The 55,667-nt window shown below is 67.3% G+C and carries 54 protein-coding genes and 1 tRNA gene (1 of these 55 cut by a window edge); 19 read left to right on the top strand and 36 right to left on the bottom strand.

The features are described 5' to 3' along the window. From ACMV5O_RS12835 to tpiA, 7 genes are all read right to left on the bottom strand, one after another. Positions 1–1,172 carry the 5' portion of an NADH-quinone oxidoreductase subunit D gene (locus ACMV5O_RS12835; RefSeq protein ID WP_416163817.1) on the bottom strand. Its footprint begins 82 nt before the window's first position, so only the first 1,172 of its 1,254 coding nucleotides appear in the window; it begins with the start codon at positions 1,170–1,172; the stop codon falls past the left edge of the window. Beyond that, positions 1,165–1,770 (bottom strand): NADH-quinone oxidoreductase subunit C, encoded by a 606-nt coding sequence (locus tag ACMV5O_RS12840; protein WP_416163818.1) that lies wholly within the window; start codon positions 1,768–1,770, stop codon positions 1,165–1,167. Before ACMV5O_RS12840 ends, ACMV5O_RS12835 begins: the two co-directional genes overlap by 8 nt. 14 nt (positions 1,771–1,784) lie before the next feature. Beyond that, positions 1,785–2,261, bottom strand: coding sequence for a NuoB/complex I 20 kDa subunit family protein (locus tag ACMV5O_RS12845; protein WP_002926530.1), 477 nt, complete (start codon positions 2,259–2,261; stop codon positions 1,785–1,787). 3 nt (positions 2,262–2,264) lie between these two features. Next, the gene (gene ndhC, locus ACMV5O_RS12850; RefSeq protein ID WP_416163819.1) at positions 2,265–2,639 is read right to left on the bottom strand and encodes an NADH-quinone oxidoreductase subunit A; all 375 of its coding nucleotides are present in this window, start codon (positions 2,637–2,639) and stop codon (positions 2,265–2,267) included. Positions 2,640–2,744: 105 nt separating this feature from the next. Next, positions 2,745–2,829 (bottom strand) — tRNA-Leu (locus ACMV5O_RS12855). A 66-nt stretch (positions 2,830–2,895) separates the two neighbouring features. Continuing rightward, a complete protein-coding gene (gene secG / locus ACMV5O_RS12860; protein ID WP_416163820.1) occupies positions 2,896–3,255 on the bottom strand; it encodes a preprotein translocase subunit SecG in 360 nt (119 codons plus the stop codon). A 34-nt stretch (positions 3,256–3,289) separates the two neighbouring features. Continuing rightward, entirely contained in the window at positions 3,290–4,027 is a 738-nt protein-coding gene (tpiA, locus tag ACMV5O_RS12865; RefSeq protein ID WP_416163821.1) for a triose-phosphate isomerase, read from the bottom strand. A gap of 216 nt (positions 4,028–4,243) precedes the next feature. On the opposite strand from tpiA, the gene ACMV5O_RS12870 reads away from it, so the two are divergent. The 6 genes from ACMV5O_RS12870 (at position 4,244) to ACMV5O_RS12895 (ending at position 10,889) form a co-directional block, all read left to right on the top strand. Next, the gene (locus ACMV5O_RS12870; RefSeq protein WP_416163822.1) at positions 4,244–4,474 is read left to right on the top strand and encodes a DUF2789 domain-containing protein; all 231 of its coding nucleotides are present in this window, start codon (positions 4,244–4,246) and stop codon (positions 4,472–4,474) included. A gap of 444 nt (positions 4,475–4,918) precedes the next feature. Then, positions 4,919–5,104, top strand: coding sequence for a periplasmic nitrate reductase, NapE protein (locus ACMV5O_RS12875; RefSeq protein ID WP_416163823.1), 186 nt, complete (start codon positions 4,919–4,921; stop codon positions 5,102–5,104). Between the two features lie 75 nt (positions 5,105–5,179). Further along, complete coding sequence (gene torC, locus ACMV5O_RS12880) at positions 5,180–6,406, top strand: pentaheme c-type cytochrome TorC (RefSeq protein WP_416163824.1); 1,227 nt, start codon at positions 5,180–5,182, stop codon at positions 6,404–6,406. Between the two features lie 16 nt (positions 6,407–6,422). Beyond that, complete coding sequence (gene torA, locus ACMV5O_RS12885; RefSeq protein ID WP_416163825.1) at positions 6,423–8,939, top strand: trimethylamine-N-oxide reductase TorA; 2,517 nt, start codon at positions 6,423–6,425, stop codon at positions 8,937–8,939. Further along, complete coding sequence (torD, locus tag ACMV5O_RS12890; RefSeq protein ID WP_416163826.1) at positions 8,936–9,712, top strand: molecular chaperone TorD; 777 nt, start codon at positions 8,936–8,938, stop codon at positions 9,710–9,712. The genes torA and torD overlap by 4 nt, the downstream gene beginning before the upstream one ends. A gap of 46 nt (positions 9,713–9,758) precedes the next feature. Then, a complete protein-coding gene (locus ACMV5O_RS12895) occupies positions 9,759–10,889 on the top strand; it encodes a toll/interleukin-1 receptor domain-containing protein (RefSeq protein ID WP_416163827.1) in 1,131 nt (376 codons plus the stop codon). Positions 10,890–10,938: 49 nt separating this feature from the next. Here ACMV5O_RS12895 and ACMV5O_RS12900 read toward each other — a convergent pair whose 3' ends face one another. From ACMV5O_RS12900 to ACMV5O_RS12910, 3 genes are all read right to left on the bottom strand, one after another. Continuing rightward, entirely contained in the window at positions 10,939–11,136 is a 198-nt protein-coding gene (locus ACMV5O_RS12900) for a zf-HC2 domain-containing protein (protein WP_416163828.1), read from the bottom strand. Further along, positions 11,133–11,744, bottom strand: a complete 612-nt coding sequence (locus ACMV5O_RS12905; RefSeq protein WP_416163829.1) for a sigma-70 family RNA polymerase sigma factor — start codon at positions 11,742–11,744, stop codon at positions 11,133–11,135. The genes ACMV5O_RS12900 and ACMV5O_RS12905 overlap by 4 nt, the downstream gene beginning before the upstream one ends. A gap of 200 nt (positions 11,745–11,944) precedes the next feature. After that, positions 11,945–12,697: a DUF3047 domain-containing protein gene (locus tag ACMV5O_RS12910; protein ID WP_416163830.1), complete on the bottom strand. Its 753-nt coding sequence runs from the start codon at positions 12,695–12,697 to the stop codon at positions 11,945–11,947. A gap of 405 nt (positions 12,698–13,102) precedes the next feature. On the opposite strand from ACMV5O_RS12910, the gene ACMV5O_RS12915 reads away from it, so the two are divergent. The 4 genes from ACMV5O_RS12915 to ACMV5O_RS12930 all read left to right on the top strand — a co-directional run bounded on the left by ACMV5O_RS12915 (position 13,103) and on the right by ACMV5O_RS12930 (position 20,353). After that, positions 13,103–13,636, top strand: a complete 534-nt coding sequence (locus ACMV5O_RS12915) for a hypothetical protein (protein ID WP_416163831.1) — start codon at positions 13,103–13,105, stop codon at positions 13,634–13,636. A gap of 183 nt (positions 13,637–13,819) precedes the next feature. After that, entirely contained in the window at positions 13,820–16,183 is a 2,364-nt protein-coding gene (gene glgX / locus ACMV5O_RS12920; protein ID WP_416163832.1) for a glycogen debranching protein GlgX, read from the top strand. Continuing rightward, positions 16,180–17,817, top strand: a complete 1,638-nt coding sequence (locus ACMV5O_RS12925; protein WP_416163833.1) for an alpha-D-glucose phosphate-specific phosphoglucomutase — start codon at positions 16,180–16,182, stop codon at positions 17,815–17,817. Before glgX ends, ACMV5O_RS12925 begins: the two co-directional genes overlap by 4 nt. A 61-nt stretch (positions 17,818–17,878) precedes the next feature. Beyond that, complete coding sequence (locus tag ACMV5O_RS12930) at positions 17,879–20,353, top strand: glycogen/starch/alpha-glucan phosphorylase (RefSeq protein ID WP_416163834.1); 2,475 nt, start codon at positions 17,879–17,881, stop codon at positions 20,351–20,353. 123 nt (positions 20,354–20,476) lie between these two features. On the opposite strand, the gene ACMV5O_RS12935 is transcribed toward ACMV5O_RS12930, so the two are convergent. The 3 genes from ACMV5O_RS12935 to ACMV5O_RS12945 all read right to left on the bottom strand — a co-directional run bounded on the left by ACMV5O_RS12935 (position 20,477) and on the right by ACMV5O_RS12945 (position 23,554). After that, on the bottom strand, positions 20,477–20,815 hold the full coding sequence (locus ACMV5O_RS12935; protein ID WP_416163835.1) for a zinc ribbon domain-containing protein YjdM: 339 nt from the start codon (positions 20,813–20,815) through the stop codon (positions 20,477–20,479). A gap of 391 nt (positions 20,816–21,206) precedes the next feature. After that, entirely contained in the window at positions 21,207–22,889 is a 1,683-nt protein-coding gene (locus ACMV5O_RS12940) for an ABC1 kinase family protein (protein WP_416163836.1), read from the bottom strand. Beyond that, positions 22,889–23,554 (bottom strand): DUF6781 family protein, encoded by a 666-nt coding sequence (locus ACMV5O_RS12945; protein WP_416163837.1) that lies wholly within the window; start codon positions 23,552–23,554, stop codon positions 22,889–22,891. The genes ACMV5O_RS12940 and ACMV5O_RS12945 overlap by 1 nt, the downstream gene beginning before the upstream one ends. A gap of 160 nt (positions 23,555–23,714) precedes the next feature. On the opposite strand from ACMV5O_RS12945, the gene dksA reads away from it, so the two are divergent. Further along, positions 23,715–24,140 carry an RNA polymerase-binding protein DksA gene (gene dksA, locus ACMV5O_RS12950; RefSeq protein WP_416163838.1) on the top strand — a complete coding sequence of 142 codons (426 nt, stop codon included), beginning with the start codon at positions 23,715–23,717 and terminating at the stop codon, positions 24,138–24,140. Between the two features lie 119 nt (positions 24,141–24,259). Here dksA and pnp read toward each other — a convergent pair whose 3' ends face one another. The 14 genes from pnp to ACMV5O_RS13020 all read right to left on the bottom strand — a co-directional run bounded on the left by pnp (position 24,260) and on the right by ACMV5O_RS13020 (position 39,484). Continuing rightward, positions 24,260–26,359 (bottom strand): polyribonucleotide nucleotidyltransferase, encoded by a 2,100-nt coding sequence (gene pnp, locus ACMV5O_RS12955; protein WP_416163839.1) that lies wholly within the window; start codon positions 26,357–26,359, stop codon positions 24,260–24,262. A gap of 204 nt (positions 26,360–26,563) precedes the next feature. Further along, entirely contained in the window at positions 26,564–26,833 is a 270-nt protein-coding gene (gene rpsO / locus ACMV5O_RS12960; RefSeq protein ID WP_075148455.1) for a 30S ribosomal protein S15, read from the bottom strand. A 77-nt stretch (positions 26,834–26,910) separates the two neighbouring features. Then, the gene (truB, locus tag ACMV5O_RS12965) at positions 26,911–27,882 is read right to left on the bottom strand and encodes a tRNA pseudouridine(55) synthase TruB (protein ID WP_416163840.1); all 972 of its coding nucleotides are present in this window, start codon (positions 27,880–27,882) and stop codon (positions 26,911–26,913) included. Then, entirely contained in the window at positions 27,860–28,267 is a 408-nt protein-coding gene (gene rbfA / locus ACMV5O_RS12970) for a 30S ribosome-binding factor RbfA (protein WP_416163841.1), read from the bottom strand. The genes truB and rbfA overlap by 23 nt, the downstream gene beginning before the upstream one ends. A 3-nt stretch (positions 28,268–28,270) precedes the next feature. Continuing rightward, complete coding sequence (infB, locus tag ACMV5O_RS12975; protein WP_416163842.1) at positions 28,271–31,171, bottom strand: translation initiation factor IF-2; 2,901 nt, start codon at positions 31,169–31,171, stop codon at positions 28,271–28,273. Between the two features lie 13 nt (positions 31,172–31,184). Further along, positions 31,185–32,660 carry a transcription termination factor NusA gene (gene nusA, locus ACMV5O_RS12980; RefSeq protein WP_416163843.1) on the bottom strand — a complete coding sequence of 492 codons (1,476 nt, stop codon included), beginning with the start codon at positions 32,658–32,660 and terminating at the stop codon, positions 31,185–31,187. A 27-nt stretch (positions 32,661–32,687) separates the two neighbouring features. After that, positions 32,688–33,122 (bottom strand): ribosome maturation factor RimP, encoded by a 435-nt coding sequence (gene rimP / locus ACMV5O_RS12985; RefSeq protein WP_416163903.1) that lies wholly within the window; start codon positions 33,120–33,122, stop codon positions 32,688–32,690. Positions 33,123–33,455: 333 nt separating this feature from the next. Next, positions 33,456–34,616: a 23S rRNA pseudouridine(2605) synthase RluB gene (rluB, locus tag ACMV5O_RS12990; RefSeq protein WP_416163844.1), complete on the bottom strand. Its 1,161-nt coding sequence runs from the start codon at positions 34,614–34,616 to the stop codon at positions 33,456–33,458. Further along, complete coding sequence (scpB, locus tag ACMV5O_RS12995) at positions 34,564–35,166, bottom strand: SMC-Scp complex subunit ScpB (protein ID WP_416163845.1); 603 nt, start codon at positions 35,164–35,166, stop codon at positions 34,564–34,566. Before scpB ends, rluB begins: the two co-directional genes overlap by 53 nt. After that, entirely contained in the window at positions 35,144–35,971 is an 828-nt protein-coding gene (locus ACMV5O_RS13000) for a segregation and condensation protein A (RefSeq protein ID WP_416163846.1), read from the bottom strand. Before ACMV5O_RS13000 ends, scpB begins: the two co-directional genes overlap by 23 nt. Positions 35,972–36,008: 37 nt before the next feature. Then, positions 36,009–37,211 (bottom strand): tryptophan--tRNA ligase, encoded by a 1,203-nt coding sequence (locus ACMV5O_RS13005; protein WP_416163847.1) that lies wholly within the window; start codon positions 37,209–37,211, stop codon positions 36,009–36,011. A 6-nt stretch (positions 37,212–37,217) separates the two neighbouring features. Next, a complete protein-coding gene (locus ACMV5O_RS13010) occupies positions 37,218–37,877 on the bottom strand; it encodes a site-2 protease family protein (RefSeq protein WP_416163848.1) in 660 nt (219 codons plus the stop codon). Positions 37,878–37,904: 27 nt separating this feature from the next. Next, positions 37,905–38,528, bottom strand: a complete 624-nt coding sequence (locus ACMV5O_RS13015; protein WP_416163849.1) for an L-threonylcarbamoyladenylate synthase — start codon at positions 38,526–38,528, stop codon at positions 37,905–37,907. A 92-nt stretch (positions 38,529–38,620) separates the two neighbouring features. After that, positions 38,621–39,484, bottom strand: a complete 864-nt coding sequence (locus ACMV5O_RS13020; RefSeq protein WP_416163850.1) for a 3',5'-nucleoside bisphosphate phosphatase — start codon at positions 39,482–39,484, stop codon at positions 38,621–38,623. Between the two features lie 114 nt (positions 39,485–39,598). On the opposite strand from ACMV5O_RS13020, the gene ACMV5O_RS13025 reads away from it, so the two are divergent. After that, positions 39,599–40,276 carry a YitT family protein gene (locus ACMV5O_RS13025; RefSeq protein ID WP_416163851.1) on the top strand — a complete coding sequence of 226 codons (678 nt, stop codon included), beginning with the start codon at positions 39,599–39,601 and terminating at the stop codon, positions 40,274–40,276. A 40-nt stretch (positions 40,277–40,316) separates the two neighbouring features. On the opposite strand, the gene ylqF is transcribed toward ACMV5O_RS13025, so the two are convergent. After that, the gene (gene ylqF, locus ACMV5O_RS13030) at positions 40,317–41,234 is read right to left on the bottom strand and encodes a ribosome biogenesis GTPase YlqF (protein ID WP_416163852.1); all 918 of its coding nucleotides are present in this window, start codon (positions 41,232–41,234) and stop codon (positions 40,317–40,319) included. 346 nt (positions 41,235–41,580) lie between these two features. Here ylqF and ACMV5O_RS13035 point away from each other — a divergent pair, with 346 nt between their 5' ends. Next, positions 41,581–41,790 (top strand): cold-shock protein, encoded by a 210-nt coding sequence (locus tag ACMV5O_RS13035; protein ID WP_002926583.1) that lies wholly within the window; start codon positions 41,581–41,583, stop codon positions 41,788–41,790. Between the two features lies 1 nt (position 41,791). Here the strand turns inward: ACMV5O_RS13035 and ACMV5O_RS13040 are convergent, their stop codons facing one another. After that, positions 41,792–42,007, bottom strand: a complete 216-nt coding sequence (locus ACMV5O_RS13040) for a hypothetical protein (RefSeq protein WP_416163853.1) — start codon at positions 42,005–42,007, stop codon at positions 41,792–41,794. Between ACMV5O_RS13040 and ACMV5O_RS13045 the strand changes: the two genes are divergently transcribed. Together ACMV5O_RS13045 and ACMV5O_RS13050 are read left to right on the top strand one after the other, a co-directional pair. Next, positions 42,006–44,033, top strand: a complete 2,028-nt coding sequence (locus tag ACMV5O_RS13045; protein ID WP_416163854.1) for a DEAD/DEAH box helicase — start codon at positions 42,006–42,008, stop codon at positions 44,031–44,033. The genes ACMV5O_RS13040 and ACMV5O_RS13045 overlap by 2 nt on opposite strands. Before the next feature lie 123 nt (positions 44,034–44,156). Next, positions 44,157–47,330 (top strand): EAL domain-containing protein, encoded by a 3,174-nt coding sequence (locus ACMV5O_RS13050; RefSeq protein WP_416163855.1) that lies wholly within the window; start codon positions 44,157–44,159, stop codon positions 47,328–47,330. A 30-nt stretch (positions 47,331–47,360) separates the two neighbouring features. On the opposite strand, the gene ACMV5O_RS13055 is transcribed toward ACMV5O_RS13050, so the two are convergent. The 3 genes from ACMV5O_RS13055 to ACMV5O_RS13065 form a co-directional block, all read right to left on the bottom strand. Beyond that, positions 47,361–47,909 (bottom strand): YaeQ family protein, encoded by a 549-nt coding sequence (locus ACMV5O_RS13055; RefSeq protein ID WP_416163856.1) that lies wholly within the window; start codon positions 47,907–47,909, stop codon positions 47,361–47,363. After that, positions 47,909–48,679 carry a hypothetical protein gene (locus tag ACMV5O_RS13060; protein WP_416163857.1) on the bottom strand — a complete coding sequence of 257 codons (771 nt, stop codon included), beginning with the start codon at positions 48,677–48,679 and terminating at the stop codon, positions 47,909–47,911. The genes ACMV5O_RS13055 and ACMV5O_RS13060 overlap by 1 nt, the downstream gene beginning before the upstream one ends. Before the next feature lie 99 nt (positions 48,680–48,778). Next, complete coding sequence (locus tag ACMV5O_RS13065; RefSeq protein ID WP_416163858.1) at positions 48,779–49,288, bottom strand: HAD domain-containing protein; 510 nt, start codon at positions 49,286–49,288, stop codon at positions 48,779–48,781. 188 nt (positions 49,289–49,476) lie between these two features. On the opposite strand from ACMV5O_RS13065, the gene fabI reads away from it, so the two are divergent. The 3 genes from fabI (at position 49,477) to folE (ending at position 51,577) form a co-directional block, all read left to right on the top strand. Then, a complete protein-coding gene (fabI, locus tag ACMV5O_RS13070; RefSeq protein ID WP_324538008.1) occupies positions 49,477–50,256 on the top strand; it encodes an enoyl-ACP reductase FabI in 780 nt (259 codons plus the stop codon). Positions 50,257–50,271: 15 nt separating this feature from the next. Then, on the top strand, positions 50,272–50,868 hold the full coding sequence (locus ACMV5O_RS13075) for a hypothetical protein (RefSeq protein WP_416163859.1): 597 nt from the start codon (positions 50,272–50,274) through the stop codon (positions 50,866–50,868). 70 nt (positions 50,869–50,938) lie between these two features. Then, positions 50,939–51,577: a GTP cyclohydrolase I FolE gene (gene folE / locus ACMV5O_RS13080; protein WP_416163860.1), complete on the top strand. Its 639-nt coding sequence runs from the start codon at positions 50,939–50,941 to the stop codon at positions 51,575–51,577. 19 nt (positions 51,578–51,596) lie between these two features. Here folE and ACMV5O_RS13085 read toward each other — a convergent pair whose 3' ends face one another. The 4 genes from ACMV5O_RS13085 to ACMV5O_RS13100 form a co-directional block, all read right to left on the bottom strand. Then, positions 51,597–51,938 (bottom strand): DUF3301 domain-containing protein, encoded by a 342-nt coding sequence (locus ACMV5O_RS13085; protein ID WP_416163861.1) that lies wholly within the window; start codon positions 51,936–51,938, stop codon positions 51,597–51,599. 31 nt (positions 51,939–51,969) lie between these two features. Then, positions 51,970–53,550, bottom strand: coding sequence for an inorganic phosphate transporter (locus ACMV5O_RS13090; protein ID WP_416163862.1), 1,581 nt, complete (start codon positions 53,548–53,550; stop codon positions 51,970–51,972). Between the two features lie 156 nt (positions 53,551–53,706). Continuing rightward, positions 53,707–54,075, bottom strand: a complete 369-nt coding sequence (locus tag ACMV5O_RS13095; protein ID WP_416163863.1) for a nucleotide pyrophosphohydrolase — start codon at positions 54,073–54,075, stop codon at positions 53,707–53,709. Further along, positions 54,072–54,917 carry a 23S rRNA (adenine(2030)-N(6))-methyltransferase RlmJ gene (locus tag ACMV5O_RS13100; RefSeq protein ID WP_416163864.1) on the bottom strand — a complete coding sequence of 282 codons (846 nt, stop codon included), beginning with the start codon at positions 54,915–54,917 and terminating at the stop codon, positions 54,072–54,074. Before ACMV5O_RS13100 ends, ACMV5O_RS13095 begins: the two co-directional genes overlap by 4 nt. A 175-nt stretch (positions 54,918–55,092) precedes the next feature. On the opposite strand from ACMV5O_RS13100, the gene ACMV5O_RS13105 reads away from it, so the two are divergent. Continuing rightward, positions 55,093–55,647 carry a gamma carbonic anhydrase family protein gene (locus ACMV5O_RS13105; protein ID WP_324538001.1) on the top strand — a complete coding sequence of 185 codons (555 nt, stop codon included), beginning with the start codon at positions 55,093–55,095 and terminating at the stop codon, positions 55,645–55,647. The last annotated feature ends 20 nt before the right edge of the window (positions 55,648–55,667 follow it).

Consider the following 55,667-nt stretch of genomic DNA (forward strand, 5'->3'; position numbering starts at 1 on the left):
TCGTCCATCGCGGCAAGGTGCGCAAAGCCCGGCGCACGCAGCTTGAGGCGGTAGGGCTTGTTCGCGCCGTCGGACACGGCATACACGCCGAACTCGCCCTTCGGATGCTCGACAGCCGCATACACCTCGCCCTTGGGCACATGCATGCCCTCGGTGAAGAGCTTGAAGTGATGGATCAGCTCTTCCATGTTTGACTTCATGCTCTCGCGCGAAGGCGGGGCGATCTTGTGGTTGTCGGTGATGACCGGACCCGGGTTCTTGCGCAGCCAGTCGATGCACTGCTTGACGATGCGATTGGACTGGCGCATCTCCTCCATGCGGCACAGGTAACGGTCGTAGCAGTCGCCGTTCTTGCCGATGGGGATGTCGAAATCCATGCGGTCATACACTTCGTAGGGCTGCTTCTTGCGCAGATCCCAGGCAATGCCGGAACCACGCAGCATCGGGCCGGTGAAACCCCAGGCCAGCGCCTGCTCTGGCGAGACCACGCCAATGCCGACCGTGCGCTGTTTCCAGATCCGGTTGTCGGTGAGCAGGGTTTCGTATTCGTCGCAGTAGGTCGGGAAGCGATTGGTAAAGTCCTCGAGGAAGTCGAGCAGCGAGCCTTCGCGGTTGGCGTTGAGCTCCTTGACGACCTTCTCGTTCTTGAACTTGTTCACCTCGTACTTCGGCATGCGATCCGGCAGGTCGCGATAGACGCCGCCCGGCCGATAGTAGGCCGCGTGCATGCGCGCACCCGACACCGCCTCATAGGCGTCCATCAGGTCTTCGCGCTCGCGGAAGGTGTACAGCACCATCGTCATCGCGCCGATGTCGAGGGCGTGAGTGCCGATGTTGAGCAGGTGGTTCAGAATGCGCGTGATCTCGTCGAACATCACGCGGATGTACTGCGCCCGCTCCGGCACCTGTACGCCGAGCAGCTTCTCGATGGCCATGCAGTAGGCGTGCTCATTGCACATCATCGACACGTAGTCGAGTCGGTCCATGTAAGGCACGGACTGCACCCAGGTACGGGTCTCGGCGAGCTTCTCGGTGCCGCGGTGCAACAGACCGATGTGCGGGTCGGCACGCTCGACGACTTCGCCATCGAGTTCGAGCACCAGGCGCAGCACACCGTGCGCGGAGGGGTGCTGCGGACCGAAGTTGATCGTGTAGTTGCGGATCTCAGCCATGGCCGACGTCCCCGTAGTTCTCTTCGCGCACGATGCGCGGTGTGTTCTCGCGCGGCTCGATGGTGACCGGCTGATAGACGACCCGGCCCTGCTCGGGGTCGTAACGCATTTCGACGTAGCCCGAAACCGGGAAATCCTTGCGGAAAGGATGGCCAACGAAGCCGTAGTCGGTGAGAATGCGCCGCAGATCGGGGTGACCCGAATACAGGATTCCGTACAGATCGAAGGACTCGCGCTCGTACCAGTTGGCGCTCGGCCACACATCGACGACCGAGTCCAGCACGGGGAACTCGTCATCCTCCGCAAAGACCTTCAGGCGTACGCGCCAGTTGTACTTCACCGAGGTCAGGTGCGCGGACGAGGCGAAGCGCGCCCCCTCCCAGCCACCATTCCCGAAGGTCGAATAGTCGAGTCCGGAGATGTCGATCAACTGTTCGAAATGCAGGTCGGCGTGGTCGCGCAGGGTGCGCGCGACGCACAGGTAATCGCTTGCCGCGACCTCGATGGTGACTTCCCAGCGATCCAGCACCAGCGACTTCAAGCTGTCACCGAATACGTCGCGCAAGGTCTGGCTCAGGCGTTCAAGCTTGGCACTCATGTCTGGGACACCCGTCAGCGCGCGATCGTGTTCGTGCGCTTGATCTTGTTTTGAAGCTGGAGAATGCCGTAGATCAGCGCCTCGGCCGTCGGCGGACAGCCGGGCACATAGACGTCGACCGGCACGATGCGGTCACAGCCGCGCACGACCGAGTAGGAGTAGTGGTAGTACCCTCCCCCGTTGGCGCACGAACCCATGGAGATGACCCAGCGCGGCTCCGACATCTGGTCGTAGACCTTGCGCAGCGCCGGCGCCATCTTGTTGCACAGCGTGCCGGCCACGATCATCAGATCGGACTGGCGCGGACTGGGCCGGAACACCACCCCGAAACGGTCGAGGTCATAGCGGGAACAGCCCGCATGGATCATCTCAACCGCACAGCAGGCCAGACCGAACGTCATCGGCCACAGCGAGCCGGTGCGCGTCCAGTTGATGACCGCATCGAGCGAGGTGGTGACGAACCCCTCGCGAAAGACGCCCTCAATGCTCATGCATTACTCCCAGTCGAGTGCGCCGTTCTTCCACTCGACGATGTAACCGATGACCAGAACCGCAAGAAAGACCATCACCGAGCCGAACACGAACCAGGCGACCTCGCCGGCGGCGATGAACTCCTGGAAGACCGTCGCCCACGGAAACAGGAAGGCGATCTCGAGATCGAACAGGATGAAGAGGATGGCAATCAGGTAATAGCGAACGTCGAACTTCATGCGGGCGTCTTCAAACGCCTCGAAGCCGCATTCATAGGGAGAGTTTTTTTCGCCATCAGGGCGATAAGGCGCAAGAACGCGCCCAAGAATGACAGGAGCAACCCCAAAACCAAGACCAACGAGAATGAACATCAAGACAGGAAAATAATTTTCCAGCATGTTCAGATACCCCCATTGCGTTGGACGACATCGAAGGCCGCGTCGTCATTATTGTTATGGCTGCTCTGCATGGAAACGCCCGCTGATGCGGGCGTTACCGAAATATGGTGCCGACGATGAGACTCGAACTCATACGGCTTTCGCCACTACCCCCTCAAGATAGCGTGTCTACCAATTTCACCACGTCGGCGCGCTGTTCAAACAGCCCGATAATTATAAGAGCTTTTGCGCACCGCGCAAAGAGCTCGCCAGATAATTATTTCGGGATCGACTGCGCCGGCGAGGTATCGACCGGCGCCGCGGGGACCGCGGGAATACCATTGGTCGCCGGCGCGGTCTGCACCCCTTCCATGACGCTGGAAGGCGCAGCAGGCTTGTTGCTCGCGAGATAGCTCAGGCCGAGACTGGTGAGGAAGAACACCGTCGCCAGCACCGCGGTGGTGCGACTCAGGAAGTTGGCCGAACCCGAGGAACCGAACAGACTGCCCGACGAACCGCTGCCGAACGCCGCACCCATGTCGGCACCTTTGCCGTGCTGCACAAGAACCAGACCAATGACGCCGAGACCGACCAGAACATGGACCGTCAGCACCATGGAGAAGAGATAGTCACCCATCACAAACCCTGAAAAAAGACCAAACGTTGAACAATCAAACCGCGTCTGCCGCAGCGCGACAGATCGCCATGAAATCTTCCGCCACCAGGGACGCGCCGCCGATCAGGCCGCCATCGACATCGACCGCCGCGAAGATGGCGGCCGCATTGTCCGGCTTGACGCTGCCGCCGTAGAGGATGCGCACCCGCTTTGCATCGACACCGTGCGCCCGCAGCCAGGCCCGAATACCCCCGTGCACCTCGGCCACCTGTCCGGCCGTCGCCGATCGGCCTGTACCGATCGCCCACACCGGCTCGTAGGCGAGCACCAGCCGCGCCATCGCCTCGACGCCCACGACATCGAGCACGGCGGCCAGCTGACGCCCGATCACCGCCATCACCTGCCCGCCATCACGCTCGTCGAGCGTCTCGCCCACACATACGATGGGCACCATCCCCGCCGCCTGTGCAGCCCGGGCCTTGCGGCCGACGACGAGGTCGGCCTCGCCGAACAACGCCCGGCGCTCGGAATGACCGACGATGACGTAACGACAGCCGAACTCGCCCAGCATGGCCGCACTGACCTCGCCCGTATACGCGCCCGCCTCGTGCTCGCTGACGTCCTGCGCACCGAGCTGCAGCCCCGACGGACGATCCTGCAACTGTGCCAGGTAAGGATAGGGCACGCACACCGCCATCTCCACGCCGGGGACGACCACGAGCTGGTCCAGCAAGGCGCGATTGGCGGCGAGACTGCCGTTCATCTTCCAGTTGCCGGCAACAAGTCTGAGCATGGGGCGTAGGTATCCAGCAGGCTAAACCGCAGGATTATAGGACGCCAGTCGCGCTTGCAGCAAATCGACGGCGGTGGCGCCGATGCCGCGGCGGCCCGCCACGCGGAATACCCGCCTGCTTCACGGGCGCACGCACTGCCTGCGGCGGGCAGCCTCGTTCTGCTGCGCTATATTTCAAGCCTTGACGTTCCGTTGCCAGCCCTACAGGAGAGTCACATGGAAAAGCCCGTTCACGTCTTCAATGAGCTGTTCTTGCAACTCGGTCTGCCCAACGACGGCGACGCCATCGAAGCCTTCATCAAGGCGCACTCGCCCTTGCCCGAGAGGGTGAAGATCGCCGACGCCCCCTTCTGGACCACGGCTCAGGCGGCCTTCCTGAGAGAGAAGCTGGCCGAGGACGCAGACTGGGCCGAACTGGTCGACCAGTTGAGCGCTGCATTGCGTTGAGCCCGACGCCCCAGATCCTCAACGACGCGCCCGACAAACTGTCCCTCGCCACAGACGTGTCGCCTCGCGAACGTCTGTAGGCGGCTGCGCTCGCCGCGACCGAGCCTGGCGTGCCGGCAGACGGTCGCGGCGTGATGTGGCGCTCCGCGCCTGACGCCTCTCGCCTCCCCTCTCGCCGCACATCGCAGCGCCAGGCAGGCGACCCGCAGCGCCACACCGTGATCGCCCAGCCCCTCCCCGCCCTCGTGTTAATGCCATTAACACGCATACCGTCGCCATTCACAAAACTCCCCGCGGTGTTAACAACCAATCCCTATGATCGGGGTGTGGTTTTTGAGCCGAGCACACCTATGCTGCAGAAGGATCGCCTGGCGCCCCCTTGAGTTCGAGCGCGGTTCCAGCGCGGTTGTCGTTCGGTGAATGTATGAACACGGAGACTGAGACGTGAACAATCAAGCAAGCGGGCGTTCCGCCCCGTCCGGTGCAGACGCATCGGGACGCAAGAACGAGTGGCCCAAGTTCCTGCTCCTCGCCTTCGTCGGGTTGCCCGTCACGATGACGCTGGCGATCGCGGCCTACGGATTCGTGGTGTGGTTTCTGCAGATCCTGTTCTTCGGCCCCCCGTCCTGATCCCTCCATGCCGCGCGCAAGGCGGCGCGACACGGCCCCCAGCCCGGGAATCGGACAACACGCAGGAGCAACATCATGAAAAGCTTACTTCGGTCCATCGCGGACCTCTTCCTCAAGCCATCGGTCAGGATCGGCCTCGGTGTGCTTGTCACCGGCGGCTTCGTTGCCGGCGTGCTCGCCTGGCAGGGCTTCAATGTCGCCATGGAAGCCACCAACAAGGAGGCGTTCTGCCTCAGTTGCCACACCATGCACGACAACCTGCTGCCCGAGTTGCAGAAGACCGTGCACTGGAACAACCGCAGCGGCGTTCGCGCACGCTGCCCCGACTGCCATGTGCCGCACGACTTCACCGACAAGGTGGCGCGCAAGATGCAGGCGAGCCGAGAGGTGTGGGGCCATCTGATCGGCACCATCGAGACCCGCGAGAAGTTCAAGGAGCATCGCCTCGTGCTGGCGCAGCGCGAATGGACGCGCTTTGCCGCCAACGGCTCGAAGGAATGCCGCGCCTGCCATGACTACAAGGACATGGACTTCGACAAGATGCGCCCGGCTTCGCAGGTGGCAATGCGCAAGGCCGCCGAGCGCGACCAGAGCTGCGTCGACTGCCACAAGGGCATTGCCCACCAGTTGCCCGAGATGAAGGGCGCGCGCAACCCGGCCTTCGACACCCTGGTGTCCTCGGCCGCCTCGCAGCGGGTGAGTCCGGGCGAAACCTACTATCTCGTCGTCCCGCAGGAGCTGTTTGCCGACGAAGGGCTCAGCCAGCGCATTGGCTCGATCGAGGTCGGCGCCCAGGTCAAGGTGATCGAAGCCAAGGGCGACGCCCAGCGTGTCGAGCTCACCCTGTGGCGCAAGAACAAGGGCTACGGCCGCGTCTGGTACAGCCACTTCGGCCTCAACATCACCAGCACCATCCTCGACCGCGAGGTGGCACGGGACGAGAACTTCGTGAAGGTCCTCGACACCCGCGAAGACCCGATGACGGGTCTCGAATGGCAGCAGGTCACCGCGACCGCCTGGATGCGCAAGGGCAGTGTGCTCGACAGCGTCGAGCCGGTGTGGACGATCGCCCGCTCGAGCTACAACGCGAGCTGCAGCGTGTGCCACCGCCAGCCCGACGAGGCGCACTTCGATGCCAACACCTGGCCGGGTCTGTTCGGCGGCATGGTCGGCTTCACCAGCATGGATGACGACACCGCCCGCGTGGTGCTCAAGTACCTCCAGACCCATTCGTCCGATTTCAGCGCGTCGCACCACGGCACCGGCTCGCCCGATTCCGCCCTGCAGACCGCGCGTCCCTGATCAGGAGTTGAACACCATGAACTACTCTCGGCGAGGTTTCCTCAAGGCCATGGCGGCGATGTCGGGCAGCGCGCTGGTCGCGCCCGGCCTGCTCACCGCCCGCTCCGCCCACGCGGCCGGCGAGGCGGCAAGCGTCAGTGACGACATCACCACCTGGAAGGTGACCGGCTCGCACTTTGGTGCCCTCCGCGCCAAGGTGGTCGGCGACCGCGTGATCGAGGTCCGCCCCTTCGAGCACGACAAGCATCCGACGGAGATGATCAACGGGATCATGGGCCTCATCTACAGCCCGTCCCGCGTGCGCTACCCGATGGTGCGCCTGGACTGGTACCGCAAGCGCCACCTCAGCGACACCAGCCAGCGCGGCGACAACCGCTTCGTCCGGGTGAGCTGGGACGAGGCCCTGGACCTGTTCTACGAGGAGCTCGAGCGCATTCAGAAGGACTACGGCCCATGGGCGCTGCACACCGCCGGCGTGGGCTGGCGCTCGGTCGGCCAGGTACATAGCTGCGGCAACCACATGGTGCGCGGCATCGGCATGCACGGCCGCAGCGTCGGCACCATCGGCGACTACTCGACCGGCGCCGGGCAGATGATCCTGCCCTACGTGCTCGGCTCGACCGAGGTGTATTCGCAAGGCACCTCATGGGACGTGATCCTGCAGGAGAGCAAGCTCGTCGTGTTCTGGGCCAACGACCCGATCAAGAACCTGCAGGTGGGCTGGAACACCGAGACCCACGAGTCCTACGCCTACTTCGAGCAGCTCAAGCAGAAGGTCGCCGACAAGGCGATCCAGGTGATCTGCATCGACCCGGTCAAGAGCAAGACGCTCAACTACCTCGGCGGCGCCGAGCACCAGTACATCAACCCGATGACCGACGTGCCGCTGATGCTCGCCATCGCGCACACGCTGGTGAAGGAAGGCCTGCACGACCAGAAATTCCTCGACAGCTACACCCTCGGCTTCGACCGCTTCCTGCCCTACCTCGAAGGCAAGACCGAGGACCAGGTCGAGAAGACGCCGGAATGGGCGGAGAAGATCTGCGGCGTACCTGCAGAGCGCATCCGCGAGCTCGCCCGCCTGATGGCCAGGCACCGCACCCAGCTCGTCTTCGGCTGGGCGGTACAGCGCCAGCAGCACGGCGAGCAGCCCTACTGGATGGGCGCCGTGCTCGCCGCCATGCTCGGCCAGATCGGCCTGCCCGGCGGCGGCATCAGCTATGCGCACCACTACAGCTCGGTGGGCGTGTCCTCGTCGGGTGCGGCCATGCCCGGCGCCTTCCCGCTCAACCTCGACGAAGGCCGCAAGCCCAAGCACGACAACACCGACTACAAGGGCTACAGCGCGGTGCTGCCGATCGCCCGCGTCATCGACGCCCTGCTCGAGCCGGGCAAGGAGATCGACTTCAACGGCGGCAAGGTCAAGCTGCCGCCCTACAAGATGGCGATCTTCAGCGGCTGCAACCAGTGGCACCGCCAGCCCCAGCGCAACCGCATGAAGCAAGCCTGGCAAAAGCTCGAGACCGTGGTCGCCATCGACTACAACTGGACCGCCACCTGCCGCTTTGCCGACATCGTGCTGCCGGCGTGCACGCCGTTCGAGCGCAACGATATCGACGGCTACGGCTCCTACAGCAACCGCGGCATCATTGCGATGCAAAAGCTCATCGACCCGCTGTTCCACTCGCGCACCGACTTCGAGATCTTCCGCGGCCTCACCCGGCGCTTCAATCGCGACGCCGAATACACCCGTGGCATGGACGAGATGCAGTGGGTGGAGAAGCTCTACGAGGACTGCCGCAAGGAGAACGGTCTCAAGGACATCGCCATGCCGCCCTTTGCCGAGTTCTGGAAGAAGGGCTACGTGATGTTCCCCGAGGGCAAGCCCTGGGTGCGCCATGCCGACTTCCGCGACGACGCCGAGGTCAACGCGCTCGGCACGCCGTCGGGCTTCATCGAGATCTTCAGCCGCAAGATCGAGCGCTACGGCTACGCCGACTGCAAGGGCCACCCGGTGTGGATGGAGAAGGCCGAGCGCTCGCACGGCGGCCCCGGCTCGGACCGCTTCCCGCTGTGGCTGCAGTCGGTGCACCCGGACAAGCGCCTGCACTCCCAGCTGTGCGAATCCGAGCCGCTGCGCGAGACCTACGCCATCGGCGGGCGCGAGCCGGTTTTCATCGGCCCCGAGGACGCCGCCGCGCGCGGCATCAAGCATGGCGACGTGGTGCGCGTGTTCAACGACCGCGGCCAGCTGCTGGCCGGCGCGCACGTCTCGGACGACTTCCCGCGCGGCGTGGTGCGCATCCAGGAAGGCGCCTGGTACGGGCCGACCGGGCCGGAGATCGGTGCGCTCGACACCTACGGCGATCCCAATACGCTGACGCTGGACATCGGCACCTCCAGCCTCGCCCAGGCCACCAGCGCCAATACCTGCCTGGTCGAGATCGAGAGGTTCGTCGGCACCCCGCCGCCGGTGACGGCCTTCGGCGGCCCGATCGAGGTCGATCCGCAAGGGCGGGAGGTGAAGGCATGACGGACGCGAATGCACGAGCCGCCGCGGGAGCGCCCTCCGGGGCGCCCCCCGGGTCCGACGGCCCCGACGTCCCCGGCGCAACCGACTCCGTGGCGCTGTCGGCCGCGGAGTGGCAGTTCGCCAGCATGCAGCGCGCCGGGCTGTACGGCTGGTTCTGCCGGCTGTACGCACAGGAGGTCCCCGAGGACGTGTACCGCGCCCACTTCGCCGAGGGGAGCTTCGCCCCCTTTGCGGGGCTGGCCGAGCTCGGTCTCGCCGCCGAGGTGCAGCGCCTGGACGCGGCCATCGCCGCCCTGCGTGCCGAGCAACTCCCGCACCTGGAACTGGCTGCGGACTTCGCCCAGCTCTTCCTGCTCGACGGCAAGACCAGCGCCCTGCCCTATGCCTCGGCCTACGAAGGCAAGGATGCCGCCTCGCCGCTCTACGGCGCCGCCGAGGCCCGCATGCGCGAGTTTCTTGCTGCGCGCAACCTCACTCTCCAGGCTGGCTTTCGCGAACCGGCCGACCACCTCGCCGTACCCCTGGCGCTGATGGCCGAGCTCGCGCAGAAGGACGCCGCGGTGGGCGACATCGCCCAATCCGCTGCGGCCCAGGCGGCCTTCCTGCGCAGCGCCCTGCTCGACTGGCTGGCCCGCTTCGTGGATCGCTGCCGGCAGGCCCGCCCGCGCTTCGATGTCTATCCCGCGCTGGCCGCTTTGCTGCTCGGCTTCGTGCGCGCGGACGCGCTGTTTCTGGAGGATGTTGCCAGGAGCGCGCCAGCAGACGCCGCCTGACCCGCTGGCAGCAGCACGGGCAGGACCAGCCGCACGCCAACCTGCAGTGCTGCGCGGGCATGCCCGCAAAGCTCGGCACACCCGGCCAGCCGCCGCGACCAGAAGGGCTTGCACGCCGACGACGAAGCACGGAGACTTCGAGCGCGCCGCGGCGGGCGCAATCATGGCGGAGGCTGGCATGGCAGCGAATCACGAGGACAGGCGCCAGTACGCGGTATCGACAGCCCTGCTGTTCGAACGCTGTCGTGACGCCTTGTCGGAATGCGGCTTCACCATCGAGCGCGCTCTGCCGGCCGCAGGCCGCATCGAGGCGAATGCCGGCGTCAACTGGAAGTCCTTCGGTGAAACCATCGAGCTCACGGTACAGGATGGCACCGTCCATGTGCGCAGCAGCTGCAAGGTAAGCACGACGGTGTTCGACTTCGGTCGCAACAGGCAGAACGTCGAAGCGATCTTCCGGGCGCTGGAGTCCTCCCTTGCCCGACGACCGCCGGGCGGCGGCGACACGGCGGCGGCCCCCACGCCCGCAACCTCCCGCTCGCCTTCTCCCTCTCCTTCTCCCTCTCCTTCTCCCGCCCCCGTCAACGCAGGCATGGCGCCGCTGTCAGCCGACACGACGCGCGAGGTGTTCGTCTCCTATGCCTGGGGCGGCGAGAGCGAGGCCCTGGTCGAGCGTCTCGAGCATGCGTTCGCCAGGCGCGGCATCGCCGTCGTCCGCGACAAGCAGGCGCTCGGCTACAAGGCCGACATCCGTGCCTTCATGGAGCGGCTCGGCCGCGGCCGCTGCGTCATCGCGGTGATCGGCGACAAGTACCTGCGCTCGACCCACTGCATGTTCGAACTGATGCAGGTCGCCGCGCAGGGGGGCTTCCAGGACCGGGTATTCCCGGTGCTGCTGGACGACGCGGGGATCCATCGTGCCCTCGATCGACTGCGCTACGTTCAATACTGGGAAGCCCAGATCCACGAACTCGACGAAGCCCTCAAGACCGTCTCGGCCGCCGACCTGAAGGGCTTCAGGGAGGAGATCGACCTCTACGCCGCAATCCGGCGCACGATCGCCGAACTGACTTCCATCCTCGGCAACATGAACACGCTTTCGCCGCAGATGCACGCCGAAAGCGACTTCGCCGCGCTCGTCGACGCGGTCGGCGCGAAACTGACCGCGCAGCCGTGACAGCCGTCGTCCTGCGCCGCGCGACAGGCACTCCTTCGCCCCAAGACGCTCAGCCTTCGTCGCCCGCGCGCCCCTCGCGCAGCCGCGCCGCGGCCTCGCGCAGCACGTCCATGTGCTTGCCGTAGTTCGTGCAACCCATGCACATGGCCGTATGCACCTTCAGTGACAGCTGCTCGCGCAGGCTGAGCGTGCGCTCGTAGCGCTCGGACATCAGCCGCATCACCTCCTTGCAGTTCATCATCCTCATCTGACCTCTCCCTGGAACCAACGATTCTCGAGACATGCCCGCAGTCCGAGCCGCGCGCGGTGCAGGATCACGAAGCAGTTGTTACGGGTGATGCCCAGCTGTGCACAGATCTCCGCAGTCTCTAACTCGAGAAACTCACGCATCATGTACACGCGGGCGATGTGCTCGGGCAGGTTGTTCATGCAGGCGTCGAACACCACCCAGAACGCATCCTGCTCGAAGGAGGCCGCGGGATCGGACCAGGTTGCGGGGCGATCGTCGGGGTTCCAGTGCCCCCTCTGGTTGAACAGCACATCGAACTCATCCAGCCCGGCGTCCAGGTCGGAGCACCCCGCAAGATCCGAGCCGCAGATCTCGCGTGACGACGCACGGATGTGATCGACAATCTTGTTGCGCAGGATGGCGAACATCCAGGTCTTGAAGGCGGACCGTCCCGCGAAGCTCTTCGCGCTGGTCATCGCCGCCATCAACGCCTCCTGCACCATGTCCTCGGCCGCGCCGCCGTCGCGCAGTTGCATGCGGGCAAAGCGCAGCATGTCGCGTCGGATCGCGGTGATCGACGCCTCGTCCCAAGGCGGACTGTCGGCCTGTGCGCTTGCATTGCTCATCCGTCACTCCTGTTTCGTGCGGCCGGGTGGTGGCGTCGCGCGCGGACCAGGCGGCGCTGATCGTCACCAGCGGCAGTGTTTCGTCGGTCGGGTCGTGCGCCATTCGGACGGATGCGTCAGGACAGCGCCGGGCGCCGCCAGGCACGCCGTGCCCCCCGCAGGCAGGCAAGGTGATCCGAGGCGCAATGTTGCGCTCGAACTCAATCCGGCGCGACACACACCTCGTCGCGTCCAACGAAGCGAAACTCGGCAAACCCGGCGCGTGCCCGCTCCCCGGTGTTGTCGGTGTCGGAGGCCAGGGCAAGCCCGCTCAGTTGCGCCCGCACGCTGCCGAACGCGCGCCTGAAGTCTTCGGCCACATCACGACGCTCGCCGACCCAGCGGCCCGCGTCGTCCGCGCCCGAGCGCAACACAAGCATGCGCGTGCGGTCGGTATAGGCGTTGGGCATGAGCGTGCCCACCGGTTGGCGGTTGTCCCACACATAGTTGAGTGCCGCATCCGGCACCTGCTCACCATAGATCGAGCGCGCCAGCGCGAGCCTGGCCCGCGTGCCAAGTCCCAGCGCCTCGGGCGCCACCTTGAAGCTCAGATACACCCGCGCCGCGTAGTCGTCGCCGGCCCTGGTCCTCATGTCCGCCGAGACCAGGGGCGCATCGACTCGCCACAGCCAGCACAGGTGCGGGGTGGCCTCGAGGTCGACCTCGAGCGGACGTGCGAACAAGGCCATGCTGCGATCAGCGTTCGCCTCGATCGCTGCGACGCCATCCCAGATCCTGAGCGTGTACCGGGTGGGCGCGACGCGCTCGTCGAGCTGCTGCACGCGCCAGGGTTCGGGCAGGCCCGCCTCGCCCGCGGAAAACTGGCCGACCCACACGGTAGCGGCGTGCGCTGCCACCGCGCTGCAGCTCAATGACAGCACCAGTGTCCAGCGGATGCGACCATACCTGCGCATACGTCCTCCCTCTCCCTGTCGCGCATTGTTTCACCTTGTCGCATGCAAGCGGGCGGCGGCCAGATTCATGGCCGCGCCTGCGCGCCCCATGGTGCTTGGCCGGTACATGGCCGCACGGCCCCCTCCGCGCGATGTCGGTCTCGCCGTTGGCGAGCGACTGGGCATGCGGCAGCCATGGCCCAACATCGTTAAGCTGTATAAAATATCAGCTCCCCAGAAAGGCTGAAGATGACTCACGATCAGATGACCCTGTTTGCGGCCGCGGCTGGGCCGACCGAGTCGCCGCCCGCGCGGCACAGGCCAGCCCGCAAGCCTGCCCGCAGCGCGCCGAGCGCCGGAGGCGACGCGGCCCCGAACGAACTGCCCCACCCACTGCCCGTTCCCCTCTTCGAAGCGCCACCATACATGCCTGAATACCACGACGCCCCCCTCCCGACCCCCGACATCGACGACACCCCCGCAGCCAGCCGCAGCGATCGCCTGTGGCAGCTCGACGGCTGGACCGCGCGCGTGATCAAGAACGAGGACGACGACGGCTGGGCGGTAGAGATGCTCAAGGACGGCGAGGCCGAACCCGCGCTGGTCGGCCCGTGGACCATGGGCCGCGACAAAAAGAACCCCAAGCCGCTCGACCAGGCCGCCTTCAACACCCTGGTGAAGAGCGCGACCGAAGTGCTGCAGCGCCACGCCCAGCAGGCGCACGCCCTGTTGCACAGGTCGCTGACGGTGTTCGCGCTCGATGCCCAATGGGAGGTTCGCCTCGACATCACGCCCGATGAATACGAGCCCTTTGCGACCCTGAGCGCCTTCGACCAGGCGGGCAATGAAGTAGCACAGGTGCGTGTGTCGCCCGGTTTTCGCCTCAACACCACCAGCGCGAGCGCCTGGATCCTTGGCGGCTTTGCCCGGCCAGGCGGCGAGGAGAGCTTCGACCACTGAGGCTGACGGGCCGGGCGCATGGCGACCAGGAGCTGACGCTCGCGGCGAAACATGCGCCTCGACGCGCCGTGTCGAAATGGCCGCGCCCGAGGGCATGCGAAAGCTTTATCCTAGTCGGCAAGTGCAGCGCCGCAGCAAACCCCCTGCCACAGCCCACGCTGCGCGCAAACGAATGAGGCTCGAATGCCCGCCCAAGACAGGTGCCGCATGGCAGACGCCGGCGTGTCGCTGACGCACGGACCGGCAGCGCGAATCGAAGATGGCGTACGCGCCGCCCCGATGCCCGCCGCAGCGCCGGCGCTCGCTCATGGCCGGCCGTGGCCGCTTGGCGCAAGTCCAGCCGTCGAGGGCGGCGTGGCGGGGCTCAACTTCGCCGTGTGGGCGCCGGATGCCGATGCGCTCGAACTGTGTGTATTCGATGAAGCGGGCCGCGAGGAGCGCTGCCGCCTGCCGCTTCCCGTTTGCAGCGAGGGCGTGTGGCACGGCTTTCTGCCTGGCGCCGGGCCGGGCCTGGTGTATGGACTGCGCGCCCACGGGCCATGGGCGCCGCAGCTGGGCCACTGGTTCAACCCGGCCAAGCTGCTGCTCGACCCCTGGGCGCAGGAGGTGGTGGGTTGTTACGGACGACAGGGGCCAGGCCAGCCCGAAGACCCGGTGCTGACCGCCGAGCTCGATCTGTTCAACGCCTGCCGCGCTGACGGCACGCTGGCGCCGGATGCCCGCGACAACGCCGCCGTGGCGCCGAAGGCCCGCGTGCCGGCGCCGCCCGCGCCGCGGCCGCGCCCGCCGCGGCCCGCCATCGCGCGCGAACGCATCATCATCTACGAAGCCCATGTGCGCGCCCTCACCCAGCGCCACCCCGACATCCCGTCCGCACTGCGCGGCAGCTACGCGGCGCTCGCCCACCCGGTGATGCTCGCCCACTACCGTGCCCTTGGCATCACCACCCTGTCGCTGCTGCCGCTGCACTTCCGTGCCGACGAGTCTGCCCTGCAGCAGCGCGGCCTGGCCAACCACTGGGGCTACGCGCCGCTCGCCTGGCTGGCGCCGGAAACCCGCTACTGGAGCGGCCGGGCCGGCACCACACCTGCCGGCGAGCTGACCGAGGCCATCGACACCCTCCACGCGGCCGGGCTGGAGGTGGTGCTCGACGTCGTCTTCAACCACACCGCCGAGCTCGACGCCGCCGGGCCGATGCTGTCGCTGCGCGGCCTGGTCAATGCGCGCGCCTACCATCTCGTGCCGGGTAATGCGGCGCACTACCAAGACTGGACCGGCTGCGGCAACAGCGTCAACCTGGCCGAGGCGCGCATGGTCGAGCTGGTGCTCGGTGCGCTGCGTCACTGGGCGGAGCACTACCGCGTCGATGGCTTTCGCTTCGACCTTGGCACCACGCTCGGCCGCGACCGCCATGGCACCTTCAACCGCGATGCCGGCCTCTTCGCCGCGATCCAGGCCGACCCGCAGCTGGCGGCCCTCAAGCTGATCGCCGAGCCCTGGGACATCGGCGCCGGCGGCTACCAGCTCGGCGCCTTTCCGGCCGGCTGGGCCGAATGGAACGACCAGTTCCGCGACACGATGCGCGCGTGGTGGCTGCGCGGCGCAGGCGATCGCGGCTTGTTCGCGCATCGCTTCGCGGCCTCGGCCGCTCAGTTCCACCACGGCCGCCGCGCGCCCACCGCAAGCGTCAACTTCCTCACTGCACACGACGGCTTCACGCTGCGCGACCTGGTCAGCTACGAGCACAAGCACAACCACGGCAACGGTGAGCACAACCGCGACGGCCAGCATCACAACGCGTCCTGGAACTGCGGCGTCGAAGGCCCCACCGACGATGGCGCCGTGCTCGCCTTGCGTGCCCGCCTGCAACGCGCCCTGCTCGCCACGCTGTTGTGTGCCCAGGGCACGCCCATGCTGCTCGCCGGCGACGAGATCGGCCACAGCCAGCACGGCAACAACAACGCCTACTGCCAGGACAACGACACCACCTGGCTGGACTGGGCAGGCGCCGACCAGGCCTTGCTCGCCTGCGTGCGCCGCCTGCTCGCCCTGCGCGCCGCCCTCCCGGCGCTGCACCAGGCCGATTGGCTGCGCGGACCGGAGCATGGCGGCAAGGCCACGGTGGGGTGGCTGCGTCCGGACGCCACCGCGATCGATGCCGGCCACTGGGCCGATCGTGACGAGCGTGCGCTCGCCATCCTGCTCTGCCCGCCAGTTGCAGGAGAGGCCCGGGTCCTGATGCTGGTGAATCCTGCCGACCGGGCGGCCTCGTTTCGGCTGCCTGCCGGCATCTGGCACCCCGTCGTCGACAGCAGCCGGGCCGACGGGGCGCCGGTCGATCCGCCGCCGCTGGGCCTCGGCGGCGAATCGTTGTGCGCCGTGCCTGCCCACAGCGTGCAGCTTCTGGTCGATCGGCGCCCGGCTGGCGGCATCGCCGGCGATGACGCGCCATCTGCAGCGGCCAGCCGTCCTGCCCACGACAATTTTGTCAGCCTTGCGGCATCGGCCGCGCCTGAACCCTCCTCCCACCAAAGCTTGAAGCCATGAGCATCCAGACCGTCCCCACCCGCCCCTTCGCCGGCCAGCGTCCCGGCACCTCCGGCCTGCGCAAGAAGGTCGCCGTCTTCCAGCAGCCGCACTACCTCGAGAACTTCGTTCAGGCGGTATTCGACACCCTGCCCGGCCACGAAGGCCAGACCCTGGTGCTGGGCGGTGACGGCCGCTTCCACAACCGCGAGGCGGTGTGCACCATTCTGCGCATGGCGGCGGCCAACGGCTTTGCCAAGGTGCTGGTGGGCCGCGGCGGCCTGCTGTCTACGCCGGCAGTGAGTGCCGTGATCCGCCGCCGCGCCGCCTTTGGCGGCCTCATCCTGTCGGCCAGCCACAACCCGGGCGGACCGGAGGGCGACTTCGGCATCAAGTACAACGCCGCCAACGGCGGTCCCGCGCCGGAAAGACTCACCGAGGCCATCTACGCCCGCACTCAGCAGCTTGAGGCCTATCGCATCGAAAGCGATGGCGAGGACATCGACTTCGACAGCCTGGGCACGCGCCGCTTGGGCGGTATGATCGTCGAGGTGATCGACCCGGTGGCCGACTACGCCGAGCTGATGCAGCAGTTGTTCGACTTCGACGCCATGCGCGCCTGGTTCGCCGCCGACCACCGCATGCGCTTCGACGCCATGAGCGCGGTCGGCGGCCCCTACGCACGGGCCATCTTCGAAGATCTGCTCGGCGCCCCGGCCGGCACGGTGGTCAATGGCGAGCCGCTGGAGGATTTCGGTGGCCACCACCCTGACCCCAACCCGGCGCACGCCACCGAGCTGATCGCGGCGCTGAGCGGCGCCGATGCGCCGGACTTCGGCGCCGCCTCGGACGGCGACGCCGACCGCAACATGATCCTCGGCCGCGACTTCGTGCTCACCCCGTCCGACAGTCTGGCGGTGCTCGCCGAGCACGCCACGCGGGTGCCCGGCTATCGCGCCGGGCTGGCCGGCATCGCGCGCTCGATGCCGACCTCGCGCGCCGCCGACAAGGTCGCGGCGGCGCTCGGCATCACCTGCCACGAGACGCCCACCGGCTGGAAGTTCTTCGGCAACCTGCTCGATGCCGGCCAGGCCACGCTGTGCGGCGAGGAGAGCTACGGCACCGGCTCCAACCACGTGCGCGAGAAGGACGGCCTGTGGGCGGTGCTTTTCTGGCTCAACCTGCTCGCCAGCAGCGGGCGCTCGGTCGAGGAACTGGTGCGTGCGCACTGGGCGCGCTTCGGCCGCCACTACTACTCGCGCCACGACTGGGAGGGCATCCCCACTGCGCGCGCCGACGCGCTGATGGCCGAGCTGCGCGCGAGCCTGCCGAGCCTTGCCGGGCGCGACTGCGGCGACGGCCTGCGCATCGCCAGCGCCGACGACTTTGCCTACACCGACCCGGTCGACGGCTCGGTCAGCAACGGCCAGGGCGTGCGCCTGCTGTTCGCCGACGGCAGCCGCATCGTGTTCCGCCTGTCCGGCACCGGCACCGAGGGTGCGACGCTGCGCGTGTATCTGGAGCGCTACGAGCCCGATCCCGCCCACCACGACCAGCCGGTACAGCAGGCGCTCGGCGCGCTGATCCGCATCGCCGACGAGCTCGCCGGCATCCGCCGCCACAGCGGCATGGGCGCAGCGAGCGTGGTGACCTGAACCGCCCCACCCTCGCGCCGGCTGCCCCCCATCCACCCAAGAACACGGCACGCTCGCCCCCATGGATCTCGCCCAATTCACCCGCCAGTACGACCACCTGTCCACCGAGGTCGAGTCGCTCAAGCGTGCCATCGCCAACAAGCTGATGTACCAGGTCGGCAAGAACCTGGAATCGGCCCAGCCCGAGGACTGGCTGCATGCCGTGGCCTATGCGGTGCGCGACCACCTGGTCGAGCGCTGGATGAAGACCACGCGCGCCAGCTACGCCCAGGACGTCAAGCGCGTCTACTACCTGTCGATGGAGTTCCTGATCGGTCGCAGCCTGGGCAATGCCATGCTGGCGCTGGAACTCGTCGGCCCGGTGCGCCAGGCCCTGCGCGAGCTCGACATCGACCCCGACAGCCTGCCCGAACTCGAGCCCGACGCGGCGCTCGGCAATGGCGGCCTGGGCCGGCTGGCGGCCTGCTTCCTCGACTCGATGGCCACGCTCGGCCTGCCCGGCTTCGGCTACGGCATCCGCTACGACTACGGCATGTTCCGCCAGCAGATCATCGACGGCCAGCAGGTCGAGGTGCCCGACTACTGGCTCACCCACGGCAATCCATGGGAGTTCCCGCGCCCCGAAATTCAGATGCGTGTGCGCTTCGGCGGCCATCTGGAGGAACAGGGCGACACCGTGCGCTGGGTCGGCACCGAGGACGTGCTCGCCATGGCCTATGACTCGATCATCCCCGGCTACGGTACCGAGGTGACGAACACGCTGCGCCTGTGGTCGGCGCGCGCCACCGAGGAGATCGACCTGACCGCCTTCAACCGCGGCAACTACTTCGGCGCGGTCGAGAGCAAGAACCACTCCGAGAACGTCTCGCGCGTGCTTTACCCGGACGACTCGACGCTGTCGGGGCGCGAGCTGCGCCTGCGCCAGGAGTACTTCTTCGTCTCCGCCAGCATGCAGGACATCCTGCGCCGCCACCGCGTCGGCCACCCCGACTTCGACCGTCTCCCCGACAAGGTCAGCATCCATCTCAACGACACCCATCCGGTGCTCGCGGTGCCCGAGCTGATGCGCCTGCTGGTCGATGAGCACGGCCTCGCCTGGGACCACGCCTGGGCGCTGTGCCAGCGCGTGTTCTCCTACACCAACCACACCTTGATGCACGAGGCGCTCGAGACCTGGCCGCTCGACATGCTCGGCCGCGTGCTGCCGCGCCACCTGCGCATCATCTTCGACATCAACGCGCGCTTTCTCGCCGAGCTAACGAACCGCTTCGGCCACGATGTGGAGCTGATGCGCCGCGTGTCGCTGATCGACGAGCACGGCGAACGCCGGGTGCGCATGGCCTACCTGGCGATCGTCGCCTCACATTCGATAAATGGCGTATCGGCCCTGCACTCGGCGCTGATGCGCGAATCGATCTTCGCCGACTTCGCGCGCATCTGGCCGCAGCGCTTCAATAACAAGACCAATGGCGTCACCCCGCGACGCTGGCTCGCGCACGCCAACCCGGGGCTGGCCGCGCTGATCGACGGTCGTATCGGCCCCGGCTGGCGGCGCGATCTCGACCAGCTGGCGGGGCTGCGCAGCCTGCAGGACGACGGCGACTTCCTGCACGCCCTGCGCGCAGTGAAGCACGCCAACAAGCTGCGGCTGGCGCACTGGATCGGCAGCCACCTGGGCATCCACATCGACCCGGCAGCGATGTTCGACGTGCACGTCAAGCGCATGCACGAGTACAAGCGCCAGCTGCTGAACGTGCTGCACGTGATCACGCGCTACCAGCGCATCCTCGACGAACCCGAGGCCGCACCCGTGCCGCGGGTGGTGATCTTTTCGGGCAAGGCGGCATCCGCCTACCAGATGGCCAAGCTGGTGATCCGGCTGATCAACGACGTCGCCGCGGTGATCAACGCCGACGCGCGCGTCGGCAATCGGCTGAAAGTGGTGTTCGTCCCCAACTTCAGCGTCAGCCTGGCCGAGTTGATCATCCCCGCGGCCGACCTGTCCGAACAGATCTCCACCGCCGGCACAGAGGCCTCGGGCACCGGCAACATGAAGCTCGCTCTCAATGGCGCGCTGACCATCGGCACGCTCGACGGCGCCAATGTCGAGATCCGCGAGCAGGTGGGCGACGACAACATCTTCATCTTCGGCCACAGCGCCGCCGAGGTCGCCCACATCCGCAACAGCGGCTATCAGCCGCGCCAGTACTACGAGCGAGATCCGCAATTGCGCAATGCGCTCGACGCCATCCGCGCCGGCGTGTTCAGCCCCGGCGAGCCGGGCCGCTACCAGCAGATCTTCGACGTCCTGGTGAACTGGGGCGACCACTACCAGTTGCTGGCCGACTACGCGAGCTATGTACAGGCCCAGGCGCGGGTCGATGCCGCCTACCGCAACCCGGAAGACTGGAGCCGGCGCAGCCTGCTCAACATCGCCGGCATGGGGGCCTTTTCGTCCGACCGCACGATCGACGAGTACGCGCGCACGATCTGGCACACCACGCCGGTGCACCTCGAGCCCAGGGACCGCCTTTGAGTCATATCGCGGTGGCTTGTGCGCGGCTCCGGGCGCAGTCGTGCTGCAGGTCGGGCCGAGTTGCCCCTGGGCACACCGGCGAGGGCGGCGACCTGCCGCGGCGCCCCCTCCGGCGCCCGGCGCTCAGGCTTTCTTGACGAACTCGGACTTGAGCTGCATCGGGCCGAAACCCTCAATCTTGCAGTCGATGTCGTGATCGCCGTCGATGAGGCGGATGTTCTTGACCTTGGTGCCGACCTTCACCACCGAGGACGAGCCCTTGACCCTCAGATCCTTGATCACCGTGACCGTATCGCCGTCCTGCAACACGTTACCGTTGGCGTCCTTCCATACGCGCACGGTCTCGGTGGCCACATCGGCGGTGGCGCTCCATTCGTGTGCGCACTCCGGACAGACCAGCAGCGCGCCGTCTTCATAGGTGTAGGCCGAGCCGCACTTGGGGCAATTGGGCAAGGTACTCATTGGGATTTCGGTTCCTGTGAAAGGTCGAACGGGATCGCGCCCCGCCGGCTGCCCTGTGTGGCCGAGCCGGTTGGCCGGCGGGGCGTGCACCTCGCCGATCGAGAAGGGCGCCTCCAGGCGCGCTCGGGCCGCCGTATGCGATGCATCAATGCGGCCTGTCGGACGATGTCCGCGATGCAACACGCCGGCACGTGGCCCTGCGCCGGACAGGCAGAAAAAAGCCCGGGCGCTTTCGGGCCCGGGCCAAATCCACACCAAGGAGGAGGGTGGAGGAGACGGTTCGAATGCTAGACGAAGGCATTGTGCATTGCAACAGCCCCGCCAATGATTATTCTTATCGTTTGATCAGCAAAGCGCCTGTGACGCGCCGGTTTCCTCCCGACGCCCTCCCCTATTTCCGCCCGCTGCGCCAGATCGACAGCAACACCCAAAGCCCGCCGCACACCGCACCGAGAAAGCCGAGCAGGCCGATCGTGTGCAGCCCGCCGAAGGCAGGGTCGCGCATCACGCTCATGACGATGGCGGTGCCGATGATGAGCGCGGCGGTGACGATGCCGATCGTCATGCGGCTGATCGCACGATCGAGCTGATCGACCGCGCGCTCGAGCGAGACCACGTCGATCTGCAACTGCAGCTTGCCACGGCGACCGGCGCGCAGCAGGTCGCTGAGGTCTTGCGGCAGGCCGGCGAGCAGGTCGCCCATGGCGCGCAGGCTGCGCAGCGAGCGGCGGGCAATGGCCGACGGCGCACGATGGGCGAGCAAAGCCTGCTGCAGCAGCGGCCGCGCCTCGCCGGCGATGTCGAACTCGGGGTCGAGTTGGCGACCGAGGCCCTCGAGGGTGATGAAGGCCTTGATCAGCAGCGACAGATCGGGTGGCAGCACGAGTCCGTGGTCGCGCAACAAGGCCATCAGGTCGGACAGCATCGCACCGAGGTCGAGGCGCTTGAGTGGCACGCCCTTGTATTGATCCACGAAGACATCGATGTCGCGCCGCAGGCGCTCGGCATCGGCGCGCAAATCGCCCTCGCGCCATTCGAGCAGCACCTCGGCCACGGCCGCCGAATCGCCGCTGACCAGGCCATACAGCAGCAGCGCCACCTCGTGGCGACGCGCCTCGGACAGGCGACCGACCATGCCGAAATCGATGAAGGCGATACGGTTATCGGGCAGGTAAAAGACGTTGCCCTGGTGCGGATCGGCATGGAACAGGCCATCTTCGAGCATCATCTTGAGCACCGCCGCCGCGCCGCGGCGCGCGAGCAGCTTGCGGTCCAGACCGGCCGCATCCACCCGCGTGAGCTCGCGCCCCGGGATGCCGTCGACGTAGTCCTGGACATTGAGGCGTTCGCCGCACCAGGCCCAGTGGATGCGCGGGATGACGATCTCGGGGCGGTCGGCGAAGTGCGCGGCGACGCGCTCTGCATTACGGCATTCGGCGGCGAAATCGAGCTCGCGCCGCAACGACAGGGTGAACTCGCGCACCACCTCGCGCGGCCGATAGCGCCGCAGGTCCGGCGCCTCGGATTCGATGATGTCGGCCAGGCGGGCAAGCAGATGGAGGTCGGCTTCGACGAGGCGGCGGATGCCGGGGCGGCGCACCTTGAGCACCACCTCGCGACCGTCGGCGAGCCGGGCGCGGTGGACCTGCGCGAGCGAGGCCGCCGCCAGCGGCTCACGGCGCAAGTCGGTGAAGACGGTCTCGGGCGGCTCGCCGAGGTCCTCGCACAACTGGGCGTGGATGGCCTCGAACGGCGCCGCCGGGGCGGCATCCTGCAGTTTGCCGAACTCGGCGATCCATTCGGGCGCAAACAGATCCACCCGGGTGGCCAGCACCTGGCCCAGCTTGATGAAGGTGGGGCCGAGCTCCTCGAGCGCTCGGCGCACGCGCGCGGGGGATTCCTCGCGCGCCAGTTCCTCGGGTGCGCGCCAGTGCAGGACCTTGCCAGCGCGCTCGAGCGCCGCCCCCAGCCCGACCCGGCGGACGAGGTCGCTGAAGCCGTAGCGGATCAGGACGGTGGCAATTTCCTGCGCGCGCGCAAGATCACGCGCGGCGCCGATGGCCTGCCACAGCATCAGTCGCGGCGGTCGGGCTCGCGTTGTTCGGACGCCCCCGGCTGCAGGCGATCGGCAAGACCGCGCAGCACGCCGGCAGCCAGGCTGGCGAAGAGCTCGGCCTGATTGCGCATGGTGCGCACCCCACCGTCGAACTGCGCGCGCGCAAGCTCGCCCGCGGCCTGCCCGAGCTGGCCGAGTGCATCGCGGACCCGGCCGCCGACCGCGGTGCCGCTGCTGCGGGCATGCTCGGCGAGGTCGCGCAGCGTGGCCTGGGCCTGGCCGCTGGTGGCGCGTGCGGCGTCGCCCAGGGCCGCGATGAAATCGCCCTCGAGCGTGGACAACTGGTCGAGCGAGTGCTTGAGGTCCTCGCGCGAGAACTCGCTGCTGCGCCCGATCGCCTCCTGCACGGCGAGCTGGGTGGCCTGGGCGGCGGTCGCCAGCGCATCGTCGAGACCGCGCATCGCGTCCTTCAGCGCCTCGGTGTGGCGTGCATCGACGTCCACCCTGGCCTGCTGTGCGCCGCGGAAGACCGCCCCCATCACCTCGCGCAGGCCTTGTGCATCCAGCGTCCCGCGACTGAGGGCGTCGAGCGTGATGGTGCGCACGCGCTCGGCGATGCCTGCTGAGTCCGCCTCGACCGCGACCTGCACTTCGCGTTCGAGCCCGCTCGTGTCCTGTGTCATCTTCGACCTCCTCATTTCGGCACGCGCCCTGGGTGTGGCCCGTGTGCTCCCGCCATGATACGCGCGTGGCGCGTCGGCGGCTGCGCGCCGGCTTGCTGCCACCGGGCGATTCTGCTATTAAGTCGGCTCTCTCCAATCACCAACCTACGGAAGTTGATTCATGGCTGACGATACCCTGCACAAGCAATTCCCGCCCTATGTCCCGGCAGCCGGCGAGGAATACATGAGCGAGAAGCAGCTGGCCCACTTCCGCGACATCCTGAGTTCGCTGAAGGGCGAGCTGATGGAGGACATCGAGCGCACGGTGCATACGATGCAGGACGAGGCCACCGTGTTCGCCGACCCCAACGATCGCGCCAGCCAGGAGTCGGACATCGCCCTCGAGCTGCGCAACCGCGACCGCGAGCGCAAGCTGATCAAGAAGATCGACGAGGCGCTGGGCCGCATCGCGGAGGGCGAATACGGCTACTGCGACAGCTGTGGCGTGGAGATCGGTCTCAAGCGCCTCGAGGCGCGTCCGACGGCCACCATGTGCATCGATTGCAAGACGCTGGAAGAGATGCGCGAGCGCCAGGTCGCCAAATAGGCCGAGGCTGCCAAGCCCGCTGCGGCCGGCACAGGCAAATAAAAAAAGGACGCGGTGTGCGTCCTTTTTTGTTGCTGCGAGCGCTTCGCCGCGCGGCGGGCCGAAGCCCGCCACCGGCATCAGCCAGCGTTTTCGCCCAGCAGCGCCTTCATGCTCAGGCGGATCTTGCCGCGCTCGTCGGTCTCGAGCACCTTCACGCGCACGACCTGGCCTTCCTTCAGGTAGTCCGACACGTTGTTCACACGCTCGTTGGCGATCTGCGACACATGCAGCAGACCATCGCGGCCCGGCATGATGTTGACGATGGCGCCGAAGTCGAGCAGGCGCACGACCGGACCTTCGTAAACCTTGCCGACCTCGACTTCGGCGGTGATCGCCTCGATCTTGGCCTTCGCCACCTGCGCGCCCTCGGCGCTCACCGACGAGATCTTGATCGAGCCGTCGTCCTCGATCTCGATCACGGTGCCGGTCTCTTCCTGCAGCGCGCGAATCACCGCGCCACCCTTGCCGATCACGTCGCGGATCTTCTCCGGATTGATCTTCATGTTGATCATGCGCGGCGCGTACTCGGAGACCTCGCCGCGGCTGCTGCCGAGCGACTGCTGCATCAGGCCGAGGATGTGCAGGCGACCTTCCTTGGCCTGCTCGAGCGCGGCATGCATGATTTCCTTGGTGATACCCTGGATCTTGATGTCCATCTGCAGGCCGGTGATGCCGTTCGTGGTACCGGCGACCTTGAAGTCCATGTCGCCGAGGTGGTCCTCGTCGCCCAGGATGTCGGTCAGCACGGCGAAGCGGTTGCCGTCCTTGATCAGACCCATGGCGATGCCGGCGACGTGGTTCTTCAGCGGCACGCCGGCGTCCATCATCGCGAGCGAGCCACCGCACACCGAGGCCATCGACGAAGAGCCGTTGGATTCGGTGATCTCGGACACCACGCGCACGGTGTAGGAGAACTCTTCCGGCTTGGGCAGCATGGCGACCAGCGAGCGCTTGGCCAGGCGGCCGTGGCCGACCTCGCGGCGCTTGGTGACGCCGAAGCGGCCGGTCTCGCCGGTGCAGAAGGGCGGGAAGTTGTAGTGGAGCAGGAAGCGCTCCTTGTACTCGCCGGCGATGGCGTCGATGATCTGCTCGTCGCGGCCGGTGCCCAGGGTGGCGACCACCAGGGCCTGGGTCTCGCCACGGGTGAACAGCGCCGAACCATGGGTGCGCGGCAGCACGCCGGTGCGGATCTCGATCGGACGCACGGTGCGGGTGTCGCGACCGTCGATGCGCGGCTCGCCGTTGAGGATGCGGCTGCGGACGATGCCCGACTCGAGGTTGAAGAAGATATCCTTCAGTTCATTGACCGAGGGCGCGTTGTCGACGCCTTCGGTGAGCTGGCCGATCACGCGCTTGCGGATCTCCGACAGACGCGCCGAACGCTCCTGCTTGCTGGTGATGCGGAAGGCTTCTTCCATCTCGGCCTTGGCGAGCTCGGTGACCTTGGCGATCAGCGGCTCGTTGGCGGGCGGCGCCTGCCAGTCCCACTCGGGCTTGCCGGCGACTTCGACCAGCTCGTTGATGGCCTTGATCGCCGTCTGCATCTGCTCGTGGCCGAACACCACGGCGCCCAGCATCACGTCTTCGGGCAGCTCCTGCGCCTCGGACTCCACCATCAGCACGGCGGTCTGGGTGCCGGCGACGACCAAGTTCATCTGGCTGCTCTGCAGTTCGGTGGCGGTCGGGTTGAGGATGTACTGGCCGCCGAGGTAGCCGACACGGGCAGCGCCGACCGGGCCGTTGAATGGCAGGCCGGAGATGGCGAGCGCGGCCGAGGCACCGATCATCGCCGGGATGTCGGAGTCGATCTCGGGGTTCAGCGACAGCACGGTGACGATGACCTGCACTTCATTCATGAAGCCATCGGGGAAGAGCGGGCGGATCGGGCGGTCGATCAGGCGCGAGGTGAGGATCTCCTTCTCGCTCGGACGACCTTCGCGCTTGAAGAAGCCACCCGGGATGCGGCCCGCGGCGTAGAACTTCTCGACGTAATCGACGGTGAGCGGGAAGAAGTCCTGACCCGGGCGCGCTTCCTTGGCACCGACCACGGTGGCGAGCACGACGGTTTCGTCCATGTTGACGATGACGGCGCCGCCGGCCTGGCGGGCAACTTCGCCGGTCTCGAGGGTGACGGTGTGGGCGCCGTAGGCGAAGGTTTTCTTGATTGCGGTAGGCAAGGTCTTATTCCTTTTTTCGGTTGATGCAGCGAACTACAACTGCTTGCGGCGCCTGCCCTGCGTCAATGCAGCGCGGCCCCGCGGAACGACGGACGCGACAGCGAACGCCAGACAGCAAAAAGCCGGCGCGGCCGCAGGGGCACGCACCGGCTTTGCTGGCTTACTTCGCCCTGATCGGCGCTGTCGGGCTCGTCACGGACGCAATTACTTGCGCAGGCCGAGACGCTCGATCAGATTGCGATAGCTGTCGGCGTTGCGACCTTTCAGGTAGTCCAGCAGCTTGCGGCGCTGGCTGACCATCTTCAGCAGGCCACGGCGGGAGTGATGATCCTTGCCGTGCTCCTTGAAGTGGGGGGCGAGCCCGTTGATGCGGGCGGTCAGGAGCGCAACCTGGACTTCCGGGGAGCCGGTGTCGCCTTGGGCGCGCTGAAAGTCGGAGACGATCTTCGACTTGGATGCGGTATCAAGAGCCATGTGTGTCTTTACTCGTATTTTCTGCCAATCAGAAGCCGCGGATTATACCCATAGCGGCGCCAAAAACTCAATCGAAATCATGCCGATGCCACGCCAGCGTGGGTGCCGGTGGCAATCAGCCTGCGGGCCGCAAGACGCCCCGCTTCCTGCCATTGCCCCAGGCCAAGAAAGCCGCCGGGGCCATACACGCGCACCAGCTCGCCGGCACGACCGCCGCCGAGCTGTAGCACCCTGCCCTGCAGCAGGCTGCGCGATGCCTCATCGTCGAGCTCGACGGCGGCGAAGTCCGCCACCAGGGCGTCGGCCGGCTGCAGCAGGCCGTCGCGCTCGGCGCTCGCCTCGAGCGCCTCGAGCGACAGCGCCTGGCTGAGCTGGAAACGACCGATACCGGTTCGGCGCAGCGCGCACAGGTGCGCGCCGCAACCGAGCGCGGCACCGATGTCCATCGCCAGGCTGCGGATGTAGGTGCCCTTGCTGCAATGCACGCGGATGGTGAAGCGCTCACCCTCGAAGCCAAGCAGCTCGAGCGCATGAATGCTGACCCGGCGCGCCTCGCGCTCGAGCTCGATGCCCTCGCGCGCATATTCGTACAAGGCCTTGCCGTCGCGCTTGAGCGCGGAGTACATCGGCGGCACCTGCTCGATGTCACCCCGGAAGCGCGCCAGTGCGGCATTCAACCGCGCCTCGCTCACCGCCACCGGGTGGGTCGCGGTGACCGCGCCGTCGGCATCGCCACTGTCGGTTTCCACGCCGAGCTGTACCACCGCTTCGTAGGTCTTGTCGGCGTCGAGCAGCATCTGCGAGAACTTGGTCGCCTCGCCAAAGGTGAGCGGCAGCAGGCCGCTGGCCATCGGGTCGAGCGTGCCGGTGTGGCCGGCCTTGGCCGCGTTGAGCAGGCGCCGCGCGATCTGCAGCGCGGCGTTGGAGCTCAGGCCCTGCGGCTTGTCGAGCAGCAGCACGCCGTCCACCTGGCGGCGGACGATCTTGCGCTGCGGCTGCTTCGGCCGGCGCGCACGCGCCGGCGCCTCAGGGCTTGGCGTCGCCGTCATTGCCGGCCGGACCGTCATCCGGATGGCGCGCTTCGTCCTCGCGCACCACCTCGTCGATCAGCTTCGACAGCCGCGCGCCCTCCTCGACCGAGCGGTCGTAGTGGAAGTGCAGCTCGGGGATGGTGTGGATGCGGATGCGGCGGCCGAGCTCGCGGCGCAGGAAGCCACTCGCACGGCGCAGACCCTGCAGGATCTCGGGCACGTCGCCCTCCCCCGTCATGGAGGTGAAGTACACCTTCGCATGGGCGTAGTCGGGCGTGATCTCGACCTCGGTCAGCGTGATGAAGCCGACACGCGGATCCTTCACCTCGAGCCGGATCAGTTCGGCCAGCTCGCGGCGGATCTGCTCCACCACGCGCTGGCTGCGGGAATACTCCTTGGGCATCGCTTACAGGGTCCTCGCCACTTCCTTGATCTCGAACACTTCGAGCTGGTCACCTTCCTTGATGTCGTTGTAGTTGCGCAGTTGCAGGCCGCACTCGTACCCGAACTTGACTTCCTTGACGTCGTCCTTGAAGCGCTTGAGCGACTCCAGCTCGCCGGTCCACAACACCGTGTGGTTGCGCAGCAGGCGCACATGCGAGCCACGCCGCACCACGCCTTCGAGCACGTAGCAGCCAGCGATGGAGCCGACCTTGGAGATCGTGAACACCTGGCGGATCTCGACCAGGCCGATCACTTCCTCGCGCTTCTCCGGCGCCAGCATGCCCGACAGCGCCGCCTTCACCTCATCGACCGCGTCGTAGATGATGTTGTAGTAGCGGATATCGACACCGAAGCTCTCGGCCAGCTTGCGTGCCCCGGCATCGGCGCGGGTGTTGAAGCCGATGATGACCGCGCCCGAGGCCTGCGCCAGGTTGACGTCGGACTCGGAGATCGCACCGACCGCGGCATGGATGACGTTGACGCGGACTTCGTCGGTGGAGAGCTTCTGCAGCGACTGCACCAGCGCTTCCTGCGAACCCTGCACGTCGGCCTTGATGATGAGCGGCAGGCTCTTGACCTCGCCCTCTGCCATCTGCTCCATGAGCGTCTCGAGCTTGGCCGCCTGCTGCTTGGCCAGCTTGACGTCGCGGAACTTGCCCTGGCGGAAGAGCGCGATTTCGCGCGCCTTCTTCTCGTCGGCGAGCGCGATCGCCTCGTCCCCCGCTGCGGGCACGTCCGACAGGCCGAGAATCTCGACCGGAATGGACGGACCGGCTTCGTCGATCTGCTTGCCGTTCTCGTCCAGCATCGCGCGGATGCGGCCGAAGGTGGCACCGGCCAGCAGCACGTCGCCCTTGCGCAGCGTGCCCGACTGCACCAGCAGCGAGGCGACCGGGCCACGGCCCTTGTCCAGCCGCGCCTCGATGATCAGGCCCTTGGCCGGCGCCTCGACCGGCGCCGTCAGCTCCAGCACCTCGGCCTGCAGCAGCACGGCCTCGAGCAACTCGTCGATGCCCGTCCCCTTCTTGGCCGACACCGGCACGAACATGGTGTCGCCGCCGTAGGCTTCCGGGATCACCTCCTCGGCGATCAGCTCCTGGGTCACGCGCTCGGGGTTGGCATCCGGCTTGTCGATCTTGTTGATCGCCACCACCAGCGGCACGCCGGCCGCCTTGGCGTGGTGGATGGCCTCGCGCGTCTGCGGCATCACGCCGTCGTCGGCCGCCACCACCAGGATGACGATGTCGGTGGCCTTGGCACCGCGGGCACGCATCGCCGTGAAGGCCTCGTGACCCGGGGTATCGAGGAAGGTCAGCATGCCGCGTGCAGTCTCGACGTGATAGGCACCGATGTGCTGGGTGATGCCGCCGAATTCGCCGGCCGCGACCTTCGCGGTACGGATGTAGTCGAGCAGCGAGGTCTTGCCATGGTCGACGTGACCCATGACCGTGACCACCGGGGCGCGCGGCAGGATCTCCGCGTCCTTGTGTGCGTCGCTCTCCTCGAGGAAGGCGTCCGGGTCGTCGAGCTTGGCGGCCAGCGCCTTGTGGCCCATTTCCTCGACGATGATCATCGCCGTTTCCTGGTCCAGCACCTGGTTGATGGTGACCATCGAGCCCATCTTCATCAGGGCCTTGATCACCTCGGTCGCCTTGATCGCCATCTTGTGGGCGAGATCGGCGACGGTGATGGTTTCAGGCACATGCACTTCACGCACGATCGGCTCGGCCGGGGCCTGGAAGCTGGAGCGGTCATCCTGCTGCTGACGCCCATGGCGACCGCCGCTGCGGCCTGCGCCGCGCCAGTTGTTGCCGCCGGCCCCCGCACCGACTTCGCCGCGGGTCTTGAGGCCACCGCGACGCTTGTTGGCGCCCTCGGCCTCGCGTGCCGGCGCCGGCGCCGGCGTGCGCTTCGGCTCGCGGCTGGCCGGCTTGTCGTCGCTCTTGGCCGGGCGGTGCAGCGTGCCCGTGGTGGCCTTGGCCGGCTTGGCCGCTTCTTCCTTCTTCTGCTGATCGGCGCGGATACGGGCCTCTTCCTCAGCCTTGCGTGCATCAGCCGCGGCGCGGGCAGCCGCCTCGCGCTCCTGGCGGGCACGCAGGTCGGCCGCCTGGCGCTCCTTGAGCGCACGCTGACGCGCCTCGTCACGCTGGCGCGCAGCGATTTCCTCCTCGCTGAGGATCTCCGACAGCGGCAGCGGCTTGCTGAGCACGGTGGTGGTGACCGGCGCGGCCGCTTCGGGCCCGCGCTTGCCACCCTGCGGCGCACGGCCGGGCGCTGCCGCGGCCGGCGTCGGCTGAGGCTCGACTTCGGCGGCGGGCGCCTCGACCACAGGGGCGGCCTCGAGCACGGAGTCGGCCACCGGCGCCTGTTCGGCCACTACCTCGACGGGCGCGGGGCTGTCCACAGCGGGCTCTTCGACCGCCTCCACCTCAGCCACGCTGGGCTCGGCGGCGCTGAGGTCGGCAAGCACTGCCTCGGCCTGCATCACCGGCGCGACGTCGGCCTGGAGCTCGTCCACCTCGGCCGGCAGCTCGGCGGTCCCGGCCGCGGGCTCGGCGACGAATTCATCGCGCTTGACGAAGGTGCGCTTCTTGCGCACCTCGACCTGCACGGTGCGCGCCCGCCCGGTGGAGTCGGTGGCACGGATCTCGGTGGTCTGCTTGCGGGTCAGGGTGATCTTGCCCTTGGGCTGCGTGTCGCCATGCGAACGACGCAGGTACTCGAGCAGCCTGGCCTTGTCCTGCTCGGTGAGCAGGTCGGCGGCGCCGGACTTCTCGACGCCCGCGCGCTTCAACTGCTCGAGCAGCACCGCGGCCGGCATTTTCAGTTCGCCGGCAAACTGGGTCACGCTCATCTGTTCCATTACTGCACTCCCATCATTCTTCGAACCAATGGGCGCGCGCAACGGAAATCAGCGCCTTGGCTCTTTCTTCGTCGATCCCGGCCATTTCGACCAGCTCGTCGACCGCGAGGTCGGCAAGGTCGTCACGGGTACGAATGCCCTTCTGGGCCAGTGTGGCGGCAAGGGATTTCTCCATGCCCTCGAGGCCGAGCAGGTCATCGGAGACGTTCTCGAGCTGCTCTTCGGTGACGATCGCTTCGGTCAGGAGCACGTTGCGTGCGCGGTTGCGCAGCTCATTGACCGTATCTTCGTCAAAGGCTTCGATCTCCAGCATCTCGGCCAGCGGCACGTAGGCCACTTCCTCGAGCGAGGAGAAGCCTTCCTCGATCAGGATGTCGGCGAGTTCCTCGTCGACATCCAGCTTTTCCATGAACAAGGCGCGCAGGCCTTGCTGCTCCTGCGCGGTCTTCTCGGCCGACTCCTGCTCGCTCATCAGGTTGATGGTCCAGCCGGTGAGCTCGGAGGCGAGCTTGACGTTCTGGCCATTGCGACCGATGGCGATGGCGAGATTGTTCTCGTCCACCACCACGTCCATCGCGTGCGCCTCCTCGTCGACCACGATCGAGACGACCTCGGCCGGCTGCAGCGCAGCGACCACGAACTGCGCCGGGTCGGCCGCCCACACGATGATGTCGATCTGCTCGCCGCCGATCTCGTTGCGCACCGCGGTGACGCGCGAACCGCGCAGGCCGACGCAGGTGCCGATCGGGTCGATGCGCTGATCGTTCGACTTGACGGCGATCTTGGCGCGCAGGCCGGGGTCACGGGCGCAGGCCTTGAGCTCGAGCAGGCCGTCCTCGATCTCGGGCACTTCGAGCTCGAACAGCTTCATCAGGAATTCGGGCGCGGTGCGCGACAGCACCAGCTGCGGACCACGGGCGCCGCGATCGACGCGCAGCAGGAAGGCCTTGACGCGGTCGCCGACGCGCAGGTTCTCGCGCGGGATCTGCTGATCACGCGGCAGCACGGCTTCCATGCGCCCTACCTCGATGATCGCGCTGCCGCGCTCCATGCGCTTGATGGAACCCGAGACGAGGAATTCCTTGCGATCGAGGAAGTCGTTGAGCACCTGCTCGCGCTCGGCATCGCGGATCTTCTGCAGGATCACCTGCTTGGCAGCCTGGGCGCCGATGCGACCGAAGTCGATCGGCTCGAGCGCTTCCTCGATGTAGTCGCCGATCTGCACGTCGGCGCGCAGCTCGCGGGCGTCGATGATGCCCATCTCGGCTTCGTCGTTGCTCACCTCTTCATCGAGCATGACGAGCCAGCGGCGGTGCGAGGTGTAGTCGCCCGTGTCACGGTCGATCGCCACCACCACGTCGGCGTCGTCGTGGATGCGCTTCTTGGTCGCGGAGGCCAGCGCGGTTTCGAGCGCGGCAAAAACGATGTCCTTGGCGACGTTCTTCTCGCGCGCCAATGCATCAACAAGCAGCAGGATCTCGCGGCTCATTTCAGTAAAACCTCCACATCCACAGTCTCAAAATTGGGGTACAAGGCGTGCCTTCTCGATGTCGTCGAAGGGCAGCAACACCTCCCCCTTCTCGGTGCGGAGCGCCACTGCGCCGTCACGCACCCCCTCGATCACACCCACGAAATTGCGTTGGTTACCAATCGGCAGCGACAGGCGGAGCTGCGCCTGCTCGCCGGCGAAGCGCTCGAAATCGGCCAGCTTCTTGAGCGGGCGATCGAGCCCGGGCGACGACACCTCGAGGCGGTCGTAATCGATGTTCTCGACCTCGAACACGCGCTGCAACTGGTTGCTCACCGTGGCGCAGTCATCGACGGTGATGCCACGCTCGATGTCGAGAAACACGCGCAGCAGCCGCCCCTTGGGCGAGAACTCGACATCCACGAGTTCGTATCCAAGACCGCTCACCACCTGCTCGATCAGTTGCTCGACATCTGTACGCATGCGCTCCTCGGCTTGCTCGACGCGTTCTTCCACCGGCGCCACATCGGGCGCCACAAATAAAAAATGGGCGAAACGCCCATCAAACAATTGCCCCTGCAGGGAATACACCGCTGGCCACAACCGCGTGACGGACGGTCGCGACCCGGTCGAGCATCGCCGCCACACATGTGGCGCACAACCGGAAACCTATCCATCAAAGCCGCAGGAGTATAGCGCCAATACGCTGCGCGGGCAAACCATCGCAATGCACCATTTGCGAGGATCGTGCCCGGGCAGCGGCCCGCTGGATGACGCCAGGAGGACGGACGAGGCGTTCGCAATCGATACGCGCCCTCAGCGTCCCTTGCCGCCGCCGTGCGGCTGGGTTCGATGCAGCTTGACCGGACGCTTGGCACGCTCGTCGTGCTCGCGACTCTGCGGCATCGGCAGGCCGGCGAGGCGGCAGGCATCGGCCTCGGGCATCTCCATCCACATGCCGCGCTTGAGCCGCGCCGGCAGTTCGACGCTGCCGTAGCGCACACGCATCAGCCGGCTCACGGTGAGACCGACGGCCTCGAACATGCGCCGCACCTCGCGGTTGCGCCCCTCTGAGATCGTCACCCGGTACCAGTGGTTGACGCCCTCGCCGCCCTCATCGCGCAGCAGATTGAACTTCGCCGCCCCATCCTCGAGCTGGATGCCCTCGGTCAGCGACTTCGCCTGCTCCTCGCTCAGCTCGCCGAGCACGCGCACGGCGTACTCGCGCTCGAGTTCGTAGCGCGGGTGCATGAGCTTGTTCGCCAGCTCGCCGTCGTTGGTAAACAGCAGCAAGCCCGAGGTGTTGAAATCCAGCCGCCCGACGGCCAGCCAGCGCCCCTTGCGCAGCAGTGGCAGGCGCTCGAACACGGTAGGTCGGCCTTCGGGGTCGTCGCGCGACACGATCTCACCCTCGGGCTTGTGGTAGATCAGCACGCGCGGGCTGCGCTGGGTGAAGCGCAGCGGCACCAGCTTGCCGTTGACCTTGACGCGATCACCCGGACCGACCTTCTGCCCGAGCGAGGCCGGCAGGCCATTGACCGAGATGCGCCCCGCCACCACCCACTCCTCGATCTCGCGCCGGGAGGCGACGCCGGCCTGGGCGAGCACCTTCTGCAGGCGCTCGGGCTCGCTGAGCGTGGTCGGGGCGTTGCGCCCGCCCGCCCGGGGGCGGCCGCGTGCCGGGCCCTCAGCGCGCTCGGGCTGACCGAGCGCGGAGTGATGTGCCTCCGGGTGGCGCGCCGGATCGCCCTCGATGCGGCGCCCGCGTGGCGCCGGGGCCCCGCCTGCGCGCGGCGGACGGGGCGTCCGCGGGCCGCGCGGGTCGGCGTTGAGGTGGGCGTCCTTGCCGCGCGGCTGCGCATCCTCGTCCTCATGCCCTCCGCGACGAGGCGCGCGCGGGTCGCGATCGAGGATCTCGATGGCGTCAGACTTCTTCTTCAGGGGTGGGCGCAGCGGCCGGTTCGGTTTGCGAGACATCGACGAGGTCCATGATCCTTTCAATTTCGGTGAGTGCCGGCAGCTCGGTCAGGCTGCGCAGCCCCATGTCATCGAGAAAGCGCCGGGTGGTGGCGAACAAAGCCGGCCGGCCCGGGGTGTCGCGGTGGCCGACGATGTCGACCCAGCCGCGCGATTCAAGCGCCTTCAGGACGTTGGGCGACACCGTGACGCCGCGGATGTCCTCGATGTCACCGCGCGTGACGGGTTGCCGATAGGCGATGATCGCCAGTGTTTCCATCACCGCGCGCGAATAGCGCGGCGGCTTCTCCTCCTTCAGGCGATCCAGATAGACCTGGTACTCGGGCCGGGTCTGGAAGCGCCAGCCGCTGGCGAGCTGAACCAGCTCGACGCCGCGGTTGGCGGCAAACCACTCGGCACGCAGCGTGTCGAGCAGCCGGCGCACCAGGTCGGGACCGGGATCGACGTCGAACAGCCGGCGCAGCTCGGACACCGGCAATGGCGCCGTCGCTGCCAGCAGGGCCGCCTCGACGATGTGCAAGTACGCCTCAGGCGTCGTTTCGGGTTCCATCGGCCAGCTTCACGTAAATCGGCGCAAAGGCCTCGTTCTGCGTCACATCGACCAGCCTTTCCTTGACCAGCTCGAGCACGGCAAGAAAGCTCACCACCAGCCCGGCCGCCCCCAGCCGGGCGTCGAACAGGGTGTCGAACACCACGAAGGCGCCGTCGCCGAGCTTGCGCAGGATCGCCGTCATGTGCTCACGCACCGACAACTGCTCGCGTCCGACGCGGTGGCTCTGGTTCAGTCGGGCCTTCTTCATGATGCGCAGCCACGCCAGCTGCAGGTCATGCAGGCTGACCTCGGGCAGGCGCTCGACCACCTTCTCGGCGACGAACACGCCGACCCACTCGAAGTCACGCTCGACGCGCGGCAGGGTGTCGAGACGCACGGCCGCCAGCTTGATCTGCTCGTACTCGATGAGGCGGCGCACCAGCTCTGCGCGCGGATCCTCCTCCTGCGCATCCTCGCGCGGCGGTCGCGGCAGCAGCATGCGCGACTTGATCTCGAGCAGCATCGCCGCCATCAGCAGGTACTCGGCCGCGAGTTCGAGATTGTTCGCCCGCATCGCCTCGACGTATTCGAGGTACTGCGCAGTGAGCGGCGCCATCGGGATGTCGAGCACATCGAGGTTGGCCTTGCGGATCAGATACAGCAGCAGATCGAGCGGCCCCTCGAACGCCTCCAGGAACACCTGCAGCGCGTCGGGCGGAATATACAGGTCTTTCGGCAGTTCGAGCAGGGGCTGACCATAGATGCGGGCGACCGCGTCGAGCACCTCCGCCTCGACCGGAGCGAGATCGAGCGGCAGGTTCATCGCGCGTCCGTGCAGCCAGGGGGGAACGGTGCAGCCATCAGCCGTAGTCCAGTCCCATCGACTCGCGCACGTCGCGCATCGTCTCCTGCGCCAGCTTGCGCGCGCGCTCGCAGCCGTCGGCGATGATGCTGCGCACCAGGGGCGGGTCGTCGAGATAGGGCTGAGCGCGCTCGTGCAAGCCTTCCTGCTCCTTGAGGATGGCCTCGATCACCGGCTGCTTGCATTCCAGGCAGCCGATCCCCGCGCTGCGGCAGCCTTCCTGCACCCAGCCCAGCGTGCTCTCATCCGAGTAGATGGTGTGCAGTTGCCAGACGGGGCAGCGCTCGGGCTCGCCGGGGTCGGTGCGGCGCATGCGCGCCGGGTCGGTCTGCATCGTGCGCACCTTGCGCGTGACGCTGTCGGCGTCCTCGCGCAAATTGATGGTGTTGCCGTAGGACTTGGACATCTTCTGCCCATCCAGGCCGGGCATGCGCGCCGCCGACGTGAGCAGGGCCTCGGGCTCGACCAGGATCATCTTGCCGCTACCCTCGAGATAGCCGTACAGGCGTTCGCGGTCGCCCAGGCTGAGGTTCTGGGTTTCGTCGAGCAAGGCCTTGGCCTGCTCGAGCGCATCCTCGTCACCGTCCTGCTGAAAGCGCGTGCGCAGCTCGTGGTAGAGGCGCGCGCGCTTGGAACCGAGCTTGCGCACGGCGTCCCTGGCCTTGTCCTCGAAGCCGGCCTCCCGTCCGTAGAGATGATTGAAGCGGCGCGCGAGCTCGCGCGTGATCTCGACATGGGGCACCTGGTCCTCACCCACCGGCACCTTGTCGGCGCGGTAGATCAGGATGTCGGCCGACTGCAGCACCGGGTAGCCCAGAAAGCCGTAGGTCGACAGGTCATGGCCATCGCTGCGCTCTTGCTGGTCCTTCCAGCTCGGCACACGCTCGAGCCAGCCGAGCGGCGCCATCATCGACAGCAGCAGGTGCAGCTCGGCGTGCTCGGGCACATGGGACTGAATGAAGAGCGTGGCCTGGGCCGGATCCACGCCGGCCGCAAGCCAATCGACGACCATGTCCCACACGCTGTCACCGATCACCGCGGGGGTGTCGTAATGCGTGGTCAGCGTATGCCAGTCGGCAACGAAAAAGAGGCAGGGATACTCCTCCTGCAGCTTCACCCAGTTTTTCAGCACGCCGTGGTAGTGACCGAGGTGGAGCCGGCCACTGGGGCGCATGCCGGAAAGAACGCGTTCTGCGTACATGAGGAATCAGAAACCGAAGACAGTGGAGAGCAGGAAGCGGAAGCCGGCGATCAGCGGCCACAGGATGGTGCCGAGCACGCCCGTGAACAGCAGCACGAGCAGGATCGGGAAACCATAGGGCTCGAGGCGTGCGTACCGCCAGGCGAGCCGATTGGGCAACAGGCTGACCGCGATGCGCCCGCCATCGAGCGGCGGGATCGGCAGCAGGTTGAGCACCATCAGCACCGCGTTGATCTGGATGCCGGCATCGGCCATCTTCAGCATCGCAATGGTGTAGGCGCCCGGCTCGCCGGTCGCCGCGACGCGGAACAGGATGGCCCAGCCGATCGCCATCACGAGGTTCATGAACGGCCCGGCCGCCGCCACCCACAGCATGTCGGCCTTGGGATTGCGCAGGCGGCCGAAATTGACCGGCACCGGCTTGGCCCAGCCGAACAGGATGCCGCCCGCCCCCGCCAGCGAGCTCAAGGCCAGGATGCCCGCCGGCACGAGGATGGTGCCGACCGGGTCGATGTGGCGCAGGGGATTGAGCGTGATGCGCCCGGCCAGGTCCGCGGTCGGGTCGCCGAAATGGCGCGCGACGTAGCCGTGCGCCGCCTCGTGCAGCGTGATCGCGAGCAGCACGGGCAAGGCCCAGATCGCCAGGGTGGGTATCAGCGAATCCATGAGGGGCTCGATCGCAAACGCCGCATTCTAAAGGCCGAAAGGTTCGAGCGGACCGCGGCCGGCACGCACGAGCACGGGCGAGCCCGAGGTGAGATCGATCACGGTGGTCGCCTCCGGCCCGCAGTAGCCGGCCTCGATGATCAGATCGACCTGCTTGCCGAGACGGTCGCGGATGTCGTCGGCGTCGCTCATCGGCAGTTCCTCGCCGGGCAGGATCAGCGTCGAGGTGAGCAGCGGCCCCTCGATCTCGGCGAGCAGGGCCGACACCACGGCATGCTCGGGCACACGCAGGCCGATGGTCTTGCGCTTCGGGTGCAGCACGCGGCGCGGCAACTCCTTCGTTCCCTCGAGGATGAAGGTGTACGGCCCGGGCGTGGTCGCCTTGAGCAGGCGGTACTGGCTGTTGTCGACACGCGCATAGGTCCCGATCTCGGACAGGTCACGGCACATCAGCGTGAAGTGGTGGCGCTCGTCGACGCCGCGCAGGCGGCGGATACGCTCGAGCAGTGCCGCATCGCCAATCTGGCAGGCGAGCGCATAGGCGGAATCGGTCGGCAGCACCAGCAGACCGCCGCCGCGGATGATCTCGGCCGCCTGGCGCACCAGGCGCGGCTGCGGCTGCTCGGGGTGAAGGGAGAAGAACTGGGCCATGTCGGGTTTGTCGTTTTAGGCGCTCGGCGCAAAGCCGGCACACATCGGGGATGGGTCGAGAGAGCCGGCCAGGGCGCAAGGCAAGGGCGGTGTCACACGAGGCGCGACCACACCGGCTCGAGGTCGGCCGGCAGCGGATTGCAGCGCCCGAGATCGACCGGGCTTTCCTTCTCGCCGTGGAAATCCGAGGCCCGCGAGGCAAGCAGCCCGCGCTGGCGGGCAAGACTGGCGAAGCGGCGCATCTCGTCTTCGGTGTGCGCCCCGGAGACGACCTCGACGGCCTCGCCGCCGGCGGCGATGAAGCGATCGAAGAGCAGCCCGAGATCCGCGGTGGACAGCCGGTAGCGCGCCGGATGCGCGACCACGGCGATTCCGCCCGCGGCGCGGATCCAGCCCACTGCGTCCTCGAGGGCAGCCCAGGCGTGTTCGACGTACCCGGGCTTGCCCCGCACCAGGTAATGGTCGAACACGGTCCTGACATCGGGCATCACGCCGCTGGCCACGAGGTGGCGGGCGAAATGGGCGCGACTGACGAGGGCAGGATTGCGCGCAAAGCGATGGGCACCCGCGAGGGCGTCGACGATGCCCACACGCTCGAGCGCCTCGCCGATACGCCGCGCGCGCGCGTCGCGCCCGGCGCGAAGCTGTTCGAGGCCGGCCACCAGCGTCGGGTCACGGTGGTCGATGCCGAGCCCCACGATGTGGATCGTCTCGCCGGCAAAGGACACCGAGATTTCGACCCCGGCAACGAAGCGCAGCCCATGAACGGCGGCCACGCGCGCGGCGGCGTCGATGCCGCCGACCTCGTCGTGGTCGGTCAGGGCGAGCAGTTCGACGCCATTGGCGAGGGCCCGCAGGACGACGGCCTCGGGCGCCAGCCAGCCGTCCGACACCGTCGAGTGACAGTGAAGGTCGGCATTGATCGCGGACAGCGCGCGGGCTGACGAAGAAAGCATGAATGCGGTAATCCGTTGGGCAAGGCCCTAATGATAGCAAAGCGCCCCCACGGCCTGCGGCGAAACCGTGCTGCGGCAGCGGACGCTGCCAGGACAGGCCTGCCGACAAGCCTTATGATCGGCGCTTCCGCCATCGCCCTGCCCACCATGCCCTCAGCCGCCTCCAAGCCCGAGACCTCGCGTACGGCGCTCCCCAGGCCCAGCGCCCACACTCCCTTCGAAGACGTGCAGGGCGTGCTCACCGGCTGCCTGTTCGCGGCGCTGGCGCTGGTGATGTTTCGCGAGAGCACCCTGCTGACCGGAGGCACGACGGGGCTGTCCTTTCTGCTCCATTACCTCAACGGCTGGTCGCTGGGGGCCACCCTGTTCGTTCTCAACCTGCCCTTCTACCTGTTCGGCCTGCGCGTGCTGGGGCGTGCGTTCACGATCAAGACCTTCTGCGCGGTCGGGGTGCTCGCCGTCTACACGGAGACCCTGCCCCTGCTGGTGAGCTTCGACCGGCTCGACCCGGTGTTCTCGAGCATCATGGCCGGTCTGCTCGCCGGCACCGGCATCCTGATCCTGATCCGCCACGGTGCCAGCCTCGGTGGGGTGACCATCCTCGCGCTCTACCTGCAGAGGCGGCGCGGCTGGCGCGCCGGGGTGGTGCAGATGGCGTGCGACTGCGTGATCCTGTCTCTCGGCCTGCTCGTGATCAGCGTGGACAAGGTGGCGCTGTCGGTGCTGGCTGCCGCCGCGGTGAACTTCGTCATCGCAGTCAACCATCGTCCAGACCGTTACTTCGGCATCTGACGCGCGGCCACGTCCGGCTCGGCCGATCCGGCTTCGCCGGCTACCCGCCCTCGCCGTCCTCTTCTGCCTGCGCCTGCAGTCGCGCGGCCTCGGCGGCAGCGATCATCTGCGCCCGTGACTGGGGCGTCTCCAGGCTGATGCGACCGAGGGCGCCGTCACGATAGTCCTGCAGCAGGATCTGCGCGGCCTTCTCCAGATCCAGGCCGCCGCCCTTGACCAGGCAGCCGCGGCGGCGCCCCACCGTCTCGAGCAGCGCATGACCATCGAGCGCGGCCGTCGCCGCAGCATCAAGCTTGTAGCGCGCCGCCAGCCGGGCCGGGTAACGCGCGATCAGGATCTCGCCGAGGAAGGCGGCCACCTCCTCGTCGATCACCGCGTTACGGCCGATCGCGTGGCTCGCCGCGAGCATGTAGCCGTCGGCATCGAAGTCGATCTTCGGCCACATCATGCCCGGGGTGTCGGTGAGCGTCATGCCCGGACCCAGGTCCAGCGTCTGCTGATGCTTGGTGACCGCCGGCTCGTCGCCCACCTTGGCGACCCTGCGCTTGAGGAGGGCGTTCATCAGGGTTGATTTGCCGACGTTGGGAATGCCCATGATGATCATGCGCAGCGGCTTCACGCCGTCGTCCCGGTGCGGCGCGAGCGCGCGGCACAGGGCAGGAATGCGGGCAACCTCGGCCGCGCTCTTGGCCGAGATCGCGACCGCCTGCACCCCGGGCTGGCGATTATAGAAGTCCATCCAGGCGCGTGTCGCCTCCGGGTCGGCGAGGTCGGACTTGTTGAGCAGCTTCAGGCAGGGCCGGTTACGAAAGCGCCGCAGCTCGGCGATCATCGGGTTGCTGCTGGCCTCGGGCAGGCGGGCGTCGGTGACTTCGATGACGACGTCGATGGCGGCCATGGCCTCGGCCGCCTTCTTGCGCGCCGAAGCCATATGACCGGGAAACCACTGGATGGGCATGAGAGATCCGCAGAGCTGAACTGGCGCGAATTATCCCACCTCAGGGCCGCCGCAGCATGCCCGATCAGCGGACCATCGCCAGCGCACGGCAGCCGGCCGGCGACCACCGCCGCAGCCCTCAGGGCATGCGGCCTGGAGATTTTTTTCGATCCCGAAGAAATAAGTTCACGCCGGGCCGAAAAACCGTGTATCGTGCCGTTCGCAGTCGATTCAAGCAGTGGTTGTTCTGGTGGTTGCCCGCGTGTTCCAAGAGAGCGCGTGCCGGTTTGATGCCTCCTGATTACGTTTCTTGATCGTTCCTGCATCTCCGGGGCGCAAGCCCGCAATTTTTCATATGGAACGCAAAATGAGCACTCAAACCGGTACCGTGAAATGGTTCAACGACGCCAAGGGCTTCGGCTTCATCACCCCTGAAGGCGGCGGCGACGACCTGTTCGCCCACTTCTCGGAAATCCAGAGCAAGGGTTTCAAGAGCCTGGCTGAAAACCAGCGCGTGGAATTCGAAGTCAAGACCGGCCCGAAGGGCCTGCAGGCGGCCAACATCCGCCCGCTGTAATCTAACCGACGTCACCGACGTCCTTCGATGCATCCAAAACGCGGCCTTGCGCCGCGTTTTTGCTTTTGTGGCGGCCTTGCGCCGCCTTCTTGCTTTTGCGGCGGCCTTGCGCTGCATTTTTTGCTTTTGTGGCGCCGCATCCGGACGGCCAGAATCGCCGATAATCGCCACTTCGCAGCCCTGCTGCACATCGCCGCGCCTGCGGCCAGAACACCATGACCGACTCCGCCCGCTCCCCCGCCGCCAGTGCGGATGCCTCCACCACCGAAGCCACCCTGCGTTTCGCCGACCTCGATCTGCCTGCGCCGCTGCTGTCCGCGCTCGCCGAAGTCGGCTACGAAACCCCATCGCCGATCCAGGCCGCGTGCATCCCGCAGTTGCTCGCCGGCCACGACATCCTCGGCGAGGCGCAGACCGGCACCGGCAAGACCGCTGCGTTCGCCCTGCCGATGCTGGCGCGGATCGACCTCGCCGACACCCGGCCGCAGGTGCTGGTGCTCACCCCCACGCGCGAGTTGGCGATCCAGGTCGCCGAGGCCTTCGCCAAGTACGCCCACCACCTGAAGAACTTCCATGTGCTGCCGATCTACGGCGGCCAGAGCATGGTGGTCCAGTTGCGCCAGCTGTCGCGCGGCGCACAGGTCATCGTCGGCACCCCGGGGCGGGTGATGGACCACCTCGAACGCGAGAGTCTCAAGCTCGACGCGCTCAAGGCCATCGTGCTCGACGAGGCCGACGAGATGCTGCGCATGGGCTTCATCGACGACGTCGAGTGGATCCTCGAACACACGCCGGCCGAGCGCCAGACCGCGCTGTTCTCGGCGACGATGCCGAACGTGATCCGCGACGTCGCCCGCCGCCACCTGCGTGAGCCGCAGGAGATCAAGATCCGCGCCGCCACCTCGACCGTGGCCAAGATCAGCCAGCGCTACTGGCTGGTGCGCGGCGTCGACAAACTCGATGCACTCACCCGCATCCTCGACGCCGAAGAAAGCTTCGACGCCGCCATCGTGTTCGTGCGCACCAAGATCGCCACCGACGAGCTCGCCGACAAGCTCGCCGCACGCGGCTACGCCGCCGCCGCGCTCAACGGCGACATGACCCAGGGCCTGCGCGAGCGCGTGATCGAGCAGTTGAAGAACGGCGCCCTCGACATCGTCATCGCCACCGACGTCGCCGCGCGCGGCATCGACGTGCCGCGCGTATCGCACGTGATCAACTACGACATCCCCTACGACACCGAGGCCTACGTGCACCGCATCGGCCGCACCGGCCGCGCCGGCCGCGAGGGGGTGGCGATCCTCTTCGTCGCGCCGCGCGAGACGCGCATGCTGAAGATGATCGAGCGCGCCACCCGCCAGCCGATCACGCCGATCGCGCTGCCCAGCAGCGAGGAGGTCACCAACCTGCGCGTGGCGCAGTTCAAGCGCCAGGTGGTCGATGCGATCGGCAGCGAGGAGCTCGGCTTCTTCATGGGTATCGTGAACGACCTCGTCGACGAGAATGAGCTCGACATTCACGAGGTGGCGGCGGCGCTGACCCTGCTTGCCCAGCGCGAACGCCCGCTGCAGATCGAGCAGTCCGGCCGCGGCTGGGAGCTCGCCACCGCACCGACCGCGCACGAGGGGCGGCCGCCGCGCAGCGAACACTTCACCACCGGCGCACCGCGCGAGCATGCGCCGCGCCCCAACCGCGACGAGATCCTCGCCCGTCGCCGCGCCTTCGCCGACGGTGCGCTGGCGCGCTACCGCATCGAGGTCGGCCGTGCCCATGGTGCGAGCCCGAAGGAGATCGTCGGCGCCATCGCCAACGAAGGCGGCATCGAAGGCAAGTACATCGGCCAGATCCACCTCTTCGACGACTTCTCGACAGTCGAGCTCCCCGCCAACCTGCCCGATGACCTGCTCGGCATCCTGAAGCGCACCCGCGTGCGCCAGATGCCGCTCAACATCCGCGCGCTCAGTCATGCCGAAGCCGCCGCCATGCCCGAGCGTCGTCGCCCGCCGCGCGACCACGGCAGCGCTCGCGACACGGAGCGCCCGGGCCCCAAGCCTGCCCCCGGCGCAACGGCAGCGCGCAAGCCCTCATTCGGCCAGGGGCGTGAGCCCTGGAGCAAGCCGGCGGGCGACGAGCGCCGCAAGCCGCTCGGCAGTGGGCCCAGCCACGGCGGGCGCAAGCCGCCACGCAGCACCGACCCCACGCGGGCGCCTTCTGCAGGCGGCAAGAAATATCGGCCGAGCTGAGCCGGCAGCGCCCATCGCGGGCAATGCGTGAAAACCACACAGGCGGGGCCGCAAGCCCCGCGCTAAGATTCGCGCCTGCGTTCATCGAACCGTCACAATGCAAGGCATCCCCCTGGCGTGCGAATGATGTCAGCCATCGTGCGCATGCTGGCGCTGATTGCGGGCCTGTGTGCTCTCCAGGCGCCGGCTTTCGCCGCGCAAGCGCTGACCCTGGGCATCTTCGCCCATCGACCCAAGGTCGCCATCGAGCAGGCCTGGACGCCCTTTGTCGCATATCTCAACGCCAACCTGGACGGCGTCGCCGTTCGTCTGCGGGTGCTCGAGCAGGCCGAGATGAAGGACGCGCTGACGCGCGGAGAGCTCGATCTGGTGCTCACCAACCCGGCACATTTTGTCGCGCTGCGGGTCGACAATGCGCTCTCGGGGGCGATCGCGACCCAGGTCAACAACGAACATGGCGTGCCCGTCGGGCGTTTCGGCGGCGTCATCGTCGTACGCAAGGACAACGCGGCGATTCGCGCCCTCGGCGATCTCGGCGGTCGCCTGGTTGGCACCACCAGCGCCAATTTCCTCGGCACCTTTGCCGCCCAGGCCCATGAGCTGCTGTCCGCCGGGATCGCGCCGCATGCGCTCAGATTGAAGGCCCTGACGCAGTACCAGGACCGGGTGATCGATGCCGTGCTGTCGGGTGAGGTCGAGGCGGGTTTCGTGCGCACCGGCCTCATCGAGGAACTCGCGCGCGAAGGTCGCACCGACCTCCACCTGCTCGAAGTGATCAACCGCCGCGAGCTGCCGGGCTTTCCCTATGCGTCGTCGACCGGGCTGTATCCGGAGTGGCCCCTGGTCGCCCTGCCCCACGCCGACGAAGCCGCCGTGCGCAGGATCGCCTCGCTCGCCCTCATGCTCCCGCCGGAACATCCCGCCGCGCGTGCCGCCGGCATTCATGGCTTCACCGTCCCGGCCGACTACGCCGTCGTAGAGGACCTTCTGCGCACGCTGCGCCTGCCGCCTTTCGACAGCACGCCAAGCTTCACCTGGCGCGATGTCCTGGTGCGCTACCAGCTCTGGTTCCTTATCCTCGGCCTGGCCGTGGTGACCATCCTGCTGCTGCTGGCACGCGTCGCGCAAAGCCATCACCAGCTCATGCGCGCCCACCAGCAGTCGCGTCGTCTGGCCGAGCAGATCGACCTCGAGCATCACTATCTGAGCAACGTGGTCGAGGCGGCAGGCGCCGCAAGCTGGGAGCTGGAGCTCGCGCGCGGCGAGTACCGCGTGGACCGGCGCTGGGCCGACATGCTCGGCCTCGCCCCTGAGGACAGCCTCGTGCTTGACCGTGCCGCCTGGCGCGCCCTGGTCCATCCCGACGACGTCGACCAGTTCGAGCGCGGACTTGCACGCCACATCGCAGGCGAACTGGCCTGCTACGAGCAGGACTTGCGCCTGCGGCACCGTGACGGTCGCTGGCTGTGGGTACACGATCGCGGCCACGTCGTCACGCGCGCGCCCGATGGACGCGCACTGTTGCTGATCGGTGCCCAGCTCGACATCAGCCGGCGCAAACTCAACGAGGAGAAGCTGCGCCTGGCGGCGAGCGTGTTCGCCAGCAGCTACGAGGCGATCCTGATCACCGATGCCGACAACCGCATCATCGATGCCAACCCGGCCTTCACCCGCATCACCGGTTTCACCCGCGACGAAGTGATCGGCCAGACGCCCGCGCTGCTCAACTCGGGGCGGCAGGGGCGCGAGTTCTACCGCAACATGTGGTCCAGCCTGCAGCAGACCGACCACTGGCAGGGCGAGCTGTGGAACCGCCGCAAGGACGGCACCGAGTTCGCCGAGATGTTGTCGATCAGCCGCGTACGCGACGGCGACGGGCGGGTGATGCACCACGTGGGCCTGTTCTCCGACATCAGCCATCTCAAGCTGCACGAGGAAGAGCTCAACCGCATCGCCTACTTCGACCCCCTCACCGGGGCGCCCAACCGCCGCCTGCTCGACGATCGCCTGCGCCAGGCGATCGCGCATGCGCGCCGCACCGGCAAGGCGCTCGGCGTGTGCGTGATCGACCTCGACGGCTTCAAACCGATCAACGATCAGTACGGCCACGAGGCCGGTGACCGGCTGCTGGTCGAGATCGTGGACCGCCTCAACGGCCTGCTGCGCGCCAGCGACACGGTGGCGCGCCTGGGCGGCGACGAGTTCGTGCTGCTGCTCGAGGACATGGACGGCACCGCGGTGCTGGCGCGCATCCTCGAGGCGATCCGGCAGCCGATGCAGTTCGGCCGGGACCGGGTCAGCGTGTCGGCGAGCATCGGTGTCACCTGCTTTCCCGAGGACGATGTCGACCCCGACACCCTGCTGCGCCATGCCGACCAGGCCATGTACCGCGCCAAGCAGCGCGGGCGCGACTGCATCCAGCATTTCGACACCACCGTCGAGCAGCATCTGGCCAACCGCCAGAAGCGCTGCCTGCGTCTCGAGCAGGCCCTGCGCGAGCGCGAGTTCGTGCTCCATTACCAGCCCCAGGTCGACATGCCCAGTGGCCGCATGATCGGCGCCGAGGCACTGATCCGCTGGCAGCATCCCGAACAAGGCCTGCTCGCGCCCGCGCACTTTCTCCCCGACGTCGAAGGCACCGAGCTCGAGGCTGCGATGGGCGAGTGGGTGATGGACAGCGCACTGAACGAGCTCGAGCGCTGGCGCGAAGCCGGCCTCGACATCTCGGTCAGCATCAACGTCGGCGCCAACCACCTGCTCAAGCCCGGTTTCGTGGACACGGTGCGCAGCGCCCTGCAGCGCCACCCCGGCATCCCGCCGGCACGGCTCGAGCTCGAGATCCTGGAGTCGACCGCGATCGACGACATGGTGTCGGCACTGGAGGTGCTGCACGCCTGCCGCCGCCTCGGCATCCGCCTCGCGCTCGACGACTTCGGCACCGGCTATGCCTCGCTCAAGCACTTCCGCCAGTTGCCGGTCGACCTGCTGAAAATCGATCGCAGCTTCGTGATCGACATGCTGGACGACGCCGAGGACCGCGCCATCGTGCAGGGCGTGATCCAGCTCGCCAAAGCCTTCGGCCGTGAAGTCATCGCCGAGGGCGTGGAAACGCCAGCGCACGCGGCCGCCCTCACCACGCTCGGCTGCCGCCTCGGCCAGGGTTTCGGCATCGCCCGGCCGATGCCGGCCGCGCATGTGCTCGGCTGGGTGGCCTGGTACACCGCGGACACGCGGCCGTCGACCGAGGACGAGGACGAGGAGCAGGAAGGGGCCGCCAGGACCTCGCCGCGGTGCTGAGCCGACCCGCCGGCGCGGGTCGCGGCGGTGTCAGGCCAGCCCGGGGGCGAGCAAGGTGCGCGGCTCGATCACGACCGAGTCACGGCCATTGGTCACCCACACCTGGCCCTCCTGGATGGTGAATTGCAGGCGCATCGTGCGCTCGGCCAGGCGCGCCAGCTCGGCGCTCTGCTCGCGCGCGAGCTCGATCACGGTGAGCGATGCCTGGCGCTCGAGCTTGGCCCGCGCACCCGCCCACCACACCTCGAGCGCACGGCCGTAAGTCAGGACGACCACTTCCCGCGCACGTCCGCAGGCCTTTCGCACCCACTTCTCGTCAGGCTGGCCGACGTCGATCCAGCGCTCGATCGCCCCGGTCAGGTCCTTCTGCCACAGGTCGGGCTCGTCATCCACGCACAGCCCCTTGCCGAAGGCCAGCATCGGATCGGCGAACAGTGCGAAGGCGAGCAGGCGCACCATCATGCGCTCGTCGGTCTCCGACGGGTGTCGCGCCAGCGTCAGGCTGTAGTCCGCGTAGTGGCCGCGATCCATGTCGGCGATCTGGATGTCGGCCTTGAAGATGGTGGCCTTGAGTGCCATCAGTGGATCTGCTCCGGGCCGCGATTGGCCTGCTGCCAGGCCATCACCGCACGCGCAGAATGGGCCATGACGAGGTCGCGGCTGTCCTTGGGCAGTTCGCGCGCCAGTGCGCCGAACAAGGCCTGGGTGGCCTCCTGACCGATACCGTCGGCGGCGAGGCCGTCGGCGAGGCAGCGGATCTGGATGAAGGCAAGCGCGTCCGCCACCAACCGCCAGCCGGCGAGCGGCATGTCGCGCACCAGGGCGAGCAATTGACTGCCGAGCTGGGCCGCGAGTCGCAGCGCCTCGTCGCGGTCCTCGGTCACGATCGACGAATGCCACAAGGCCAGGTGCACGCCGCGGCGCAACTCAACCTTGAAGTCAATCGCGTTCTCCTCGGCCGCCGCGATGGCCTCGAACTGGCGCAGGAAACGCGCCTCGGCGCTGGCATCGAGCCCGGTGCGCAGCGCACCGATGAGTTCGGTCAGACCCGGGATCGCAGCCAGGCCAAAGGCCTGCGTCCACGCCAGGCCCCACTGGTCCATGCCCGACAGCAGCAAGGCCATGCGCAGCGCACGGCCGTCCTCCTCCTCGGCGCGGGCAACCCAGTCGACGAGGTCGCTGCGCAGCTGACTCACGCCGCGATGGCGGACTTCGTCCGGTTCCGCGACGCTGAGCCGGAACACGCGCGCGAAGGCTTCCTGCGCGAGACGGGCGGCCTGGCGCTGGCCGTCGCCGTCGACGAGCGTCGCCAGCGGGTCGACCGGCAGGGGGGCTTGTGGATTGCGCATCGCGGCGCCTCGGCGTTCGTGGGGGTGGGGACGCATTGTGCCGGCATCGTTCCCAGGTGGCAACGAAGCCTTCCCCGCAGCGGCCGGCCGCAAACGGCATCAGGCGATGTAGCGCTCCCACAGCGAGGTGACGCCGGGCTCGAGCTGCGTCGAGCCGCCGTTGCGAAATCCGTTGAGCGTGCGCCGCAAGGCCTCGGCGTCCTCGGCGGTGAAGCCGCGCTTGAAGTCGGTGAGGATCAGCCGCGACCGCGTCAGCCAGTTGCCCGGCGCATCGTCGAGCGCACACCAGGCGGCTTCGCGCGGGTTGGCCTCGTGCTGCGCGAGCCACAGCATGGCCTCGCGCTCACGCAGCCCGTGCAGCTCGGCACCGCTCTTGGGCAGCATGTGCGGCGTCGCCCCGGCGATCTGCGGGCGGATGTCCTCAGAGAAGCGCGCGACCAGCTTCTGCATCGAGAACAGCATGCGCCAATCAGAGGCGATCACGATGCGGGACTCCGGAAATTCGCGCACCACCGCCTCGATCAAGGGCAGGCAGCGGAAATCCTCGACCTCGCCCCAGGGATGGGTGACGCCGTCGAAGTCCATGAAAATATACGCTTTGCGTGTCATCTTGCTCTCTGCGCGGCACAAAATCCGGGCCTGTTGTCGATCGATGCTGCATTGCAGAATATACTGCAAACCCAGTAGTGCAAGCCTGTATCCGATGTCACGAAACATCACATTATTCGGATACAGTGCGCTCCCGATCCACTCGTGTTGCAATGCAGCAACACCCGACGAACAGCGAGGACTCCATCATGACCCCGATCATCAATCTCGAAGGCAAGGTCGGCCTGATCACCGGCATCGCCAACGAAAAGTCCATCTCCACCGGCGTCGCGGAAGCCTGCGCCCAGGCCGGCGCGAAGCTGGTCATCACCTATCAGAACGACAAGACGCGCGCCTTCATCGAGCCGATCATCAACCGCCTGGGCGTCGACGATGTGTTCTTGCTCGACGTCACCCGCCCCGAAACCATGGACGCAGCGTTTGCCGAGATCGAGGCCCGTCACGGCAAGCTCGACTTTGCCATCCACAGCATGGCCTTCGCCAAGCGTGACGACCTCCACGGGCGCGTCGTCGACACCTCGGCCGACGGCTTCGCACTGGCAATGGACGTGTCCACCCACTCCTTCGTGCGCCTGGCAAAGAAGGCCGAACCGCTGATGGTGAAGGCCGGCGGCGGCGCCCTGGTCAGCATGACCTATCTCGGCTCGGAAAAGGTCATTCCCAACTATGGCGTGATGGGCCTGTGCAAGGCCGCGCTGGAGGCGGCGACACGCTACATGGCGGCCGAGCTCGGCCAGAAGGCCATCCGTGTCAATGCGGTGTCGCCCGGCCCGCTGATGACCCGCGCCGCCTCGGGTATCGCCGGTTTCGACGGCCTGATGGCCGCGGCGGTCGAGCGCTCGCCGATGCACGCCCTGGTCACCCCCGAGGACATCGGCGCGCTGACCGCCTTCCTCGTCTCCGATGCCGGACGCCTGATCACCGGTGGCGTGCATTTCGTCGACGCCGGCTATAACATCATGGCGTAAGCGACAGGAGGCGCCATGATCGATCTCGAGGCGGCACGTGCAAGGCTGGGGAGGCAGGCCATCCTGTTGCCAGACCCGGTGCCCGCCCATCCCCTGCTGGAAGGCAAATCCGAGATCGGTCGTGGCGAGTATTCCATCGTGCTCGACAAGGGCGACGGCGAACGGGTGTACAAGGTCGTCAGCTCGCCCGCTGACTACTTCCTGTACACCGCCGACGATCGACCGCGCGGACAGCACTTCCCGATCATCCACGCCGACCACGGCATCATCGGTCGCGCCACGTCGGGCTATCCGCTGCACCTGATCGAGATGGAAAAGCTCTACCCGCTCGATGAGGCCTCCCCCGCAGGCGTGCTGGCGCGTCGCCTGATCGAGTTCTACTGGTCAGCGTGCGAACAATGGAGCCGGCTCGGCGCCGACATGGGCCGTATCGCCCTCTATCACATGACGGTCAACCCGCTCTCGGCGAGCGATAGCCTGCAGCAGGCCATCAAGGCGCTGTCGGACTTCGTCGAGGACTACCAGGTGCTGCCCGACATCCTCAACGCCAACAACCTGATGATGCGCAAGGACGGGACGCTGGTGTTTTCCGACCCGGTGTTCATCGCCTGAACACAGCGCGCGGCGGCTTGCGCGTATCATCGGGGCTCTGATGCAAGCAGGCATCGCTGCGGAACCCGGCATGAACCCCCACGACCACGACCATCCCGCTGCGCCACCACCGGGCACCATCGGCATCGCACGCAGCGGCGACTTCGACCCGGTGGCCTTCGAGCAGGCCGTCACCGATCTGCTCAAGGCCTGCGGCATCGCCCCCGACACCTCGCACACCGGCCGCACCGCCATGCGCGTGCGTGAGCTCTGGCAGCGCCGCCTGCTGGGCGGCTACGATCTCGACCCGGCCGCCGTGCTTGGCGAGGGCTTCGAGGACGCGCGGCGCGACATGGTCGTCGTGCGCGGCATCGCGGTGCATGGCGTGTGCCCCCACCACCTGGTCCCCTTCCGCGGCGTCGCCCACGTCGCCTACCTGCCCGGCGGCCGCCTGCACGGCTTTGGCCGCATCGCCCGCCTGGTCGATGCGATCGGGCACCGCTTCACCTACCAGGAATGGATGACGCGCGACATTGCCGATGCGCTCATGACCCACGGCCGTGCGGCGGGTGCGGCCTGCGTGATCGAGGCCGAGCAGCTGTGCCTGCTGCTGGGCGAGGACAGGCGCGGCGACGAGCGCGTGATCACGCAAGCCTTTGCCGGCGAATTCGAGCGCTCGGAACAGGCGCGCAACGAGTTCCTGCGCGCCATCGACAGCCGACGCAGCTGACGCCGCCGGTGCACGGCGTTCAGTGCAGGTTGATCACCACGGCGCGCCGGGCCAGCCGGTGGGCGCTGACATCGACCAGGATCACCTCGCGGCCCTCGAGCACCACTGCGCCCGGGTAGCGATCATCACCGCTCGACGAATACTCGAACTCGAAGGCCCGCCGCAGCACCGCATGCCCGCGCTCGTCGCGCGCGAGCCGCAGACCGCGGCCAACCACGGTCTCGTCGAGAAACTGCACGCCTTCACGCAGGCAGGCCCGGCGCGCGGCCTCGATCCCGGCCTCGCGCGCCTTCAGGCTGTCGAACCAGAACCACACGCCCCCCGCAAGCAGCACCAGTACGACGAGTTCCGCCAGTGTCATGTGCCGCCCACCGGGCCTGCGCCGCTGCCGATCACTGCAGCATCATGCCGCGGATGGTGAAGTACAGGATGGCGGCCATCAGCGCGGAAGCCGGCACCGTGATGATCCACGCGGCGGCGATGCGCATCAGTTGCGAGCGCTTGACGAGCTCGCGCCGATAGACCTTCTTCAGCCCCTTGCGCTCAACCTTGGAGAAATGCGCCGGATCCTGGGCCTTCTTCGAGCGCTCCTTGAGATCCCTCAGCATCGCACCCTTTTCCTCGACCGAGGCCTTCTCGAAGCGGGCCACGAAGGCCTCGATTGCGGCGAGATCGCCCTCGGGGTGATGGGCCTTGATCTCGGACAGCATGCGGTCGTAGTTGCTCTTGAGGTACTCGCGCAGGAAGCCGACGCCGAACACGCCACCGACCGCGATGTGCGTCGAGCTCACTGGCAGCCCGAGCTGGCTGGCGATGATGACGGTGATGGTCGCCGCCATCGCGATGCAGTAGGCACGCATCTGGTCGAGTTCGGTGATCTCGGAGCCCACCGTACGGATGACCTTGGGCCCGAACAGGGCCAGGCCAAGCGCGATGCCGATCGCGCCTACCATCATCACCCAGGTCGGAATCGGCGCGTCCCTGTGGAACTCGCCGCCCGAAGTGACGACATCGACGATCGCCGCCAGCGGTCCGACCGCGTTGGCGACGTCATTCGAGCCGTGGGCGAAGCTCAACAGGGCCGCGGCGAAGATCAGCGGCACGGTAAACAGCTTGTTCACACTCTGCTTGGTGTTGGCAACGATGCCGCTGCGCCCGCGCAGGACCCTGCGCACCAGCAAGAAGGTCACCACACCGACCGCCAGCCCGTACAGCACGGCACCGGTAAAGCCGACCTTCCACACCTTGTTCAGGCCCTTGAGGATCAGGTAGGTGGCGAAGGTCCACGCCATGAACCCCACCAGCACCGGCACCATGCGGCGCGCCGCCTCGGCCATGTCGACCTGGTAGGTGATGCTGCGCTTGACCAGATAGAGGAAGCCGGCGGCGAACAGGCCGCCGAGCAGCGGCGAGATGACCCAACTGGCCGCGATACTGCTCATCGTGCCCCAGGCCACGATGCCCGGCCCCGCCGCCGCCATGCCGGCGCCGAGCACCGCACCGACGATCGAATGCGTGGTTGACACCGGCGCCCCCACCGCGGTGGCGATGTTGAGCCACAGCGCACCTGCCAGCAGGGCGGCGAGCATGACCCACACGAAGGTGTTGGAGTCGGGCAGCAGCGACGGGTCGATGATGCCGCCGCGGATCGTGCTGATCACCTCGCCACCGGCGATCAGTGCACCGGCCGCCTCGAAGATTGCTGCGATCACCAGCGCCCCCGCCAGCGTCAGCGCCTTCGAGCCGACGGCCGGGCCGACGTTGTTGGCGACGTCGTTCGCGCCGATGTTCATCGCCATGTAGCCGCCGATCATCGCGGCCATCACGAGGGTCAGGCTGCCCTCGCCCGAACCGCGCAGCGCCGAGTAGAACATGACCCCGACGATGAAGAGCACGCCCATGCCGAGGCGGAAGACCTCGCCCCGCCCCTGGTGCGCCGCGCGTTCGATATCGCTGATGTGCTGCAGGTCCACGTTGGACGTCCGGTAAATGCGAAAGCGCGTATTGTTTCAGAAAAATTGCGGCCGCCCAATCCGAACATGTGATGGGCCAATGAATTCCGCGCTGAGGGTCGGCGCTGACGGGGCCGGGGCCGATGCCGCCGCCCTGGCAAGCGTGCGCATGCGAGGCTAGAGCTGTTGATACTTCAACGCACGCCCGCGGGCCAGTTCGACCGGATAGCGCTTGGCGTTGATGTCCATCTTGCGCCGCGCGGCTTCGGCCAGGTCGACATCGAGCTTGTCGGCAAGCCGCACCAGGTAGAGCAGCACGTCGGCCAGTTCAAGGGCAACGGCCTCGCGCGTGTCGGGTGGCAGCGCCGCCGACTGCTCGGCGCTCAGCCACTGGAAGTGCTCGATCACCTCGCCCGCCTCGCCGGCCAGCGCCATGGCAAGGTTCTTGGGGGTATGAAAGACGTCCCACTCGCGTTCGGCGGCAAAGCGGCGCAGCGCAGTGCGCAATTCGATGAGCGCATCATCGGTGGCGGGAGGCGTCGTCATTCGATGTGGTGCTCCAGGTCGAAACCCGCGCCCGGCTCGACGCCGAGACGCTCCACCAGCCAGAGCAGCGCGAGCTCGAGGCGCTGCGGCAGCACCCAGGGCGGATTGACCACATAGAGGCCGCTACCGAACATGCCGAAGCCGTCCCGGGCGGGTTGCCGCACCGCGAGGCGGACGTCCAGCCAGCTCTCCGCACCGAGTTCGGCCAGACGCTCGGGCAGTGCGCGCGCATCGGCGCGCGCCAGCATCGGGTACCACACGGCAAACGTGCCGTTGGGGAAGCGCCGCATCGCGTCGCGCAGGGTATCGACCACGCGACGGTAATCCTCCTTGAGCTCGTAGGGCGGATCGAGCAGCACCACCGCGCGCCGCGAAGGCGGCGGCAGCAAGCCCTTGAGCGCGCCGAAGCCGTCGGCACGACGCACCTGTACGCGCTCCTGTTCGGTGTTGAAGGTGCGCTGCAGCGACTCGAAGTCGGCCGGGTGCAGCTCGAACAGGCGCAGACGGTCCTGCGCGCGTGCCTGCGTCATCGCCAGCGCCGGCGAACCGGGGTAGAAGAGCAGCCGGCCGTGCGGGTTGAACTGGCGCACCGCGGCGAGATAGGCCGCAATCGGCGCGGGCGGGTCGTCGCAGCCCCACAGCCGCGCGATGCCTTCGGCGAACTCGGCGGTCTTGTCGGCCTGCTCGCTGTGCAGGGCATAGCAGCCGGCACCGGCGTGGGTGTCGATGTAGTACCACGGCTTCTCCTTGCGGTTGTAGTAGCCAAGGAGTTCGAGCAGGACCAGGTGTTTGAGTACATCGGCATGATTGCCGGCGTGGAAGGCGTGGCGGTAGCTGAGCATGAAGGTTTTCCGGTTGCGGCGAGCATCGTAGCACCGGGGTGATGAGGCGCAAAATCCCCGTCGGATCAGCGACATCGCTGCAGATCCAGTGTTTGCATGCTGCAGTGCAATTGCTATCATGCGCCCCCCGACAGCCGTGAGCATCCGGCAAGAGACATCCATAGCGAGAACAAGCATGAGCATCTATGCCCTTGGCGACCGCAGACCCCGCTTCGGCGCCGGCAGCTGGATCGCGCACAATGCAACCGTGATCGGCTCCGTGACCGCGGGCCGCAACGTCAGCATCTGGTACAACGTGGTGATGCGCGGCGACAACGACCCGATCACCATCGGTGACGACACCAACATCCAGGACGGCTCGGTGCTGCATAACGACGACGGCGTGCCGCTCACCATCGGCAGCGGCGTCACCGTCGGCCACATGGCGATGCTGCATGGCTGCACGATCGGCGATGGTTCGCTGATCGGCATCAACGCAGTGATCCTCAACAACGCCGTGATTGGGCGCCACTGCATCATCGGCGCCAATGCGCTGATTCCCGAAGGCAAGGTCATTCCCGACCGCTCGCTCGTGGTGGGCTCGCCCGGCCGCGTGATCCGCACCCTCACCGATGACGAGATCGAGCACCTTAAGTGGAACGCCCAGCACTACGTCGACAACGCCCGCTTGTATGCCGACGAGTTGTGCGCGATCGACCCGGCCAGCGTCATCGCGGCCGAGACACGCTGAAACGCCTTCGCGCCGCGGCG

The organism is Thauera sp. WH-1 (assembly GCF_047806685.1).
Classification (GTDB): Bacteria; Pseudomonadota; Gammaproteobacteria; order Burkholderiales; family Rhodocyclaceae; genus Thauera.

Coding starts and splice junctions, on each gene's coding strand:
- ACMV5O_RS12840 (WP_416163818.1), bottom strand. CDS start 1,770: ATGAGTGCCAAGCTTGAACGCCTGAGCCAGACCTTGCGCGACGTATTC.
- ACMV5O_RS12845 (WP_002926530.1), bottom strand. CDS start 2,261: ATGAGCATTGAGGGCGTCTTTCGCGAGGGGTTCGTCACCACCTCGCTC.
- ndhC (WP_416163819.1), bottom strand. CDS start 2,639: ATGCTGGAAAATTATTTTCCTGTCTTGATGTTCATTCTCGTTGGTCTT.
- secG (WP_416163820.1), bottom strand. CDS start 3,255: ATGGGTGACTATCTCTTCTCCATGGTGCTGACGGTCCATGTTCTGGTC.
- tpiA (WP_416163821.1), bottom strand. CDS start 4,027: ATGCTCAGACTTGTTGCCGGCAACTGGAAGATGAACGGCAGTCTCGCC.
- ACMV5O_RS12870 (WP_416163822.1), top strand. CDS start 4,244: ATGGAAAAGCCCGTTCACGTCTTCAATGAGCTGTTCTTGCAACTCGGT.
- torC (WP_416163824.1), top strand. CDS start 5,180: ATGAAAAGCTTACTTCGGTCCATCGCGGACCTCTTCCTCAAGCCATCG.
- torA (WP_416163825.1), top strand. CDS start 6,423: ATGAACTACTCTCGGCGAGGTTTCCTCAAGGCCATGGCGGCGATGTCG.
- torD (WP_416163826.1), top strand. CDS start 8,936: ATGACGGACGCGAATGCACGAGCCGCCGCGGGAGCGCCCTCCGGGGCG.
- ACMV5O_RS12900 (WP_416163828.1), bottom strand. CDS start 11,136: ATGAGGATGATGAACTGCAAGGAGGTGATGCGGCTGATGTCCGAGCGC.
- ACMV5O_RS12905 (WP_416163829.1), bottom strand. CDS start 11,744: ATGAGCAATGCAAGCGCACAGGCCGACAGTCCGCCTTGGGACGAGGCG.
- ACMV5O_RS12910 (WP_416163830.1), bottom strand. CDS start 12,697: ATGCGCAGGTATGGTCGCATCCGCTGGACACTGGTGCTGTCATTGAGC.
- ACMV5O_RS12915 (WP_416163831.1), top strand. CDS start 13,103: ATGCCTGAATACCACGACGCCCCCCTCCCGACCCCCGACATCGACGAC.
- glgX (WP_416163832.1), top strand. CDS start 13,820: ATGCCCGCCCAAGACAGGTGCCGCATGGCAGACGCCGGCGTGTCGCTG.
- ACMV5O_RS12925 (WP_416163833.1), top strand. CDS start 16,180: ATGAGCATCCAGACCGTCCCCACCCGCCCCTTCGCCGGCCAGCGTCCC.
- ACMV5O_RS12930 (WP_416163834.1), top strand. CDS start 17,879: ATGGATCTCGCCCAATTCACCCGCCAGTACGACCACCTGTCCACCGAG.
- ACMV5O_RS12935 (WP_416163835.1), bottom strand. CDS start 20,815: ATGAGTACCTTGCCCAATTGCCCCAAGTGCGGCTCGGCCTACACCTAT.
- ACMV5O_RS12940 (WP_416163836.1), bottom strand. CDS start 22,889: ATGCTGTGGCAGGCCATCGGCGCCGCGCGTGATCTTGCGCGCGCGCAG.
- ACMV5O_RS12945 (WP_416163837.1), bottom strand. CDS start 23,554: ATGACACAGGACACGAGCGGGCTCGAACGCGAAGTGCAGGTCGCGGTC.
- dksA (WP_416163838.1), top strand. CDS start 23,715: ATGGCTGACGATACCCTGCACAAGCAATTCCCGCCCTATGTCCCGGCA.
- rpsO (WP_075148455.1), bottom strand. CDS start 26,833: ATGGCTCTTGATACCGCATCCAAGTCGAAGATCGTCTCCGACTTTCAG.
- truB (WP_416163840.1), bottom strand. CDS start 27,882: ATGACGGCGACGCCAAGCCCTGAGGCGCCGGCGCGTGCGCGCCGGCCG.
- rbfA (WP_416163841.1), bottom strand. CDS start 28,267: ATGCCCAAGGAGTATTCCCGCAGCCAGCGCGTGGTGGAGCAGATCCGC.
- infB (WP_416163842.1), bottom strand. CDS start 31,171: ATGGAACAGATGAGCGTGACCCAGTTTGCCGGCGAACTGAAAATGCCG.
- nusA (WP_416163843.1), bottom strand. CDS start 32,660: ATGAGCCGCGAGATCCTGCTGCTTGTTGATGCATTGGCGCGCGAGAAG.
- rimP (WP_416163903.1), bottom strand. CDS start 33,122: ATGCGTACAGATGTCGAGCAACTGATCGAGCAGGTGGTGAGCGGTCTT.
- rluB (WP_416163844.1), bottom strand. CDS start 34,616: ATGTCTCGCAAACCGAACCGGCCGCTGCGCCCACCCCTGAAGAAGAAG.
- scpB (WP_416163845.1), bottom strand. CDS start 35,166: ATGGAACCCGAAACGACGCCTGAGGCGTACTTGCACATCGTCGAGGCG.
- ACMV5O_RS13000 (WP_416163846.1), bottom strand. CDS start 35,971: ATGAACCTGCCGCTCGATCTCGCTCCGGTCGAGGCGGAGGTGCTCGAC.
- ACMV5O_RS13005 (WP_416163847.1), bottom strand. CDS start 37,211: ATGTACGCAGAACGCGTTCTTTCCGGCATGCGCCCCAGTGGCCGGCTC.
- ACMV5O_RS13010 (WP_416163848.1), bottom strand. CDS start 37,877: ATGGATTCGCTGATACCCACCCTGGCGATCTGGGCCTTGCCCGTGCTG.
- ACMV5O_RS13015 (WP_416163849.1), bottom strand. CDS start 38,528: ATGGCCCAGTTCTTCTCCCTTCACCCCGAGCAGCCGCAGCCGCGCCTG.
- ACMV5O_RS13020 (WP_416163850.1), bottom strand. CDS start 39,484: ATGCTTTCTTCGTCAGCCCGCGCGCTGTCCGCGATCAATGCCGACCTT.
- ACMV5O_RS13025 (WP_416163851.1), top strand. CDS start 39,599: ATGATCGGCGCTTCCGCCATCGCCCTGCCCACCATGCCCTCAGCCGCC.
- ylqF (WP_416163852.1), bottom strand. CDS start 41,234: ATGCCCATCCAGTGGTTTCCCGGTCATATGGCTTCGGCGCGCAAGAAG.
- ACMV5O_RS13035 (WP_002926583.1), top strand. CDS start 41,581: ATGAGCACTCAAACCGGTACCGTGAAATGGTTCAACGACGCCAAGGGC.
- ACMV5O_RS13045 (WP_416163854.1), top strand. CDS start 42,006: ATGACCGACTCCGCCCGCTCCCCCGCCGCCAGTGCGGATGCCTCCACC.
- ACMV5O_RS13040 (WP_416163853.1), bottom strand. CDS start 42,007: ATGGTGTTCTGGCCGCAGGCGCGGCGATGTGCAGCAGGGCTGCGAAGT.
- ACMV5O_RS13050 (WP_416163855.1), top strand. CDS start 44,157: ATGATGTCAGCCATCGTGCGCATGCTGGCGCTGATTGCGGGCCTGTGT.
- ACMV5O_RS13055 (WP_416163856.1), bottom strand. CDS start 47,909: ATGGCACTCAAGGCCACCATCTTCAAGGCCGACATCCAGATCGCCGAC.
- ACMV5O_RS13060 (WP_416163857.1), bottom strand. CDS start 48,679: ATGCGCAATCCACAAGCCCCCCTGCCGGTCGACCCGCTGGCGACGCTC.
- ACMV5O_RS13065 (WP_416163858.1), bottom strand. CDS start 49,288: ATGACACGCAAAGCGTATATTTTCATGGACTTCGACGGCGTCACCCAT.
- fabI (WP_324538008.1), top strand. CDS start 49,477: ATGACCCCGATCATCAATCTCGAAGGCAAGGTCGGCCTGATCACCGGC.
- ACMV5O_RS13075 (WP_416163859.1), top strand. CDS start 50,272: ATGATCGATCTCGAGGCGGCACGTGCAAGGCTGGGGAGGCAGGCCATC.
- folE (WP_416163860.1), top strand. CDS start 50,939: ATGAACCCCCACGACCACGACCATCCCGCTGCGCCACCACCGGGCACC.
- ACMV5O_RS13085 (WP_416163861.1), bottom strand. CDS start 51,938: ATGACACTGGCGGAACTCGTCGTACTGGTGCTGCTTGCGGGGGGCGTG.
- ACMV5O_RS13095 (WP_416163863.1), bottom strand. CDS start 54,075: ATGACGACGCCTCCCGCCACCGATGATGCGCTCATCGAATTGCGCACT.
- ACMV5O_RS13100 (WP_416163864.1), bottom strand. CDS start 54,917: ATGCTCAGCTACCGCCACGCCTTCCACGCCGGCAATCATGCCGATGTA.
- ACMV5O_RS13105 (WP_324538001.1), top strand. CDS start 55,093: ATGAGCATCTATGCCCTTGGCGACCGCAGACCCCGCTTCGGCGCCGGC.